The 53,796-nt window shown below is 61.9% G+C and carries 49 protein-coding genes and 1 tRNA gene (1 of these 50 running past the window's edge); 27 read left to right on the forward strand and 23 right to left on the reverse strand.

Annotation, left to right across the window (positions count from 1 at the left end):
* Positions 1–269: the 5' portion of a SixA phosphatase family protein gene (locus AC1RTB_RS24440; protein ID WP_492881766.1), read on the reverse strand. The gene continues 235 nt to the left of window position 1, outside the view; only the first 269 of its 504 coding nucleotides appear in the window; its start codon is at positions 267–269; its stop codon lies off the left edge, out of view.
* Positions 270–514: 245 nt separating this feature from the next.
* On the opposite strand from AC1RTB_RS24440, the gene dksA reads away from it, so the two are divergent.
* Entirely contained in the window at positions 515–931 is a 417-nt protein-coding gene (gene dksA, locus AC1RTB_RS24445; protein WP_476784386.1) for an RNA polymerase-binding protein DksA, read from the forward strand.
* Between the two features lie 70 nt (positions 932–1,001).
* On the opposite strand, the gene AC1RTB_RS24450 is transcribed toward dksA, so the two are convergent.
* Complete coding sequence (locus tag AC1RTB_RS24450) at positions 1,002–1,754, reverse strand: hypothetical protein (protein ID WP_492881767.1); 753 nt, start codon at positions 1,752–1,754, stop codon at positions 1,002–1,004.
* Between the two features lie 210 nt (positions 1,755–1,964).
* Between AC1RTB_RS24450 and cckA the strand changes: the two genes are divergently transcribed.
* The 4 genes from cckA (at position 1,965) to AC1RTB_RS24470 (ending at position 7,469) form a co-directional block, all read left to right on the forward strand.
* A complete protein-coding gene (cckA, locus tag AC1RTB_RS24455; RefSeq protein ID WP_492881768.1) occupies positions 1,965–4,556 on the forward strand; it encodes a cell cycle histidine kinase CckA in 2,592 nt (863 codons plus the stop codon).
* Positions 4,557–4,663: 107 nt separating this feature from the next.
* Positions 4,664–5,416 carry a purine-nucleoside phosphorylase gene (gene deoD / locus AC1RTB_RS24460; RefSeq protein WP_492881769.1) on the forward strand — a complete coding sequence of 251 codons (753 nt, stop codon included), beginning with the start codon at positions 4,664–4,666 and terminating at the stop codon, positions 5,414–5,416.
* Positions 5,417–5,605: 189 nt separating this feature from the next.
* On the forward strand, positions 5,606–5,782 hold the full coding sequence (locus tag AC1RTB_RS24465; RefSeq protein WP_214385806.1) for a hypothetical protein: 177 nt from the start codon (positions 5,606–5,608) through the stop codon (positions 5,780–5,782).
* Positions 5,783–6,113: 331 nt separating this feature from the next.
* Complete coding sequence (locus tag AC1RTB_RS24470) at positions 6,114–7,469, forward strand: DEAD/DEAH box helicase (protein ID WP_492881770.1); 1,356 nt, start codon at positions 6,114–6,116, stop codon at positions 7,467–7,469.
* 160 nt (positions 7,470–7,629) lie between these two features.
* Here AC1RTB_RS24470 and AC1RTB_RS24475 read toward each other — a convergent pair whose 3' ends face one another.
* The gene (locus tag AC1RTB_RS24475; RefSeq protein ID WP_492881771.1) at positions 7,630–8,451 is read right to left on the reverse strand and encodes an SDR family NAD(P)-dependent oxidoreductase; all 822 of its coding nucleotides are present in this window, start codon (positions 8,449–8,451) and stop codon (positions 7,630–7,632) included.
* A gap of 193 nt (positions 8,452–8,644) precedes the next feature.
* On the opposite strand from AC1RTB_RS24475, the gene AC1RTB_RS24480 reads away from it, so the two are divergent.
* From AC1RTB_RS24480 to AC1RTB_RS24505, 6 genes are all read left to right on the forward strand, one after another.
* Positions 8,645–9,676, forward strand: coding sequence for a cysteine synthase A (locus tag AC1RTB_RS24480; RefSeq protein ID WP_492881772.1), 1,032 nt, complete (start codon positions 8,645–8,647; stop codon positions 9,674–9,676).
* A complete protein-coding gene (locus AC1RTB_RS24485; RefSeq protein ID WP_492881773.1) occupies positions 9,676–10,419 on the forward strand; it encodes an alanyl-tRNA editing protein in 744 nt (247 codons plus the stop codon). Before AC1RTB_RS24480 ends, AC1RTB_RS24485 begins: the two co-directional genes overlap by 1 nt.
* Positions 10,420–10,435: 16 nt before the next feature.
* On the forward strand, positions 10,436–11,287 hold the full coding sequence (sseA, locus tag AC1RTB_RS24490) for a 3-mercaptopyruvate sulfurtransferase (protein ID WP_492881774.1): 852 nt from the start codon (positions 10,436–10,438) through the stop codon (positions 11,285–11,287).
* 2 nt (positions 11,288–11,289) lie between these two features.
* Positions 11,290–11,853: a GNAT family N-acetyltransferase gene (locus AC1RTB_RS24495; protein ID WP_492881814.1), complete on the forward strand. Its 564-nt coding sequence runs from the start codon at positions 11,290–11,292 to the stop codon at positions 11,851–11,853.
* A 111-nt stretch (positions 11,854–11,964) separates the two neighbouring features.
* Entirely contained in the window at positions 11,965–12,522 is a 558-nt protein-coding gene (locus tag AC1RTB_RS24500) for an OmpA family protein (RefSeq protein ID WP_492881775.1), read from the forward strand.
* A 153-nt stretch (positions 12,523–12,675) separates the two neighbouring features.
* Positions 12,676–13,149, forward strand: a complete 474-nt coding sequence (locus tag AC1RTB_RS24505; RefSeq protein ID WP_492881776.1) for a DUF1203 domain-containing protein — start codon at positions 12,676–12,678, stop codon at positions 13,147–13,149.
* 54 nt (positions 13,150–13,203) lie between these two features.
* Here AC1RTB_RS24505 and AC1RTB_RS24510 read toward each other — a convergent pair whose 3' ends face one another.
* The 3 genes from AC1RTB_RS24510 to ald form a co-directional block, all read right to left on the reverse strand.
* Complete coding sequence (locus AC1RTB_RS24510; protein ID WP_492881777.1) at positions 13,204–14,157, reverse strand: IS110 family RNA-guided transposase; 954 nt, start codon at positions 14,155–14,157, stop codon at positions 13,204–13,206.
* Between the two features lie 268 nt (positions 14,158–14,425).
* Complete coding sequence (locus AC1RTB_RS24515) at positions 14,426–15,844, reverse strand: outer membrane protein (RefSeq protein WP_492881778.1); 1,419 nt, start codon at positions 15,842–15,844, stop codon at positions 14,426–14,428.
* 103 nt (positions 15,845–15,947) lie between these two features.
* Entirely contained in the window at positions 15,948–17,063 is a 1,116-nt protein-coding gene (gene ald / locus AC1RTB_RS24520; protein WP_492881779.1) for an alanine dehydrogenase, read from the reverse strand.
* Between the two features lie 154 nt (positions 17,064–17,217).
* Between ald and AC1RTB_RS24525 the strand changes: the two genes are divergently transcribed.
* Complete coding sequence (locus AC1RTB_RS24525) at positions 17,218–17,691, forward strand: Lrp/AsnC family transcriptional regulator (RefSeq protein WP_492881780.1); 474 nt, start codon at positions 17,218–17,220, stop codon at positions 17,689–17,691.
* A gap of 18 nt (positions 17,692–17,709) precedes the next feature.
* Here AC1RTB_RS24525 and AC1RTB_RS24530 read toward each other — a convergent pair whose 3' ends face one another.
* Positions 17,710–18,372 carry a 5-formyltetrahydrofolate cyclo-ligase gene (locus AC1RTB_RS24530; protein ID WP_492881781.1) on the reverse strand — a complete coding sequence of 221 codons (663 nt, stop codon included), beginning with the start codon at positions 18,370–18,372 and terminating at the stop codon, positions 17,710–17,712.
* A gap of 239 nt (positions 18,373–18,611) precedes the next feature.
* Between AC1RTB_RS24530 and AC1RTB_RS24535 the strand changes: the two genes are divergently transcribed.
* Positions 18,612–20,588: a bifunctional 2',3'-cyclic-nucleotide 2'-phosphodiesterase/3'-nucleotidase gene (locus AC1RTB_RS24535; RefSeq protein ID WP_492881782.1), complete on the forward strand. Its 1,977-nt coding sequence runs from the start codon at positions 18,612–18,614 to the stop codon at positions 20,586–20,588.
* 60 nt (positions 20,589–20,648) lie between these two features.
* Here AC1RTB_RS24535 and AC1RTB_RS24540 read toward each other — a convergent pair whose 3' ends face one another.
* Together AC1RTB_RS24540 and AC1RTB_RS24545 are read right to left on the reverse strand one after the other, a co-directional pair.
* Positions 20,649–21,629, reverse strand: coding sequence for a glycerophosphodiester phosphodiesterase family protein (locus AC1RTB_RS24540; RefSeq protein WP_492881783.1), 981 nt, complete (start codon positions 21,627–21,629; stop codon positions 20,649–20,651).
* A 138-nt stretch (positions 21,630–21,767) separates the two neighbouring features.
* A complete protein-coding gene (locus AC1RTB_RS24545; RefSeq protein WP_492881784.1) occupies positions 21,768–23,024 on the reverse strand; it encodes a class I SAM-dependent methyltransferase in 1,257 nt (418 codons plus the stop codon).
* A gap of 373 nt (positions 23,025–23,397) precedes the next feature.
* Here AC1RTB_RS24545 and AC1RTB_RS24550 point away from each other — a divergent pair, with 373 nt between their 5' ends.
* Positions 23,398–23,526 carry a hypothetical protein gene (locus AC1RTB_RS24550; protein WP_492943847.1) on the forward strand — a complete coding sequence of 43 codons (129 nt, stop codon included), beginning with the start codon at positions 23,398–23,400 and terminating at the stop codon, positions 23,524–23,526.
* Between the two features lie 101 nt (positions 23,527–23,627).
* Positions 23,628–23,918, forward strand: a complete 291-nt coding sequence (locus tag AC1RTB_RS24555) for a Dabb family protein (RefSeq protein WP_492881785.1) — start codon at positions 23,628–23,630, stop codon at positions 23,916–23,918.
* 48 nt (positions 23,919–23,966) lie between these two features.
* Here AC1RTB_RS24555 and AC1RTB_RS24560 read toward each other — a convergent pair whose 3' ends face one another.
* Both AC1RTB_RS24560 and AC1RTB_RS24565 read right to left on the reverse strand, forming a co-directional pair.
* Positions 23,967–24,428: a Ros/MucR family transcriptional regulator gene (locus AC1RTB_RS24560; protein ID WP_492881786.1), complete on the reverse strand. Its 462-nt coding sequence runs from the start codon at positions 24,426–24,428 to the stop codon at positions 23,967–23,969.
* A 157-nt stretch (positions 24,429–24,585) separates the two neighbouring features.
* Positions 24,586–27,411, reverse strand: a complete 2,826-nt coding sequence (locus tag AC1RTB_RS24565) for an Rne/Rng family ribonuclease (RefSeq protein ID WP_492881787.1) — start codon at positions 27,409–27,411, stop codon at positions 24,586–24,588.
* 652 nt (positions 27,412–28,063) lie between these two features.
* On the opposite strand from AC1RTB_RS24565, the gene AC1RTB_RS24570 reads away from it, so the two are divergent.
* The 7 genes from AC1RTB_RS24570 (at position 28,064) to AC1RTB_RS24600 (ending at position 35,738) form a co-directional block, all read left to right on the forward strand.
* Positions 28,064–29,329, forward strand: a complete 1,266-nt coding sequence (locus AC1RTB_RS24570) for an N-acetylmuramoyl-L-alanine amidase (RefSeq protein ID WP_492881788.1) — start codon at positions 28,064–28,066, stop codon at positions 29,327–29,329.
* A 218-nt stretch (positions 29,330–29,547) separates the two neighbouring features.
* The gene (locus AC1RTB_RS24575) at positions 29,548–31,986 is read left to right on the forward strand and encodes a penicillin-binding protein 1A (protein WP_492881789.1); all 2,439 of its coding nucleotides are present in this window, start codon (positions 29,548–29,550) and stop codon (positions 31,984–31,986) included.
* Positions 31,987–32,245: 259 nt separating this feature from the next.
* Positions 32,246–32,716, forward strand: a complete 471-nt coding sequence (locus AC1RTB_RS24580; protein ID WP_492881790.1) for a VOC family protein — start codon at positions 32,246–32,248, stop codon at positions 32,714–32,716.
* A gap of 145 nt (positions 32,717–32,861) precedes the next feature.
* A protein-coding gene (gene prfB, locus AC1RTB_RS24585; RefSeq protein WP_492881791.1) for a peptide chain release factor 2 occupies positions 32,862–33,993 on the forward strand; the annotation gives its coding sequence in 2 pieces (ribosomal slippage) (positions 32,862–32,927 and positions 32,929–33,993; 1,131 coding nt in all).
* A gap of 196 nt (positions 33,994–34,189) precedes the next feature.
* On the forward strand, positions 34,190–34,474 hold the full coding sequence (locus tag AC1RTB_RS24590) for a hypothetical protein (protein ID WP_492881815.1): 285 nt from the start codon (positions 34,190–34,192) through the stop codon (positions 34,472–34,474).
* Between the two features lie 96 nt (positions 34,475–34,570).
* Positions 34,571–34,939 (forward strand): GFA family protein, encoded by a 369-nt coding sequence (locus tag AC1RTB_RS24595; protein ID WP_492881792.1) that lies wholly within the window; start codon positions 34,571–34,573, stop codon positions 34,937–34,939.
* A 151-nt stretch (positions 34,940–35,090) separates the two neighbouring features.
* Positions 35,091–35,738: a YiaD family glycine zipper/OmpA-like lipoprotein gene (locus AC1RTB_RS24600; RefSeq protein ID WP_492881793.1), complete on the forward strand. Its 648-nt coding sequence runs from the start codon at positions 35,091–35,093 to the stop codon at positions 35,736–35,738.
* A gap of 173 nt (positions 35,739–35,911) precedes the next feature.
* Here AC1RTB_RS24600 and AC1RTB_RS24605 read toward each other — a convergent pair whose 3' ends face one another.
* A complete protein-coding gene (locus AC1RTB_RS24605) occupies positions 35,912–37,456 on the reverse strand; it encodes a DEAD/DEAH box helicase (RefSeq protein ID WP_492881794.1) in 1,545 nt (514 codons plus the stop codon).
* Between the two features lie 167 nt (positions 37,457–37,623).
* Complete coding sequence (locus AC1RTB_RS24610) at positions 37,624–38,397, reverse strand: NAD kinase (protein ID WP_492881795.1); 774 nt, start codon at positions 38,395–38,397, stop codon at positions 37,624–37,626.
* Between the two features lie 269 nt (positions 38,398–38,666).
* On the opposite strand from AC1RTB_RS24610, the gene AC1RTB_RS24615 reads away from it, so the two are divergent.
* Positions 38,667–39,407 carry a GGDEF domain-containing protein gene (locus AC1RTB_RS24615; RefSeq protein ID WP_492881796.1) on the forward strand — a complete coding sequence of 247 codons (741 nt, stop codon included), beginning with the start codon at positions 38,667–38,669 and terminating at the stop codon, positions 39,405–39,407.
* Positions 39,408–39,438: 31 nt separating this feature from the next.
* On the opposite strand, the gene AC1RTB_RS24620 is transcribed toward AC1RTB_RS24615, so the two are convergent.
* A complete protein-coding gene (locus tag AC1RTB_RS24620; RefSeq protein WP_492881797.1) occupies positions 39,439–39,606 on the reverse strand; it encodes a hypothetical protein in 168 nt (55 codons plus the stop codon).
* Between the two features lie 159 nt (positions 39,607–39,765).
* Here AC1RTB_RS24620 and AC1RTB_RS24625 point away from each other — a divergent pair.
* Positions 39,766–39,841: transfer RNA gene (locus AC1RTB_RS24625), tRNA-Thr, on the forward strand.
* 145 nt (positions 39,842–39,986) lie between these two features.
* Here the strand turns inward: AC1RTB_RS24625 and AC1RTB_RS24630 are convergent.
* From AC1RTB_RS24630 to bhcR, 8 genes are all read right to left on the reverse strand, one after another.
* The gene (locus AC1RTB_RS24630) at positions 39,987–40,433 is read right to left on the reverse strand and encodes a CAP domain-containing protein (protein WP_492881798.1); all 447 of its coding nucleotides are present in this window, start codon (positions 40,431–40,433) and stop codon (positions 39,987–39,989) included.
* Positions 40,434–40,827: 394 nt separating this feature from the next.
* Complete coding sequence (locus AC1RTB_RS24635; protein ID WP_492881799.1) at positions 40,828–42,339, reverse strand: tripartite tricarboxylate transporter permease; 1,512 nt, start codon at positions 42,337–42,339, stop codon at positions 40,828–40,830.
* Between the two features lie 10 nt (positions 42,340–42,349).
* Complete coding sequence (locus AC1RTB_RS24640; protein WP_492881800.1) at positions 42,350–42,811, reverse strand: tripartite tricarboxylate transporter TctB family protein; 462 nt, start codon at positions 42,809–42,811, stop codon at positions 42,350–42,352.
* Between the two features lie 241 nt (positions 42,812–43,052).
* Positions 43,053–44,030 carry a tripartite tricarboxylate transporter substrate-binding protein gene (locus AC1RTB_RS24645; protein WP_492881801.1) on the reverse strand — a complete coding sequence of 326 codons (978 nt, stop codon included), beginning with the start codon at positions 44,028–44,030 and terminating at the stop codon, positions 43,053–43,055.
* Positions 44,031–44,245: 215 nt separating this feature from the next.
* Positions 44,246–45,607 (reverse strand): sigma-54-dependent transcriptional regulator, encoded by a 1,362-nt coding sequence (locus AC1RTB_RS24650; RefSeq protein ID WP_492881802.1) that lies wholly within the window; start codon positions 45,605–45,607, stop codon positions 44,246–44,248.
* Positions 45,604–47,448 carry a sensor histidine kinase gene (locus tag AC1RTB_RS24655; RefSeq protein ID WP_492881803.1) on the reverse strand — a complete coding sequence of 615 codons (1,845 nt, stop codon included), beginning with the start codon at positions 47,446–47,448 and terminating at the stop codon, positions 45,604–45,606. Before AC1RTB_RS24655 ends, AC1RTB_RS24650 begins: the two co-directional genes overlap by 4 nt.
* 91 nt (positions 47,449–47,539) lie before the next feature.
* Positions 47,540–48,034 carry a YbaK/EbsC family protein gene (locus AC1RTB_RS24660; protein WP_492881804.1) on the reverse strand — a complete coding sequence of 165 codons (495 nt, stop codon included), beginning with the start codon at positions 48,032–48,034 and terminating at the stop codon, positions 47,540–47,542.
* 68 nt (positions 48,035–48,102) lie between these two features.
* Complete coding sequence (gene bhcR / locus AC1RTB_RS24665) at positions 48,103–48,939, reverse strand: HTH-type transcriptional regulator BhcR (RefSeq protein ID WP_492881805.1); 837 nt, start codon at positions 48,937–48,939, stop codon at positions 48,103–48,105.
* Between the two features lie 195 nt (positions 48,940–49,134).
* Between bhcR and gcl the strand changes: the two genes are divergently transcribed.
* The 3 genes from gcl to AC1RTB_RS24680 are packed head-to-tail and all read left to right on the forward strand — an operon-like array spanning position 49,135 to position 52,681.
* Positions 49,135–50,916, forward strand: a complete 1,782-nt coding sequence (gene gcl, locus AC1RTB_RS24670; RefSeq protein WP_492881806.1) for a glyoxylate carboligase — start codon at positions 49,135–49,137, stop codon at positions 50,914–50,916.
* An 18-nt stretch (positions 50,917–50,934) separates the two neighbouring features.
* On the forward strand, positions 50,935–51,732 hold the full coding sequence (gene otnI, locus AC1RTB_RS24675) for a 2-oxo-tetronate isomerase (RefSeq protein WP_492881807.1): 798 nt from the start codon (positions 50,935–50,937) through the stop codon (positions 51,730–51,732).
* A 31-nt stretch (positions 51,733–51,763) separates the two neighbouring features.
* Positions 51,764–52,681, forward strand: coding sequence for a 2-hydroxy-3-oxopropionate reductase (locus AC1RTB_RS24680; protein WP_492881808.1), 918 nt, complete (start codon positions 51,764–51,766; stop codon positions 52,679–52,681).
* A gap of 116 nt (positions 52,682–52,797) precedes the next feature.
* Here AC1RTB_RS24680 and AC1RTB_RS24685 read toward each other — a convergent pair whose 3' ends face one another.
* On the reverse strand, positions 52,798–53,670 hold the full coding sequence (locus AC1RTB_RS24685; RefSeq protein WP_492881809.1) for a F510_1955 family glycosylhydrolase: 873 nt from the start codon (positions 53,668–53,670) through the stop codon (positions 52,798–52,800).
* Positions 53,671–53,796: the final 126 nt, after the last annotated feature.

A 53,796-nucleotide genomic window follows, 5' to 3' on the forward strand; every position in this document is an offset into this window, starting at 1 on the left:
AGATAGCCGGCGGCATCCGCGCTGTAGAGGTCGTCGGTGAAAACCACCCGTCCGGTATCGGCATGGCCTGCGATACCCGCCAGAGTTTCGCGGGCGCGGCGGGCATTGGAACAGAGCGTCAGTTCGGGAACATAGCCATTGGCGCGCATCGCCGTGCCGGTCGCCTCAGCATCGGCGATGCCGGTGGCGTCGAGCGGTCGGTCGAAATCCCTGACGCCGGGCAGCGCCCAGCCAGCCTTGGCGTGCCTGAGAAGATAGAGCTTGCTCAAATGTCGCTCCCGGGAAGCTCAAGCTCCCGACGAGCCTGTGCCAACAGCCATCTGAGGATGTAGCCAAGCGCCAGGCACCTTGCAACCGGACGATGCCGTTCCTCGTTGCTTGTGCAGGAGAGTTGCGCTCTTGCCACGCCCGAATCACTACACGCAGGCCTGCGACAACTTTTCTAGGAATGCACTTGTGTGAGGGTTGACCCGCGAATATATAGGCGGCGAAACGGGGTTATCGGGTGAGTCGAATGAACGATACCGTTACACTTGGTTATGTGCCCTCTGAGGAGGAGCCGTTCATGAGCGAACGGCAGAAGTCTTACTTCAGAGCTAAGTTGATTGCTTGGAAGAACGACATCTTCCGCGAAGCTCGCGAAACCCTCGAAATACTCCAGCAGGAAAATGCCAACCACCCGGATCTTGCCGACCGTGCATCATCCGAGACGGACCGTGCCATCGAACTTCGAGCGCGCGACCGTCAACGCAAGTTGATCTCCAAGATCGACTCGGCGCTGCAGAGGATTGACGAGGGGACCTACGGCTATTGCGAGGAGACCGGCGAGCCGATCTCGCTGAAGCGACTGGACGCGCGTCCGATCGCCACGCTGTCGATCGAAGCGCAGGAGCGTCACGAGCGCCGCGAGAAAGTCTATCGAGACGACTGATTGCGGTATGAAAGAAATGAAAAGGCGGCTTCGGCCGCCTTTTTCTTTGCGCACGGTTTGCTTTGGCAGCTTATCGCTTTTGGCTCGATAGCTCGCCGAGCAGTTTTGCCATTTCATCGTCGAGTGACGGATCGGCGCTCTTGACCGCCTTGGCCTGGGGTTTGTCGTCGAGCGAAACCTCCAGCTCCTTCATCAGCGTATCGTCAATGGCGTCGCGGGGTGGCGGTGCCGCCGCAGGCACAGGTGCCTGCCGCACTGGTGCGGCATGGTTTGGCTGGACATATGCCTGGGGCGCTGTGTTCGGCGCGAGCTGCGGTGCTGGTGCGACCGGCATCCTGGGCGGAGCGGGGCGCGGTTGCGCTGGGGCAGGGGCGGGCTGCTGCTGCGGCCTGGCTGCTGGTGCTTGTGCCACCGGCTGAGGGACTGCCTGTTGTGGAGATGCCTGTTGTACTGGCGCGGGCTGGCGCGGTCTTGGCGGAGCTTCTTGTCCACCCTCGCTGCCTGTCAGTGCCGGTCGGCGCGGTGAACTCATGCGGATGTCTGTTTCGATCACCACGTCGGTTGGTCCGCCGATCAGCAGCAGATGTTCGATGTCGTCGCGGCGAACCAATACCAGCCGCCTTTGGCTGTCGACGGCGGTTGCGTCCATGACGGCCAGGCGCGTTTTCCTGTTCCTGCCGCCGGCAACGAAAGTGCCAAAGGTCAGGCTGCGGATCAGCTTGACGATGACAAGTACGATGACGAGCAGCACCAGCGCAGCAAAGGTCCACAGCACCGCCGCGGCATATCCGGGTCCCGCTACGTTATCCAGCCATTCGAACATGTGTTACCCCCCGTCGCCGCGCCGGGGCGACACTAACTCTTCGCCGCCGCGCACGGCAAGTTGCCATTCGCGCATTACAGGCAAGATTGAAGCTAAGCGCATGATCTTGCCCCGAGCTTGCACCGCCTTTTTGTGTCTAGGCCTTTTCCCGGTAAGGAGAATGTGATTCAACCGCTTCCTTATGAGGGAGCCGGAGAGACTCGCAGGGGCATGGCCAAAGAAACGCGCAACGACTTTTATCCGGTTCCCATCGTGGATCAGGCAGCGCGCCCCGATGCCATCACCCGGCTGATCATCTTCATCGTCGTCTTGACCGGCGCGGCCATCGTCTTCGGAATCTTCCGCGAGCGCCTTGGTGACCCGTTCCTGATGGGCATGCTTGGCGTTCTCGCCATGATCGGCGTCGGCTACCTTTTCGCCACCGCGATCGGCTTCGTCCAGATTTCCCCGCGCTCGCCTTCCGACGGCCTGTCCAAGGCCTTTGTCGATTCCATGTCGCAAGGCCTTGTCGTGACCGACGCCAAGGGCCGGGTGGTCTACGCCAACCGCGCCTATGCCGACATGACCGGCGCCACGACGGCTTCGGACCTGAAGACGGTCGAAGGGTTGCTCTCGGATGTGACCGAGGCATCGTCGACAATTTCGCAGCTGGCGTCCGGTTTACGTGACGGCCAGGCGGGCGACGGCGAGTTCCGCCTTGCGCAATCCGTCCGGCCAGGCGCAGCGCCCGGCGCGCGCTGGTATCGGGTGCGGGCACGCGCTTTCAACGTACCAGCGCAGCGTCAGCCGCTAAATGCTTGGCAACTTGCCGATATTTCGCCCGAGAGAGCGGAGCAGGAGCGTTTCTTCCTCGACCTCCAGCAGGCCATCGACCATCTCGATCACGCGCCGGCTGGATTCTTCTCGGCCGACCAGGATGGCCGCATCACCTATGTCAACGCGACTCTGGCTGAATGGCTTGGCATCGACCTTGCAAGCTTTACACCTGGCGCCATCAGCCTCGACGAGGTCGTCGCCGGCGATGGCATGGCGCTTGTCCGTTCGGTCAAGGCCGACCCGGGTACGACGCGCAATGCGGTGATCGATCTCGATCTCGCAACGGTGAATGGAGAGGCTTTGCCTGTCCGTTTCATGCACCGTGTCTCGGCCAGCCGCGAAGGCGTCAACGGCCCGACGCGCACCATTGTGCTCAACCGCACCCAGGGCGAGGATTCGTCGGCGCAGCTGCGTGCTTCGGAAGTGCGCTTCACGCGCTTCTTCAACTCGACGCCGATGGCGATTGCCGGTGTCGATCACAACGGCCGCATCCTGCGCACCAACGCGCCGTTCCTGTCGCTGTTCTCGTCGGTCGTCGATCGCGACGCCGTCGATCGCAAGGTGCGCCTCGACACGGTCATCCATGACCGCGATCGTGCGGCCTTTGCCGCTGCACTCGAAAAAGCACACCTGCGCCAGGCCGACATCGCCCCCATCGACACTGTGATGCCCGACAATGAGGAGCGCCACATGCGCTTCTACGTCAATGCGGTGGCCGACGGTTCGGATGCCGAGGGCGCCGAGGAAGCGGCGATCGTCTACGCTGTCGAGACGACCGAGCAGAAGGCGCTCGAAAACCAGATGGCGCAGAGCCAGAAGATGCAGGCGGTGGGTCAGCTTGCAGGTGGCATCGCGCACGACTTCAACAATGTGCTGACCGCCATCATCATGGCATCGGACCTTTTGCTGACCAATCACCGACCGTCGGATCCGTCTTTCCCCGACATTATGAACATCAAGCAGAACGCCAACCGCGCCGCCTCGCTGGTCAGGCAGCTTCTGGCGTTCTCGCGCAAGCAGACGCTGCGCCCGGAGGTGCTCAACCTCACCGATGTTCTCGCCGATCTGCGTACGCTTCTGGCGCGCCTTGTCGGCAACGGCATCAAGCTCAAGGTTGACCATGGCCGCGATCTGTGGCCCGTCCGTGCCGATATCGGCCAGCTTGAACAGGTCGTGGTCAATCTCGCGGTCAATGCGCGCGATGCGATGCCTGCCGGCGGTGACCTGGTGGTGCGCACCAAGAACGTGCCGGTCGAAGAGTGCAAGGCCTATGGTTATCGCGAGCTGGTGGCAGCCGACTATGTGGTGATAGAGGTCGAAGATACAGGCAGCGGCATCGCGCCCGAGGTCTTGAAGAAGATATTCGAACCATTCTTCACCACCAAGGAAGTCGGCAAGGGCACTGGTCTTGGCCTGTCGATGGTCTACGGCATCATCAAGCAGACCGGCGGCTTCATCTATTGCGACTCCGAAGTCGGCAAGGGCACCGTATTCCGCATCTTCCTGCCGCGGCATGTCGTGAAGCCACAGTCGGTGGAAGAAGCCAAAGCTGGCGCCGAGGCAGCAGCGCTGGCCAAATCGGAAGCCGCGCCGAGCAATGTCGCCAAGGATCTTTCCGGTTCGGCGACCGTGCTTTTGGTCGAAGACGAGGATGCTGTACGCATGGGTGGCGTCAGGGCGCTGACCTCGCGCGGCTACACCGTTCACGAGGCATCGTCGGGCGTCGAGGCGCTCGAGATATTCGACGAACTTCAAGGCCAGATCGACATCGTTGTTTCCGACGTGGTGATGCCCGAGATGGATGGGCCGACGCTGCTCGGTGAGCTGCGCAAGCGCCAGCCGGATATCAAGTTCGTCTTCGTTTCCGGATATGCCGAAGATGCCTTTGCCAGGAACCTGCCGGCGGATGCGCAATTCGGCTTCCTGCCCAAGCCGTTCTCGCTCAAGCAGCTGGCAACGGTCGTCAAAGAGGTGCTTGAAAGCTAAAGGCTGCGCGGTTAGGCTTCGCGCAGGTCTGCCCGACCATTTGAACCGCTTTCCCGCAGGCATTTATGATGCCATCATGCCGGCAAGCGCGTCGTCGGGGTGGACATATGCAGACAACGCCGCACAACGAAGCAAAACGAGGCGACTACGCCGAGGCCATTCTTTTGCCCGGCGACCCTCAGCGTGCGGAATGGATTGCCGCCACCTTCCTTGAAGACGCCAGATGCGTGAACCGGCTGCGAGGTGCGCTTGGCTACACCGGCAGATTCCGCGGTGTACCGGTAAGCGTGCAGACGACCGGAATAGGTGCGCCGTCGCTTGCCGTCTATGCGCATGAATTGCTTGAGACGTACGGCGTAAAGACGCTGATCCGTGTCGGCACCTGCGGTGGCCTGGCCGAACACGTCAAGCTGCGCAGCCTGGTCATCTCGCAATCCTCTAGCAGCGACAGTGCCATCAATCGCCAGGTTTTCGGCGTCTATGACTATGCGCCGAGCGCTGATTTCGAGTTGCTGCGGCGCGCGGCGCAGCGCGCCGTCGAACTGGATCTCGATCATCATGTCGGCCAGACAGCTTCCAGCGACGTGTTCTACCATCCTGATGTGCTCGGGCGATTTGCCGGGGTGCGGGCGCATGGCGCGCTGGCGGTCGACATGGAGACTAACGCTCTCTACACGGTCGCCGCCCGCTTTCGTGCAAAGGCACTATCGATCTGTACCGTCGTCGACAGTCTGGTGACTGGCGAGCAGACTGATCCGGCCGAGCGACAGGCGTTGTTTTCCGGCATGGTGCGTCTCGCGCTCGATGTCGTGACCGGCTTGCCTTCGGCGGCGGCCGAGAGGGATGTGACCCGGCGCTAGCGCGGCCCTGCGCTCGTGTTACCATTGCCGCGGCCTTGTGAGTCGGCCGCTTTTCCCGTGTCATCCCGATCAAAGAATGGAATCGCCGGCCGCGCCGGCAAGTTCCGCGCAAGCTGCGATCCATACTTCTGATTGGACGTTCTGGTCTGTGTTCATTGCGTATGGGCAATCGGACGAAGGGACAGCCTGATGGAACAGTTTGTCGAGGAAAGCATGAAGAGGCGTCTGACCGAACCGGTCGACATACTCACCGCAGTCAGCATATTGAAATCGCACGGCTATTGGGGGGACGAGCTGATCATTGCGATCACCAGGATATTCTATGTCGATCTGGACACTTTCAACGAGGTTGTCGGTACCGCCTGACGCAGATCGATACCAGGATGTTCGATTTGCCATGTTGCATTGCAACATGGTGGGCTTGCTATTTGTTGCCAAATCATCCATATGCGGCGGTATAGGCGCTTGAGCCGGGCTTACGGCTTTCTCCTAAGAGAGACTGGTTGCGTCTGTTTTCACCCTTTCCGGCAACGGAAAGCGGCGAAATAGACCCGCGGCATGAGGCCAGCGGGCACGACAGCGCAGCCGAGCGGACGGTCGTCCGCCGCCTTGTCGTTTCACGAGAGATTTAGGCCGGCAGGTTGCGCCCTGCCGCCAATGTTGTTTGTGGCGGAAAGCCACACGAAAGAAGATGATATTGACGAATGAAATCAATGCGGAGCTGACCGGCTTCGCCAAACTCGGCATCACCGGCGCTCTGCTCAAGGCTACCCAGCTTGCGGGCTACACCGAGCCCAAGCCGATCCAGGTCGAATCCATTCCGGCTCAGCTGGCAGGACGCGACATCCTCGGCATCGCCCAGACCGGTTCGGGCAAGACCGCAGCGTTTTCGCTGCCGATCCTGGCCAAGATCGTTGCGCTTGGCACCAAGCGCCGGCCCAAGACGGCGCGTGCGCTGATCCTTGCGCCGACGCGTGAACTCGCGGTGCAGATCGAAGACACCATCAAGATCCTCGCCAAGGGCGCGCATATCTCGACAGCACTTGTGCTTGGCGGCGTGTCGCGCTTTTCGCAGGTCAAGAAGATCGCTCCGGGCGTCGACGTACTGATTGCCACGCCGGGCCGCCTGACCGATCTCGTCCGCGAGGGCGACCTTGTGTTGGCCGACACCCAGTGGCTGGTCCTCGACGAGGCCGACCGCATGCTCGACATGGGCTTCATCAACGACGTCAAGCGCATCGCCAAGGCGACCGCGCGCAACCGTCAGACTGCGCTGTTTTCGGCAACCATGCCCACCGAGATCGCCGAACTGGCGAAAGGCCTGCTCAAGGATCCGATTCGTGTCGAGGTTGCGCCGCAGGGCACGACCGCGGCTGAAATTCGCCAGAGCGTCATTCTTGCCCGCACCAAGCAGAAGCGTCAGATTTTGGCGAAGATGCTGGCCGATGAAGCCATGACCTCGGTGCTGGTCTTTGCCCGCACCAAGCATGGTGCTGACCGTGTCGTGAAGGATCTGGACCGCGACGGCTTTCCCGCCGCCGTCATCCACGGCAACAAGTCGCAGAACGCGCGTCAGGCCGCGCTTAACGGCTTCCGTGCCGGCAAGGTCCGTATCCTCGTTGCCACCGACATCGCAGCGCGCGGTATCGACGTGCCCGGAATCAGCCATGTCGTGAATTTCGACCTGCCTGACGAAGCGGAGAGCTACGTTCACCGCATCGGGCGTACCGGCCGCAACGGCGCTGATGGTATCGCTGTCACGTTGGTCGATCCCTCGGAAAACTCCAAGCTGCGGGCGGTCGAGCGTATCATCCGCATGAAGCTGACGATCGATGCCGACCATCTTGGCGAGCCGGATCCGGCTCGTCCGGCTGGTGAGCGCAACTTTGTGCCGGCCAACGACCGTGGCGACCGCGAAGAACGCCGGCCCAGCGGTCAGCGCCCGCGTGGCAACAATGGCGGCAAGCCCAAGGGCGATCGTCCGAACGGCGCAGCACCCAAGGGCGGCAAGCGCCGCTTTGGCGGCGGCAAGCCGAACACGCGCGCAGCGTAATCTGTGCGGCAGATCGGGCCGGCTCGGTCCATTTGCTGACATGGCATGAACAGGTTAGGGCGGTCGGAGCGATGCTTCGGCCGCCCTTTCATTTTTTGGCACCGATGGCCGGAATGGCGACGCTGGCAATCGCGCCATCAGGGCCAAACTGGCCCGAGGGTCAGTCGAAGCTTGAGCGCCTGAGATAGATCAGGGGTTCGGCCTTCCATCGCGTGGCCAAACGCAATGCTTTTTCGCGCAGCGGGCGCGGCAGCAGGAACAGCAGTTTCATGGCCCAAGTCAGGCGGCGCGGGAAGGTGACCTCAAAACCGCTTTTGCGTATCGCCTTGCAGATGCGTGCCGCCGCGACCTCGACCGGCATCATCGCAGGCATGCAGAACGCGCTTTTCTCGGTCAGCGGCGTGTCGATGAAGCCGGGGTTCATCACCTGGGTGCGGATGTTCATCTTGTCGAAGTCGAACTTCAGCGCTTCGGCCATGATGTTGACCGCTGCCTTGGTGGCGCCATAGGCAGCAGTCGTTGGCCAGCCGAAATAGCTGCTGATCGAGCCCATGAACACGACATGGCCACGGCCGCGATTGCGCATGCGCTCGATGACGGGCACCAGTCCGTTGATGACGCCGAAGACGTTGACTTCAAAGCTCTGGCGGAAGGCGCCGATGCGCAGGTTCTCGCCCGTCACCGGCACGTAGGCACCGGCATTGAAGATGGCGAGCACGATGGGGCCGGCCTGTGCCTCGATGGCAGCGACAGCAGCCGTCATGCCTGCTTCGTCGGTGACATCGGAAGGGAACGACAGTACGCGCCCCTTCAAGTCCTTGGTCTCTTCAATCAGCGAGTCGATCGGATCGTCTGGGCGGACGGTGACGGCGACGGTGTAGCCCTCGCGCGCCAGCATGCGGGCCACGCTGCGGCCGATACCGGTACTGCCGCCTGTAATCCACGCGACCCCATGTTCTGGGTCGGCCCGGTATGTGCTCACGTCAAACCCCTCAGCGGTGCTTTCTCATGTAGCTCTAGCGATGCCCCATTCATATGGAAAGGCTGTTTTAGGAAGAGCCGCGTGGAGGCTTGTGCGCGTTGACGCCCGGATGCGACTGGTCCAGAGAATTTCATCCCTTGAAAGCGCCGCCTCACATTTCTAGGGTTCTCAGGCGAATTAGGAAGGAATCTTCATGCGCTCGGTGATCGATGCCATCGGCAACACGCCTCTCATCCGGCTCAAGCGGGCTTCGGAGGAAACCGGCTGCGAGATACTCGGCAAGGCCGAGTTCATGAACCCCGGCCAGTCGGTCAAGGATCGTGCCGGCCTGTTCATCATCCGCGACGCTGAAAAGCGTGGCCTGCTCCGGCCAGGCGGCGTCATCGTCGAAGGCACGGCCGGCAACACCGGCATCGGCCTGACCGTGGTCGCGAAGGCGCTCGGCTATCGCACGGTGATCGTCATTCCCGACACCCAGAGCCAGGAAAAGAAAGACGCGCTCAGGCTATTAGGCGCCGAACTGATCGAGGTTCCGGCCGTCCCTTACAAGAACCCGAACAATTATGTGAAGGTTTCCGGCCGTCTCGCCGAGCAATTGGCCAAGTCCGAACCGAACGGTGCCATCTGGGCCAACCAGTTCGACAACATCGCCAACCGCGACGGCCACATCCGCACCACGGCTGAAGAGATTTGGCAGCAGACCAGCGGCAAGGTTGACGGTTTCGTGTCGGCGGTCGGTACCGGCGGGACATTGGCCGGCGTGGCGATGGGGCTGAAGGCGAAGAGCGGCGCCGTCAAGATCGCGCTTGCCGATCCCTTGGGTGCTGCACTCTACAGCTACTACACCACAGGCGAGCTCAAAGCCGAGGGCAGCTCGATCACCGAAGGCATCGGCCAGGGCCGCATCACCGCCAATCTGGATGGTTTCACGCCTGACTTTTCCTACCAGATTCCGGACGAGGAGGCGCTGCCGATCGTCTTCGGGCTGATCCAGGAAGAGGGCATCTGCGTCGGCGGCTCGACGGGCATCAACATTGCCGGCGCGATACGGCTCGCGCGCCAGCTTGGCCCCGGCCACACCATCGTGACTGTGCTTGCCGATTTTGGCACGCGCTATCAGTCCAAGCTGTTCAATCCGGAGTTCCTGCGCGGCAAGAGCCTGCCTGTGCCCGATTGGATGGAGCGCGAGCCCAGGATTTCGGTTCCGTTCGAGCAGGTGGCGTGATGGCGTTTTCCACCGAGGCGGTTTTTCGCGATGATTCTTATCTGCGCGAGACGGAGGCCAATGTCGTTGGGGTCAACGAGCGTGGCGGCATCATCCTTGACCGGACGATCTTTTATGCGACGTCGGGCGGACAGCCCGGCGATACCGGCGCCTTGATGCGCGATGATGGCAGCCGCATCGCCGTTGCCGCCACAATCACCGGCGAGAGCAAGGACGAGATCATCCATGTGCCGGCGCTGGATCAGGCAATGCCTGAAATCGGCGAGCGGCTGAAGCTTGCGATCGACTGGCCGCGCCGGCATCTTTTGATGCGCATGCATGCTGCCTGCCATCTGCTGACCGTCGTCTGCCCATACCCGATCACCGGGGCTTCGGTCAGCGAGGACGATTCGCGCGTTGATTTCGATCTGCCTGATGCTGGCTTCACCAAGGAGGATGTGACAGCACAGCTGATGGAACTCGTCCGCGCCAACCATCCGATCTACACGCGCTGGATTTCCGACGACGAGCTCGCCGCAAATCCGACCCTGGTGAAGTCGAAGAACGTGCGTCCGCCTTCAGGCACCGGCAAGATCAGGCTGGTCTGCATCGGTGACAATGGCTCGGTCGACAGCCAGCCCTGCGGCGGAACCCATGTCGCCGGCACGGCCGAAATCGGCGAGATCCATATCGGCAAGATCGAAAAGAAGGGGCGCGAGAACCGCCGCTTCCGCATCCGCTTCGGCGCGATGCCCGCTAATTGAACCCGGAGAAATTGCCATGAGCGAGAAAAGCGCCTTCGTCATCGATGCGGATTGGCTGGAAAAGCGGCTGGGCACGCCCGGGCTGTCGATTGTCGACGCCTCCTGGTACATGCCCGCACTCAAGCGCGACGCACGCGCCGAGTACGATGCTGCCCACATTCCCGGTGCGGTGTTCTTCGACCAGGACCAGGTCGTCGATCCGGATTCGACTTTGCCGCACACCTTGCCGTCACCTTCTTTGTTCGCGCGCTTTGCCGGTTCGATGGGGATTTCGGCCGACGACACCATCGTGATCTATGACGGGCCAGGTTTCTCGTCGGCACCCCGCGTGTGGTGGATGTTCCGCATCATGGGCGTGTTCCAGGTCTACATACTCGATGGCGGCTTCGACCGCTGGAAGGCTGCCGGCCGGCCGGTGACCTCTGAGCCGACCAAGACCGCCGCCAACGTGTTCCATGTCGACTACGATGCCTCGAAGGTCGTTTCGCTCGCCGAGATGCGGAAGGTCGTCGACACCGGTAGCGCGCAGATCGCCGACGCGCGTTCCGCCGGGCGTTTCGAGGGCACCGATCCGGAACCGCGCGCAGGCTTGCGTTCGGGCCACATGCCCGGCGCCCGCAACGTGCCCTCTGGAACGCTGTCTGAGAACGGCGAGCTGTTGCCGCTCGATCGTCTGAAAGCGACGATCGAGGCGGCTGGGATCGACATGTCTAAGCCCGTCGTCACGTCGTGCGGCTCAGGCGTGACCGCCGCCGTCATCGCCCTTGCCTTGCAATCGCTCGGCCATGGCGACGTCAGGCTCTATGACGGCTCGTGGACGGAATGGGGCGGCTTGTCCGACACCCCGGTGGTGACGGGGAAAGCATGAATATGGTCGCGGATCGCAGCAAAGATATCGAGGTTACGGTCACCTTTCTGGAGATGCACGCACCGCCGGCCTACACGCCGCCGCTGCCGGTCAATCGCCAGATAGCGCTGCTCAAGACCCGCGACATTCCGCTGCATTATTATCGCTATCTCGCCGACCGTGTCGGCCGCAAATGGCATTGGGTCAACATCCTCAGGCTCGACGATGAGGAACTCGCCGCTGGCCTGCACCGCGAAGACCGCGACATCAGGGTGCTTTATCTCGATGGGGCGCCGGCCGGGTTCATGGACATCAAGCCGCATCTGCCAGATGAGGTCGAACTCGCCTATTTCGGCATGATGGATCATGCCATGGGGCAGGGGATCGGGCGCTGGTTCCTCGGCGCGGCGATCGCCGCCGCATGGTCCTACCAGCCGCACAAGGTGACGGTGCAGACCTGCACGCTCGACCATCCGGCGGCCTTGCCGCTCTATCAGAAGATGGGCTTCTCGCCTGTGGCGCAGAAGATGGAGACGGTGCGGACGATGACCTTCGCCGAGCGCTCGGCAAGCGTGATGCGACCTTGATCACACACAACCCGAGCTGAACCGCCCGTTCATCGCTTCTTCAGCTTGGGTCTGGCATTTTCCGCTGCATCACGTCCGACCGGAAGGTCGAAATATGCAAGGAGAATGAAGATGTTGAACCGCCGTATGCTTGCCGCCGCGCTGATCGCCGTGCTTGCCGCACCGTCTTACGCAGCAGCGCAAGCGACGACGCCTTCGGCGTCGCAGATCGAGCGCCAGCTCCAGGCCGCGCCGACAACGAGGCTCCAGCCTAACCAGCGCGTCACCGTGCGCGAATTCAAGCGCCGGCCCGACCTGCGCCGCATGGCGCCGTCCATCGACATCCAGTCGATCAACTTCGCCTTCGGCTCGGCCGAGGTGCCTTATTCGCAATATGGCAAGGTGGAAAACATCGCCAACGCGCTGGACCGCATCCTGCGCCGCGATCCCGGCGCGCGGGTGCTGATCGAGGGCCATACCGACGCGGTCGGGTCGTTCTCTGCCAATCAGGCGCTGTCGGAGCGTCGCGCGGCGTCGCTCAAGCAGACGCTGGTGCGCCAGTTCAACATTCCGCGCTATGCGCTGGAGACTGTCGGCTATGGCGAAGAGTTCCTGCTCGTGCCGACCCAGAACGAGAACTGGCGCAATCGCCGCGTGACGCTGCGCCGCTACGACGCCTTCATCCGGTGAGAGTCTAATCGCTTCGATATCTATGCAGCCCGGTTTGCGAGAGCCGGGCTTTTTTCTGCCCGTTCGGCGAGAAATTGCCGATGTTGGAAATCGGGTGGGCGGGCGCGTGTGCTCGCCATAGTTTGCGGCAATCGATCAACCAGGATTGCCGCTATGACCATTCGTTTTCTGGCACTTCCCACCGATACCGTGCGGGCCCTTCAGCGTGGCGCCCCGGACGCCTACGGCATGACACCCGAGCGCAAGATCTCGGACGGCGTTGGCGTGCCGTGCCGCCATTGCCTGACCAATGTCGCAGCAGGCGAGCCTTACCTCGTGCTCGCCTATCGTCCGTTCCCGGAACTCCAGCCTTATGCCGAAACCGGGCCGATCTTCCTGCATGCCGAACAATGTGCGCGCGCTGAGGAGACCGGCGATCTGCCGGAACTCTTCAGCAGGACAAAGGACTATATCCTGCGCGGCTACAGTGCGGACGACCGCATTGTCTACGGCACTGGTGCGGTGACGCTGACGCCGGAGATTGTTGGCTGGGCTGCGATGCTGCTCAAGCGGCCGGATGTGGCCTACGTGCACATGCGTTCGGCAAAGAACAATTGCTACCAGTGCCGGATCGAACGGGACGAGTAACTGGGCGCAAGCCGTTGGGAAACCGGCTGGGATACCAACGAAAAAGCAACGGTGTTAGGCGTCAAGCGCTGTTGCTCTATGATCGCGCATTCTTGCGTTGAGAATGACGATCATCTTGCGCATGACGGCGACGAGGGCGACCTTTCCCGGCTTTCCCTTTGCCTTGAGCCGTTGGAAGAGCGCCTTCATGTCCGGATCGAAGCGGATTGCCGGCAGGGCTGCGATATAGAGGGCGTCTCGCACGGGCTTTCGCCCCCCGGCGATCATCCTCTTGCCGCGCATCAGGCCGCTGTCGCGGTTGAGCGGCGCGACGCCGACCAGCTTGGCGATCTGTCCCTTGTCCATCAGCCCCAGTTCCGGCAGGCCGGCCATCAGGAAACAGGCCGTTTTCATGCCGACGCCCTTGAGGGACATCAGCACCTCGGCCCTGCTGTTGAGGTCTGCATCCGCCTTGAGGCAGGCCGTCATCGCATCGACGACCGACTGGCGCTGCGCCAGCAGGAAATGCAGGCTCTCCTCGATCCATGCCCGCGCCCTGTCATCGGCCTGACGTGTCAACTTCTCACGGCGGTTCTTCTCCTGCACGATCATGTGCGACAGTTGCCTGTAGCGCGACACCAGATCGACCAGCGCCGCCTGTTCTGGCGAAGATGGCGCCAGAACCTTTGTTTGCATGCGCCGGCCGTAGTCGGCCAGCACGAAGGCGTCGATCCTGTCGGTCTTGGAGAGCTGGCCGCAGGCGCGAGCAAACTGCCTGACCTGCTTGGCATTCACCTTGGCGACAGGCAGTTGCGCGGCCAGCAGTGCGTCCACCACGCCGCGCTCATCGCCGCCGGTCGGCTCCAGGACGAGGCGCTCGATCCCTACGAGATCGGCCATGAGAGCAATGAAGTCGGCAATGCCAGCTGCCGTATTGGCAAAGGTCGCCACCTGTCGTTCCGGCAGGATGCAGATGTCAAAAGACGATTTCGATATGTCGATGCCGACAAAACGGCTAGTATAGGTCACGAGGCAAGTCCCCCTTATACGCGAGCGCGAAGCTCTCTCAACGGTTCGACAAAACCTCGAAATGCGCAAAGGGTTCTGCTTTTTTACGAACGAAAGTTCAGGCCCGCGAGGACCAACCGCTTTGCGCAGCGTCAGCAAGGTGTTGCAATCACCCCAATGACAAACGAGGCTGGAGCATCATAACCGATGCTCCAGCCTCGCAATGTATAAGCCCGTCGCATCGCTGCGACGGGCTTTGGCATTTTGCCTGAAACGGTTTTAGTTGAATTTAGTTGAACTTGTACTTCGCGCCTACACGTACAGTATGAAACGCGGGCACAGTCTCCCAGAAACCACCGCTGTCATAGTCCTGGCCCTCATACTGCGAATAGCGGTATTCGAGATTGACTGCCACGTTGTTGGTCACAGCCGTTTCGAGGCCGCCGCCAACCGAGAAGCCGCCAACACTCCAATCCCTGCGGTCGGACATATCGGCAAACGTGATCTCTTCCTCGACATGCTGCCAGCTATAGCCGCCGAGCACATAGGCGAGGGTCGACTCGTTGAGCTTTGCGCCAACACGGGCCAGAACATCGAAGCCGTAGTCGGCCTTGGCTTCGTATCTTGCGCCGCCGAACGCCAGATCGTCGGCCAGTTGGGTCGTCATGCCGGAATAACGGCCGTCGATCTGCAGACCGGCAACCCAGATACCATTGAACTCGTGGTCATAGCCCACGCTCAATTCGCCGAAGGCGCCGTCGCCACCGAAGCCGTCGAGGGTTGCCATTCCGCCACCCAGATTGATTTCGTCGGTGATCGCGCCCGCGCCGAGCGCGCCGCCGACGTAAAAGCCCGTCCAGCTGTAGGCCGGCGCGGCAATCGACGCACCAGTGCCGTTCTGGCCACCGAAGCGGTAATTCGCGCCGACGTGGAACGTATGCGTTGACGGCTCGATGTTGAGGAGAGCCCCTCCAAGGTCGGCTACCGTGTCATTGCCATAGTTGGCGTAACGATACTCGCTCTTGACGGTCCAGTTGCCGCTGACCGCTGTTTCCATGCCCAGGCCAAGCACGTAGCCGCTACGGTCGTCTTCAAACTTGATCGGTGTGCCGACCAATGTTCCGTCGAGCTTGAAATGCTGCCACGTGTAGCCGCCGAGCACGTAGCCCAGCGTATTGGAGGTCAGCAAATAGCCAGCGCGTGCAGCGACATCAAAACCGTAATTGTTGTCGAGCGAGGCGTCCAATGCGCCATCCGACGATTCTAGCGAAAGTCCAATGTTGCCAAAACGACCATCAACCAAGGCGCCCAGCAGGAAGCGTTCCGATACCATGTAGTCGTAGCCGGCCGTCACTTCTCCAAAGAAGCCGCCGCCGCCGAGATCCGGCATGCCGATTCTTTCGGGGCCGTTGGGATTGGCGATCTCAAGGCCGTGCTTGACTGCACCGACGCCACCGCCGAAGCCTACATAGATGCCGCTCCAGTTGAAACCGGAAGCGACCGGCACTTCCGTTGCTACTGCGTCCGCTGCATATGATGCCGAAGAGATCGCAAGCATCGACGCCGCGCCCAGCAAAAGCGCCGCAAAAGTCTTACCAAATTTCATAATTACTGCCCCACTACCAATGCGGCCTGTTTGGCATGTCTGGGTAAACTGCGATGCAGCTAAAATGTCACACTCATGCTGGAACTGATGAGCCGGCTTCACTCAGGGTTCTGTCAACGGGTGCTGGAAATCTGCTGAACTGCCGACGACTTAAGGAGAAGCCCGCCGCATCGCTGAGGCGGGCTCCTTCCTTGATACAGAAAGCTCAAGCCGCCAGCGCGGACTTGGCTTCTGTCATCTCATAACCAAGGGCCTCAGCGACGGCGCGATTGGTGATGCGGCCGCGATGCACGTTGAGCCCGTTGCGCAGATGTGGCTCGTCGGCGAGCGCCTTGAGGCCCCGGTCGGCCAGCGCCAGACCGTAATGCAGCGTGGCGTTGTTGAGCGCATGGGCCGAAGTCACCGGCACGGCACCTGGCATATTGGCGACGCAATAGTGGATGATGCCGTCGACTTCGTAGGTCGGGTCGGCATGGGTCGTCGCATGCGAGGTCTCGAAACAGCCGCCCTGGTCGATGGCGACATCGACAAGCACCGCACCTTTCTTCATGCCCGACAGCATTTCGCGGCTGACCAGCTTGGGTGCGGCCGCACCTGGAATGAGCACGGCACCGATGATGAGGTCGGCTGAGAAGCACTCTTCCTCAAGTGCCTCAACCGTCGAGTAGCGTGTGTGCACGCGTCCGGCGAAAAGGTCGTCGAGCTGGCGCAGGCGCGGGATCGAGCGGTCGATGATGGATACATCGGCGCCGAGGCCGGCTGCCATCCGTGCAGCATGCAGGCCAACGACACCGCCGCCGATGACCGCGACCTTGCCCGGCAGCACGCCCGCCACGCCGCCAAGCAGCACGCCACGGCCGCCATAGGCCTTCTGCAACGCCGTGGCGCCCGCCTGGATTGCCAGCCGGCCGGCCACTTCCGACATCGGAGCCAGCAGAGGCAGGCCACCGCGCTCGTCGGTCACGGTTTCATAAGCGACAGCGGTCACACCCGAGGCAAGCAGCCCCTTGGTCTGCTCCGGATCAGGGGCGAGATGCAGGTAGGTGTAGAGGATCTGGCCTTCGCGCAACTGCGCCCATTCATTGGGCTGCGGCTCCTTGACCTTGACGATCATGTCGGAGCGGGTGAACACCTCTTCGGCGGTCTTGGCGATCTGGGCGCCCGCCGCGCGATAGGCGTTGTCATCGGCACCGATCCCGGCACCGGCACCGGTCTCGACAAGCACGTCATGGCCGTGGGCGACATATTCGCGAACCGAGCCGGGCGTCAGCCCGACGCGGTATTCATGATTCTTGATTTCCTTGGGGCAACCTACACGCATTTTCCTGCTCCTCCGCAGCCATTTCGGCCTTCTTCCCTAATGACGAAGTCAATCACGAATCGTTCCGAATATGTTTGCGAAAAAGGTTGCGCTACCTCAGGTTGATCGATAATTTTTGCGTGCATCCTCTGTATTGTCGAAGGAAATTCGAAGAATGCCGTTGGACAGGATCGATATCGCTATTCTGGACGCGCTTCAGAAGGATGGGCGGATGCCCAACGCGGCGCTGGCCGAAAAGATCGGGCTGTCGCAATCGGCCTGTTCACGTCGCCTCGACAATCTCGAAAAGTCGGGCATCATCAGCGGCTATCACGCCAGGCTTTCGAACGCTGCACTCGGTCACCAGATGACGGTGATCGTGCATATCTCGCTGTCGGGGCAGTTCGAAAAGACGCTTTCGGATTTCGAGGTCGCGGTGAAGCGCTGCCCCAACATCCTGTCTTGCCATCTCATGTCGGGTGAGTACGACTATATCCTGCGCATCGCCGCGCGCGACCTGCCCGACTACGAGCGTATCCACAAGGAATGGCTCTCGGCGATGCCGCACGTCACCAAGATCAACTCCTCATTCGCCCTGCGCGAGATTGTCGATCGCACGGTCATGGGGATACGGCCGGATCTGCTCTGACTGCCCGAAGGCGCGGCTTCAGCGGATGATGCCTGCCTCGGTAACGATTTTGTCCATTGGAATGTCGTGCGGCTGCGGAAAGATCGTCGGAATACGCGCGATCTCGTAGCCTATGCCGATGACCAGGGCCTTTTTCGGCAGCGCGGCAAGGGTTCGGTCGAAGAAACCACCGCCATAGCCGAGCCTGTAGCCGGTAGCGTCGAAGCCAACGAGCGGGGCGATGACGATATCCGGGATCACTTCGGGGCCGGCGACCGGGACTGGTATGTTCCACACGCCTCGTTCGAGCTTGTCGCCTGGTGCGTAGGCGCGGAAGATCAGTGGTCGTCCCAGTTCGATCGCGATAGGCAGCGCCGACTTGCCGTCTCGCGCGTTGACCGATGCCAGCCATGGCCGCACGTCCGGCTCGCCGCGGAACGGCCAGTACAGACTGACCATCTTGCCCGCCACATCGCCGATGGCCTGGTCGAGCCCTTGCGCGATCAGGCCGGCCATGGCGGTGCGTGCGTCGGCGGGGATGGCGAGGCGGGCTTCGATCAGCCTTGCGCGCTCGGCCTTGCGCCAGCGCCTGACTTCCGGCCATTCCGGCGCGGGTGCCGCGCGGAATTCCGGATCAAGCTCATGCATGAAACACGGCGGCGAGGCGTATTGCGCGGGTTCTTCGTCGTCGAGATCGCCCATGTCGCACCTTTTTTGAGGTTTCGAGCACCGTCAAGTCTAGTCCTGCATGCTGGCTGCCTGTGGTCAACGGGCGACATCGCGCTGGCCGAACAGGTCGCAAAGCGCCTGGACCAATTCTTTGCCCACAGGCTGTCGCGCGGCTGTCATGCGAGTCGGCTGGACTCGCGCGGATTTTGGCGCGACATTTGATCTTTGGGACGCCGGCTAAATACTGTCAGTTCATTTCCTGGAGAATGAAAATGTCCAACATGGTTCACCCTATGTCTCGTCGTTCCTTTCTTGCCGGATCGGCCGCGGCGAGTGCGCTTGTGATGCTGCACCCGTTTTCGGCGCGCGCCCAGGCCAATCAGGCCCATCTGCGCATCATGGAAACCACCGACCTGCACGTGCACGTCTTTCCCTATGATTATTACGCCGACAAGCCGAACGACACGATGGGTGTTGCCCGCACAGCCTCGATCATCGACGCCATCCGCACTGAAGCTACCAACTCGATCCTGGTCGACAATGGCGACTTCCTGCAGGGCAACCCGATGGGCGACTACATGGCCTATCAGCGCGGCATGAAGGACGGCGACGTCCACCCGATCATCAAGGCGATGAACACGCTGGGCTATGATTGCTCGACGCTCGGCAACCACGAGTTCAATTACGGGCTCGACTACATGTTCAAGGTGCTCAACGGCGCCAATTTCCCGGTCGTCTGCTCCAATTTGACCAAGGGCGGACTGGCCGCCGACGCGACCAAGGACGAGCTGTTTCTCAAGCCTTACGTGATCCTCGACAGACAAGTGAAGGATGGCTCGGGTGCCGAACATCCGATCCGCATCGGTCTGATCGGTTTCGTGCCGCCGCAGGTGATGACCTGGGATTCCAGGCACCTGCATGGCAAGGCGATGACCCGCGACATCGTCAAGGCAGCTCAAGCCTGGGTGCCGCAGATCAGGGAACAGGGCGCCGATATCGTCATTGCGCTCTCGCATTCCGGCATGGGCACGCCGCAAGCTGCGGAAAACCTTGAAAACGCCTCCATTCTGCTTGCCGGGGTCGATGGCATCGACGCGATCGTCACCGGCCACAGCCATCTCGACTTCCCCGGGCCGAAATTCGACAAGGTCGACGGTGTCGACAACGCGAAGGGCACGATCAACGGCAAGCCGGGCGTGATGGGAGGCTTCTGGGGCTCGCATCTCGGCCTGATCGACCTGCTGCTCGAGCGCGACGGCAATGCCTGGAAGGTCATCAGCTCGACCAGCGAGGCGCGTCCGATCTCCAAGCGCGTCGACAAGAAGGTGGTGCCGACTGTCGAGAGCAAGCCCGAGGTCGAGGCGGCCGCCAAGGAGGAGCACGAGGCGACGCTCGCTTATGTCCGCACTCCGGTCGGCAAGACCTCGGCGCCGCTCTACTCCTATTTCGCGCTCGTTGCCGACGATCCGTCGGTGCAGATCGTGAGCCAGGCGCAGATCTGGTACATCAAGGACATGCTCAAGGACACGGAGTACAAGGATCTGCCTGTGCTTTCGGCTGCGGCTCCCTTCAAGTCGGGTGGGCGCGGCGGTCCGGATTACTACACCGACGTTCCGGCGGGTGCCGTGGCGATCAAGAACGTCGCCGATCTTTATCTCTACCCCAATACGGTGCAGGCGGTGGCGATCACTGGCGCGCAGGTCAAGGAATGGCTGGAGATGTCGGCCGGCATCTTCAACAAGGTCGAGCCCGGCAAGGCCGACCAGGCGCTGATCAATCTCGATTTCCCGTCCTACAATTTCGACGTCATCGACGGGGTGACCTACAAGATCGATCTGGCGCAACCGCCGAAATACGACCCCAAGGGCGCCGTGCTGAACGCGAGCTCGAACCGCATCGTCGACCTGATGTTCGAGGGCAAGCCAATCGATCCGGCGGCGAAGTTCGTCGTTGCAACGAACAATTACCGGGCTGGTGGCGGTGGCAACTTCCCCGAGATCAACGCCTCCAAGCTGGTGTTCGAAGCACCCGATACAAACCGCGACGTGATCGTGCGCTACATTGTCGATCAGGGCACGATCAACCCGACCGCCGATGCCAACTGGTCGTTTGCCCCGGTTGAGGGCGCATCGGTGATCTTCGAGACCGGTCCAAAGGCCAAGGATCACATAGCAGAGGTCAAGGCGGTCAAGATCGAGCCGGCGGGCGATGGCGCCGAGGGTTTTGCGAAATACCGCATCACACTTTGAGCTTTCAACGAGGCACGAGGGCGGCTGGAGCGATCCTGCCGCCCTTTCTTTTGGCTCAAGTCAGTGGAGGCGACGCTCAATCGCCGGCGCAACCAGATCGAGCGCGTCGGTGGATATGCCGCCGGAATAGCCTGCAGGCAGCGCATCGATGACCGCAGGATCGTCGATGCCATCGGAAAAGCCGCCGCCATTGTAGGGTCCGAGGAGAAAGACATTGGTTCCCACGGCATCCATCCGGTCGAGGAAGCGGTTCGGCCAGCCCCAAAGCCAGGGTGCGATGTTGAGCGGGACAAACAACGTGGTGCCGCGACAGTCTTCGGGCACATAGCCGCTCCAGCCCAATCCTTCATATCGCAGCAGGCAGCGCATCAACGATTGCTTGGACTGCGTTCGCATCGCGGGCAGGGCCTTGTTGACCGCTTGCACCGGCTTGTCGCCGCCAACGACAGTGAGGGCTGACAGGCGCTCTGCCGGCAAGGCCGACAGAAAGGCTGCCAGCGATTCGCCTTCCTTGGTGTCGTTGCTCTTGACGTTGATATGGAAGCTTTTGTCGGGAAAGCGTGTCAGAACCTCGTCGAGCGTCGGCATCAGCCCGACGCCCTTGCCGCGGAACGGAAATGTCTTTCCGCCATCGGCGGTATAGCCGTGGCCGACGTCAAGATTCTTGAGCTCCGTCATCGTATGGTCGCGCGTCTCGCCGCTGCCTTCGGTGCGGCAATCCACTGTCCAGTCGTGGAAGACGGCGAACTTGCCGTCGGTGGTGGGGTGCACGTCGAGCTCAAGCACGTCTGCACCCATGACAAAGGCTGCTTCCATGGAGCGGACGGTGTTTTCCAGATAGTCGTGCCTAGGTGGCAGCATCCGCTCGGCTGTACATGTGTCGCCGGTCAGTCCGTTCCGGTCATACTCCTGTGCAAGCCCGCGGTGCGCGCGCAGTACCGGCTCGCCGGCAGGCCGGTTGGAAAGCAGCGACGTGTTGTTGAGATAGATCGCTCCGGCGGCCGCCAGAGTAGAGAGGAGGAAAATGCTGCGCTTGCGCATGTCTTGATCGCTCCGAGGCCTCACCCACGAAGTTATACTGAAGACAGATCGGGCGTTTTCACGACCGAAATACGTCGCCAAATTGTCTTGCGAATGAAACCGCAAGAAAACGTGCTCACTGAAGCAGGCGGATGAAGTTCAGGCCTTGTAGACCACCTGGCGCACGTCGATATATTCGGCGCGGAACCCAGCTTCGCAATAATGGAGGTAAAACTCCCAGAGTTTCTTGAAGCGCTCGTCGAAGCCGAGCGGCACGATGCGTTCCCATGACGACCAGAAACGGCCGCGCCATTCGGCGAGTGTACGGGCATAATCCTGCGGGAAGACACGCTCGCGCAGATAGTCGAGGCCGTGCTCGGCGCCCAGCGACTTGAGCAGTGTCGGCGTCGGCAACATGCCGCCGGGAAAGACGTAGCGCTGGATGAAGTCGGGGCGCTTGCGGTAGAGCGGATAGGCCGCCTCGTTGATGGTGATGATCTGCAGGCCCGCCGTGCCGCCCGAAGGCAGGCACTGTTTCATCTTGGCAAAAAAGGCCGGCCAGTATCGTTCACCCACCGCCTCGAACATCTCGATCGAGGCGATGCGGTCATAGCTGCCGGTCTCGTCGCGATAATCCTGCAGCTTGAATTCGACCTTGTCGGAAAGCCCTGCATTGTAGATGCGCTTTTGGGCGAAATCGAACTGCTCGCGGCTGATTGTCAGCCCCGTCACCTTGCAGCCGATCTCGCGTGCCGCAAACTCGGCGAAACCGCCCCAGCCGCAGCCAATTTCGAGCACATGGTCGTTGGGGCCGATGCCGGTGTCACGCGCCAACGCCCGGTACTTCTCCGTCTGGGCGCCCGCCAGGTCGTTGGCACCCGTTGCGTAGAGCCCCGACGAATAAGTCATGCTCGGGTCGAGCCATTGGCTGTAGAAGGCATTGCCGAGGTCGTAATGGGCGGAAATGTTGCGCTGAGATCCGGTGCGGGTGTTCTCGTTGAGCCAGTGGCGAATGCGCTGGATGGTGGTGAGCAGCCAGTTGGTGCCGCCGGCAACACCTTCCCCCGCCTCGGTGTTGATCACGAACAGTTCGAGGAAGCTGGTGACGTCGGGGCTTTCCCAATCACCGTCGATGTAGGATTCAGCAACCCCGATGGTGCCGCCGCTGAAGGCGCGCGAGGGCAGCTTCCAATTGTGCAGCACGATCTCCGCATCCGGTCCCGGCGCCTTGCCACCGACAAGAATGCTGCGTCCGTCGGGCATCTTCACCTTGAGCGAACCGCGCGGCAGATGAAGTGCTGCCGACAGCGCCATGCGCACGCGCGCCGGCAAGCCCCTGGCAAATTCCGCGACGTTGCCCTCGTGAAGCCTCGTCACGCCATGATTCGTAGAACCGTCCAAATTCCGCTGGGCCATGTCGACGTCCCAAGTTCTTGCCCGGTACGGCGTGTCGGGCCCGTTGCTCCTAGCTTTTGCACCGCTGCCGCGCCTGGCTGAAGATGCGCCGCCGCTGCATCTCCGGTCAGTTTGCGAAGGACTTGGCCTGGGGCTGCCAAGACTTCCGCGTGCTGCGGTGAATTCCAATTGTGATCTTCACCGCCAAAATCACTAACTTCAAGTGACATCTGTCAAACGCTGATATGCCAGACGAAACTTCCAGCCGGGGCGAGATGCGCTGCGAAAGCGAAATGCGAGATTGTTAAATATTGCGGGATACTAATTTACGTCAGCAAGACTGAGGCGAGCCGCGGAGTTTCAGGCTTCCGCAGCCAGTTGGGGAGGGCAGGCGTTGCGCTATGTGGTCGTGATAATGTGCGGAACCTTGTTCCTCATCTGGGACGTTCTCTACAACCATGGCAACGCCATCGGCACGACGGTCCGGGAAACGCACCGCATCGTGCGGATGATTACCGGCTGAAAGTGCTGATGCGCGAATCGCGCCGCTGCTTTTTGGCAGATTGACGCGGATCAAAAGCCGACCCAAAAGGCGCCAGCGAAAGCAGCAAAAGGAGTCGCGGCTTGATCCGGCACATCGTGTTCTTCAGTGCGCGCCAGAAACAGGACGTCGAGATGATTCGTGAGGAATTGTCGGCGCTTGGCGGCATTCCGCATTCCACGGTCTTCGAAGTGACAGTCAATACGAAGGTCGATCCGTATTCGGACGAGATCGACATCGTCGTCTACGCCGAGTTTACCGACCAGGCAGCGCTGGCCGCCTACAAGGCCCATCCGCTCTATGACCGGACGACCCAGCGCGTACGCCCCATGCGTGAAATGCGCTATTCGGCGGATGTCGTCGCCGCACAATAAAAAACGCGCTCCGGGATGTCCCGAAGCGCGTTGTTGAAATTCCAGAAATCAGGCCTTCTTGGCGCGGCCGCGTGCCTTGGCGGGCGCAGTGGCTGCCTTGGTAGAGGTAGTGCCTGCCTTGCGGCCGAGGCCAAGCGACTTGGCCAGTTCCGAACGAGCGGCGGCATAATTCGGCGCAACCATCGGGTAATCGGCCGGCAAGCCCCACTTGGTGCGGTATTCCTCGGGCGTCAGTCCGAAGTGGACCGAGAGATGGCGCTTCAGCGACTTGAACTTCTTCCCATCCTCCAGGCAGATGATGTAGTCGGGAAGAACCGAGCGCTTCGGGTTCACGGCAGGCAGCTGGGCTTCGGCCGGCGCTTCGGTGGGTTGGTCAAGCGACAGGATCGACGCGTTGATGCTGGCAATCAACTCCGGCAGGCCGGTGGCAGGAACCTTGTTGTTTTCAACATAGGCGCTGACGATATGGGCAGTCAGTCCTAGGATGTCGATCTTGCTGTCATTCGTCATCGACCGTCTCTCCGCGCAGTATTAAAGCAAAGTATGAATCTATGCATTCGCTGCGCCGTATATCGGTGCAAATGGTGTCGGACAGCAAGCAAAATAATCTCAAAAAACAGTGACCCCGACCAGCAAGTCGCTGGGCGGGGCCATTTATATTAGCTTATCAAAAGAAACCCTTGCGCTGCCACCAGCCGCCTTTTTTCGGCTTGGTCTCGGTCGAGACTGCCGCCTCGGCTTCGACCACGGATGTGACGACGGGGGTGGCGGGCGCTACAGGCGCTGCCGGCTCTTCGGAGACGACGTCGTCCTCGGCCGGAGCAGCAGCAGCCTTGCGGCGCGGCGCGCGCGGCTTGGCAGCCTTTTTCTCAGGCTTGGCTTCGGCCTCGGGCGCCACAGCTTCTGCAACGATCTCGGCGGCGGGAGCTTCGACCGTTTCGGCCTCAGCTTCAGCCTTCTTGGCCTTGGCCGAACGGCGCGGAGCCTTTTTCGGCTTGGCTTCGACGACAGCCTCAGGCTCTGCGGTGGAGGCTTCAACCGCCACCACTTCGCTTACGCTGGTTTCGGCGACAGTCGCGTCGTCGGATGCGACCTGTTCGTCGCCCTCGGTCGACTGCTCTTCGTCGTCCTTGCGGCTGCGCTTGCCGCCGCGCTTGCCGCGCCGGCGTTTCTTGGCGGCAGCATCGTCGGCTGCGTCCAGGGCCACGGCTTCACCGGCGTCCTCGGAAACAGCTGCGTCGACGGCGATGTCGGCCTCGCCATCCTCGGACTCGCTGGCCACGCCAGCAACGGCCTCACCATCCTGTGGCGCCGCATGCTCGCGATCGCGGCCGCCCCGACGACGCCGGCGCTTGCGGCGCTTGCGGTCGTGCTGCTCGCCTTCGGCCGCAGCAGGCTGCGGCGCTTGGGCTGGCCGTGCCTCGGCAACGACGATCTCTTCTTCTTCCTCTTCGACGATCTCGTCTTCGATGTCGTCGGGCTCTTCATAAGCCGGTGTCTGCACGGGCAGGGCGAAGTTCGCCGGCTTCTCGGCAATGGCGCCGCGGAAGATGGCATGGTTCTGCGAACCGACGCTGTCGTCTGCCTCAAGTGTGATCGTCACACCGAAGCGGGCCTCGAGATCGACCAGCGTCGAGCGCTTGTGGTTGAGCACGTAGAGCGCGGTCACCATCGGCGTCTTGACCGTGATGTGGCTGCGCGAGTCCTTGAGCAGGAACTCTTCGATGGCGCGAACGACCTGCAGCCCAACCGAGGAGTCCGAACGCACATGGCCGGTGCCGCCGCAATGCGGGCAGGGCTTCATCGTCGATTCGAGCACGCTGGCGCGAATGCGCTGGCGCGACATCTCCATCAGGCCGAAATGCGAGATCCGGCCGACCTGGATGCGGGCGCGATCGTTTTTCAGGCAATCCTTGAGCTTCTTTTCGACCGCGCGGTTGTTGCGGTTCTCCTCCATGTCGATGAAGTCGATGACGATCAGGCCGGCGAGATCGCGTAGCCTGAGCTGGCGCGCAACTTCTTCGGCTGCTTCAAGGTTGGTGTGAAGGGCTGTCTCCTCGATCGAGTGCTCCTTGGTGGAGCGCCCGGAGTTGACGTCGATGGCAACCAGCGCTTCGGTCTGGTTGATGATGATGTAGCCACCTGACTTCAGCGTCACCTGCGGCTGGACCATCCGCTCGAGCTGCGATTCGATGCCGCTGCGCACGAAGATCGGGGTGATGTCGCGATACGGCTGGACGACCTTGGCATGGCTGGGCATCAGCATGCGCATGAAGTCCTTGGCCTCGCGGTAGCCGTCTTCGCCGGCAACGAGAACCTCGTCGATGTCCTTGTTGTAGAGGTCGCGCACCGATCGCTTGATCAGGCTGCCTTCCTCATAGACCAGCGCGGGTGCCGTCGACTGCAGCGTCAGGCTGCGGACGTTCTCCCACAGGCGCATCAGATATTCGTAGTCGCGCTTGATCTCTGCCTTGGTGCGGCTTTCACCTGCCGTGCGCAGGATGACGCCCATGCCCTTCGGCACTTCGAGATCGGCAACGACTTCCTTCAGGCGCTTGCGGTCCTGGGCGTTGGTGATCTTGCGCGAAATGCCACCGCCACGTGCTGTGTTGGGCATCAGCACGGAATAGCGGCCGGCGAGCGACAGATAGGTCGTCAGTGCAGCGCCCTTGTTGCCGCGCTCTTCCTTGACCACCTGGACCAGAAGGATCTGGCGGCGCTTGATGACTTCCTGGATCTTGTAGTGGCGGCGAACCGGCTTGCGGCGGTTGCGCACTTCTTCAAGCGCATCTTCAGCGCCGACCGACTCGATCTCGTGATCGTCGTTATGGGCTGAATGCACTTCTTCGATCACGCCGCCGTTTTCATTCTCGGTGACGGTCGGCTCGGGCGCCTTTTCGGATACGACATCGGCATCGACGGATGCGGCGATCGAGGTCTGCTCGCGCTCATCCGATGCGGCATCACGGTTTTCATCGGCAGCTTCAGCCGTCGAGTCGCCAGCGTTTGTATCAGCGCCGTTGCTGGCCGCGACCGATTCGCCTTCGTCATCCGACGATGCGTCACCGTCGTCTTCGGAAGAGCCTTCGGGCTTGTTTTCGTCGCGGCCGCGATTCTTGCCGCCGCGGCGCCTGCGGCGTCCACGGTTGCGATCCTGGCTCTTGCTATCGTCGCCTTCGTTTTCTTCGTCTTCTTCGTCCTCGGCTTCTTCCGCCTCGGCGCGCAGCAGCGCCTGCCGATCGGCAACCGGGATCTGGTAGTAGTCGGGATGGATTTCGCTGAATGCGAGGAAACCGTGACGGTTCCCGCCATACTCGACAAAGGCGGCCTGAAGGGACGGCTCAACCCGCGTTACGCGGGCGAGGTAGATGTTTCCTTTGAGCTGCTTTTTGTCCTGTGATTCGAAATCAAATTCTTCAATACGGTTACCGCGAACTACGACAACCCGTGTTTCCTCCGGGTGGGAGGCGTCTATCAGCATCTTGTTGGGCATTGTTTGTCCTCCCGGCAGCCGTCAGCCGCGGCTTGCGGGAACTCGTCCGCCGCCGTGAGTTTGCTGATGAAGGGGTGCCGGATGATTTTGCGCCCGCCGGTCGCAGCCAAAACGCCATGACGGAGCCGCCCGCTGCCGTGATGGCGCGGTTACCTGCGGACCTGTCCATGATTGCGTCAGTGGCCAATGCGTGACCTTGCGGAACCTTGTTTCAAATCTAAGCCCGGGAATCCGGACCAGCTACTTTGCTCTTACAGAGCCGGCGCGGAATGAGTGTCCGGCCGTTTTTCTCACGCAGTCGCTACCCCGCCACGGGCCGCGCCTGCGAATCTCGTCGCGATCACTGAAATCTCATCTCTTTTGCGAGTCGGGCCATCGCTCGTCGCGTGGTTCCCTAGCGGAAGGCGCTGAGGGCGCGGGCCCTGGATTACAGTGATCCAATGTCGCTTTTATGATTTGGCGAGGTCGAGCGCAACCCCGATTTCCGATGCCGGCAAAGCCTGATGCTCGACGTGGAGGGAAGCATTCCGACAAAGACTCGGTTAACCTTCTCTGGTTACCACTCGTTAATCGAAGGAGCCGCGTATTCGGCCCGCGAACGACAACGGTACGCAGCGACTGCGCACCTGCCTTTTGGAGCGGCAATAAAGAGATGGGGTTCGTGGCATTGACTGGCAAGAGCTTCCCGTTTGTGGGCGTTCAGCCCCAGGGCGCATTGTGCCGCGTGATGTTGGCGTTGATCGCATTCCTCGTCGTGTTTGCCGGCATCAATTGCCAGCCGGTTTGCGCCGCCGAAGCGATCAAGACGCTCGACTACAAGATGGCAGGCGACGCGACCCACATGCGCATCGTCATGAATTTCGACCGTGAGCCAGAACCAAAGTGGATGCTGTTGCGCAATCCGCATCGCCTGGTGATCGATCTGCCTGATGCCACGCTTGCGCTCGATGCCAAGGATCTCAAGCCGCGTGGGTTGATCAAGAGTGTGCGTTATGGTGCCTCGGGCGAGGGCGCCTCGCGGCTGATCGTGACCTCGAAAGGGCCTTTCAACGTCGAGAAAGTCGACGTTCTCAAGAACGAGGATGGTTCGGGTTACCGCCTGGTCGCCGACATCGCTGCGGCCTCGGAGCGCGAGTTCGATGCCGCACTTGCCATCCAGGCGGAGACCACCGGCTCGACGACGGCTAAGACCGACAGGCTCGGCAAGATGGCCAATCGCGGCGACCGGCCGTTCACGATTGTGCTTGATCCCGGCCATGGCGGCATCGACGGTGGAGCTGAAGGGCTGAACGGTACGGTTGAGAAAACCGTCACGCTCGCCTTTGCCAAGGAATTGAAGGACAAGCTGGCGGCCAACAGCGCCTACAAGGTCGTTCTGACGCGCGAGGGCGACGAGTTCCTGCGCCTCGACGACCGGGTTCGCATCGCGCGCCAGCAGGAGGCCGACCTTTTCATCTCGATCCATGCCGACACGATCCGGCTCAAGGGGATTCGCGGCGCCACCGTCTATACGGTGTCGGACAAGGCGTCCGACGCCGACGCGCAGGCGCTGGCCGATCGCGAAAACCTCTCCGATCAGCTTGCCGGCGTCGATGTTGCCGAAGAAAACCACGAAGTCTCCGACATTCTGGTCGATCTGATCCGGCGTGAGACGCATGGGTTTTCGGCACGCTTTGCCCGCTCTCTGGTTGGCGAACTGACGCCGACTGTTGGCATGATCAACAACCCGCATCGCTCCGCCGGCTTCAAGGTGCTCAAGGCACCTGATGTGCCGTCGGTGCTGGTCGAACTCGGCTATCTCTCCAATCCACAGGACGAAGAGCAGCTTCGCAGCGCCGATTGGCGCGAAAAGGCCGCAACGAGCATTTCGAAGGCTGTCGCTGCCTTCGTCGCCGAGCGAGGTGGCACAGGCGGCTGACGATGATCGCGGGGACCTCATGTCGGCGTTGCCGAGAGGTCACGGAGCGAGCATTTTGTTGTTGTTGTGGCCAGAATCTTCGGCGCTTGTCGGCCATTGCCGTATTTTGTCCACAACCGCACGACATGGGTGGCCGATTGCGGATCGGGACAGTACCTGCGGCTTGCGGTGATGGCGGGTTGGTTTAGGGAATCTCCGAACCTTATACTGGAGCGGGCATGATTCGTCTTATCGGCTATTTCTTCGGCATCGGCACGACGCTTGCGCTCGTCGTTGCGGCGGGCGTGGCGCTCTATCTCGGCCAGCTCACCAAGGAACTTCCCGACTACGAGGTGCTGGCCAAGTACGAGCCGCCGGTGACGACGCGCATCCATGCCTCCGATGGCGCGCTCATGGGCGAGTTCGCGCGCGAGCGCCGGCTCTATCTGCCGATCCAGGCTGTGCCAGATCGCGTCAAGGCGGCGTTCCTGTCGGCTGAAGACAAGAATTTCTACTCGCACCCCGGCATCGACATCATGGGCTTTTCGCGCGCCGCGCTCGCCTATGTCACCGGTGGTCCGACGCAAGGCGGCTCGACCATCACGCAGCAGGTCGCCAAGAACTTCCTGCTCTCCAACGAACAGACGATGGACCGCAAGGCCAAGGAAGCCATCCTGTCGTTCCGTATCGAGCAGGCCTACTCCAAGGACCGCATCCTCGAACTTTACCTCAACGAGATATTCTTCGGCCTCGGCGCCTATGGTATCGCCGGCGCGGCGCTGACCTATTTCGACAAGTCGGTGAACGAGCTGACGGTGGCCGAGGCCGCCTATCTCGCGGCACTGCCGAAAGGTCCGTCCAACTATCATCCGTTCAAATACGCCGCGCGCGCCGTCGAGCGGCGCAACTGGGTAATCCAGCAGATGGTCGTCAACGGCTACATTTCGAGCGAGGAGGGCGACAAGGCCAAGGCTGAGCCGCTCGGCGTGACGCCGCGCCGTACTGGCACCTATGTCTTCGCCGGCGAATATTTCACCGAGGAAGTGCGCCGCGAACTGATCTCACGCTACGGCCAGGATGCGCTCTACGAAGGTGGTCTGTCGGTACGCACCACGCTTGACCCAAAGCTGCAGGTCATGGCCCGCAAGGCCATGCAGTCGGGCTTCGAGAAATATGACCGCCTGCGCGGCTATCGCGGCCCGGTCAAGAATATCGACATCTCGGGCGACTGGGGCACGGCACTTGGGGCGGTCAAGGGCCTGGGCGACGTTCCCGAATGGCGCCTGGCAGTCGTTCTCGACAGCTCGAAGACAGGGCTCGATATCGGGTTGCAGCCCAAGCGCGAAATATCCGGTGCGCTGTCCAAGGATCGCGAGCAGGGTTCCGTGTCGAAAGACGACATGAGCTTTGCCATGCGATATGTCTCCGCCGGCAAGCGTCTCAAGGCCAATTCGCCCGCCGAAGTGCTCAAGCCCGGCGACGTGATCTACGTCCAGAAGAACGACGGCGCCGGTTATGCGCTGCGCCAGGTGCCGGAAGTGTCGGGTGGCCTCGTTGCCATGGATCCGCACACCGGCCGTGTGCTCGCCATGGTCGGTGGCTTCTCTTTCGCCCAGTCCGAGTTCAACCGCGCCACCCAGGCGATGCGTCAGCCGGGTTCGGCGTTCAAGCCGTTTGTCTATGCGGCGGCACTCGACAATGGCTACACGCCGGCCTCCGTCATCATGGACGGGCCGATCACCATCCAGTCCGGCAACACGAGCTGGTCGCCCAAGAATTACGACGGCAAGGCCGCCGGCCCCTCGACGTTGCGCACCGGCATTGAGCGCTCGCGCAACCTGATGACTGTTCGCCTGGCCAACGACATGGGCATGAAGACGGTCGCCGAATATGCCGAACGTTTCGGCGTCTACGACAAGATGGCGCCCTATCTGCCAATGGCGCTTGGTGCGGGCGAGACCACCGTCATGCGCATGGTTTCGGCCTATGCCGTGATGGCCAATGGCGGCCGCCAGATCAAGCCGTCGCTGATCGACCGCATCCAGGACCGTTACGGCAAGACCGTGTTCAAGCACGACGAGCGCGGCTGCGAAGGCTGCGTCGCTACCGAATGGGCCAACCAGCCCGAGCCGGAGCTGGTCGACAATTCCGAGCAGGTGCTCGACCCGATGACCGCCTACCAGATCACCTCGATGCTGGAAGGCGTTGTCCAGCGCGGCACCGCAACGACGCTGCTGTCGCTCAATCGCCCGATCGCGGGCAAGACCGGCACCACCAACGACGAAAAGGATGCCTGGTTCGTCGGCTACACCCCGAACCTGGTCGTCGGCCTGTATTTCGGCTTCGACAAGCCGCAGACGCTGGGCAAGGGCACTACCGGCGGCGGTCTTGCAGCACCGGTGTTCAAGGACTTCATGACTGTTGCGCTCGAAGGCACGCCCAAGGTCGACTTCGTCTTGCCAGACGGCATGAAGGTGATTTCGATCGACCGCAAGACCGGCATGCAGGCGGCGGAGGGCGCTCCTGGCACGATCATGGAAGCCTTCAAGCCCGGCACCGGACCTGCCGACAGCTACTGGGTCATCGGCATGGGCGAGGACGGCGCCAATGGCTATGGCGGCGCGCTTTCGCCCCAGGCCAGCAAAGCCATCAGCGAAGGCGGCGGCGGCCTTTACTAGGCTGGCGCTTCGGCCCGGCTGAGGCCGGCCTCATTGACGGAACTAAAAAAGCGCGCGGCCTGGCCGCGCGCTTTTTTGTTTGTGTGATTGCAGCCAACTCCGCTCTTGCAAATATCCAATCAGTTATATAGCCTATTGGTTATTAAGCGGGCATGGCGAAGTTCGAAGACATGTCGGAACTCGCGCAGCCCAGCCGTCCTTGAAGCAGCAGCCGCCAAGACGCGGGGACGCAGTCCGATTTCAAAGCAGGGAGAAGACGATGCAGAAGATCAGCCCGTTCCTATGGTTCGACAACCAGGCCGAAGAGGCCGCCAAATTCTACACATCGGTGTTCAAGAACGCCAAGATCGGCAAGATGACCAGATATGGCGAGGCGGGTCCCGGTCCGGCCGGCAGTGTCATGGTGGCCGAGTTCGAGCTCGAGGGCATGGGTTTCACCGCCCTGAACGGTGGTCCGCACTTCAAGTTCACCGAAGCGATCTCGATGTCCATCGACTGTAAGGATCAGGCCGAGGTCGATTATTTCTGGACCAAATTGTCGGAAGGTGGTCAGCCCGGCCAGTGCGGCTGGCTGAAGGACAAGTTCGGCCTTTCCTGGCAGGTCGTTCCGCAGGCATTGCCGCGGCTGCTCGGCGATGCCGATGCCGCCAAGGCCAGCCGGGTGATGCAGGCGATGTTGCAGATGACCAAGATCGACGTCGCCAAACTCGAGGCGGCTTACGCCGGTTAGGCAACGCAGGGCACGGCAAAGCCGATGGGCGGGAGCACATGGCTCCCGCCCATTTTGCTTTACACAGGGCGGCCTCATCCCTATGTTCCGCGCGGATTCAACAAGCCGCCTTCGGGCGCGAAACAAGCAAAAAGAAGCAATCTCCATGCGCGCGGAAACGCAGAACATTGTCGACGAAATCAGGCAGGCCATAAGCCTGCTGAGGAGGCATCTTTGACTGGGATCAGGCGGTAAAACGGCTTGATTACCTGAACATGCGGGCAGAGGACGGCAATCTCTGGAACGACCCGCAGGAAGCGCAGAAGCTGATGCGCGAGCGCCAGTCGCTCGACGACAGCATCCGCTCCATCCAGGGCCTCAGCCAGGCACTGGACGACAATATCGGCCTGATCGAGATGGGCGAGGAAGAGGGCGACGGCGACATCATCAGCGAAGCTGAAACCGCCATCCGTTCGCTGGCCGGCGAGATCCGGGCGCGCCAGATCGAGTCGCTGCTATCAGGTGAAGCCGACAAGAACGACACCTATCTCGAAGTCCACGCAGGCGCTGGCGGCACCGAAAGCCAGGATTGGGCGAACATGCTGCTGCGCATGTACACGCGCTGGGCCGAACGCCGCCGCTTCAAGGTCGAGATTCTCGAAGTCCATGACGGCGAAGAAGCCGGCATCAAGTCGGCAACGCTTCTGATCAAGGGCCACAATGCCTATGGCTGGCTGAAGACGGAATCGGGCGTCCATCGCCTGGTCCGCATCTCGCCCTATGACAGCAATGCGCGGCGCCACACGTCGTTTTCGAGCATCTGGGTCTATCCGGTCGTCGACGACGCGATCGAAATCGACGTCTCGGAGTCGGATGTCCGCATCGATACCTATCGTTCGTCCGGTTCGGGCGGCCAGCACGTCAACACCACCGACTCGGCTGTGCGCATCACGCATCTTGCCACCGGCATCGCGGTCGCCTGCCAGGCAGAGCGGTCGCAGCACAAGAACAAGGCCAAGGCCTGGGAAATGCTGCGCTCGCGCCTTTACGAAGAAGAGCTGAAGAAGCGTGAAGCAGTGGCCAATGCCACCGAGTCGTCCAAGAGCGACATCGGTTGGGGCCACCAGATCCGTTCCTACGTTCTCCAGCCCTATCAGCTGGTGAAGGACCTGCGCACCGGCGTCGAAAGCACGAGCCCGTCAGATGTGCTCGACGGCGATCTCGACGACTTCATGGAAGCGTCGCTGTCGCAGCGAATCGAAGGTGGGGCAGGGCAGGCCGTCGCCGATCTCGACTAGCGGCTTGCGCCCTGGCGCATTTTGAACCCGGCCATAGCTTTACCGCAATGGCCGGGTCAGCACTGCGGAACATTCTCGGTAGGTTTTCGTTAAGCATGCGGGCGTGGGATTCGCTTGGGGCGGGACCTCAGGGGGACACGCAATGCTGCGCCCAGGAAAACGCCCACAGCAGAGAATTTTTGCTGTTTCCGCCCTTATGCTGATTGCTCTCAACCTCCCACCAGCTGCCTTTTCGCACGACGCCCCAAAGGGCTGGGCCTACCCCTTTGCCTGCTGTTCTGGCTATGACTGCCGCGAAGTGCCGAAAAAGGCGATCAGCGAGCGCCCGCAAGGCTACGTCATCGAAGGCACGGGGGAGGTCATCACCTATCAGGACGCGCGCGTCAAAACCTCGCCCGATGGCGAGTACCACTGGTGTTCAGTCAGAGGTGCCGACAATACCCGAACCATCTGCCTGTTTGTGCCATCGAAATCGTATTGATGCTGGTGACGATTGTCTCGACTGCTCCTTGTCAGGAGCAGCCCATTATTGTGTGCTGTTGCTTGAGAGGTGGAGTGGCAACATGAGGAGACGGCCATGGTCATCAAGGGAAGCTGCCATTGCAAGGCGACAACGTTTGAAGTGACGGAGGCGCCGGAAACGGTGACGTCCTGCACCTGTTCGTTCTGTTCCAAGCGCGGCTCGTTGTGGGCCTATTACACGCCTGCCCAGTTCAAGCTCACCAGTCCGCCGGAAAATGTCTCGGTCTATGAGTGGGGATCGAAAACCGTGAAGCATGGCTTCTGCGCCATCTGCGGCTGCGGCACCTTCACCGAGACGCCCGACTGGTCGACGGGCGAACCGGATTTCGGCAACCCCAAGATCAGCGTCAATTCGCGCCTGTTGGACGACTTCGATCTCGACAAGGTCGAGGTGGTGGTGATCGACGGAAAGAACCTTTGGTAACAGGCAAAATTTCTCATGCAGGCGAGCTCGACTTTGCTCGCTTGTTACTGATGCCGTTCCGTTTTTCGCCGTATTTCATGCTACAAGGCCGAGGAAGGGCTTTGCGCGATGCGCCGTTGCGTTTCGCGGGTACTGAGAGGGACATCCTTATATGAAGAAGACAGTGATTTTCGCGCTGGCTGGCAGCATGTTTGTCGGCGCCTGCACGACCGACCCCTATACGGGTCAGCAGAAGGTTTCGAACGCAGCAGCAGGTGCTGGCATCGGCGCGCTGGCGGGTGCAGGCCTTGGCCTGCTCGCCGGTGGCAACGACCGCCGCAACGCGCTGATTGGCGCGGGCGTCGGCGCGTTGGCCGGTGGCCTTGCCGGCGGCTACATGGACAGGCAGGAATCCGAACTGCGCGCCCAGCTCCAGGGCAGCGGCGTCAGCGTCACCCGCGCCGGCGACCAGATCATCTTGAACATGCCGTCCAACATCACTTTCGCCACCGATCAGGACGCGGTGAAATCGGGCTTCTACAACACCCTCAATTCGGTGGCGCTGGTGCTGAAGAAGTTCAACCAGACCACGGTCGACGTGTTCGGCCACACCGATTCGACCGGTGGCGACCAGCACAATTTCGACCTGTCGCAGCGCCGTGCGTTGTCGGTGGCCAATTACCTCGGTTCCCAGGGTGTTGATTCGCGTCGCTTTGCCGTCACCGGCTTTGGTGCGACCCGGCCGATCGCATCCAACGCAACCGCCGATGGCCGCGCGCAAAACCGCCGCGTCGAGATCCAGCTGTCGCCGCTCACCTGAGCTGAGCTTTCGAACAGCCAAACGAGAACGGCCCCGCGAGGGGCCGTTTTTCGTTTGAGCCTCCGAAGCCTGATTGATGCGCAAAAGGCGCTGCAGCTCTCCAACTTGCTCTGGGCACAAAAGAAAACGGCCCCGCGCGGGGGGCCGTTTTTTAACAATGAGGCGCTTGGCTCTCAGATATTTGTCGTGATCAGCATGAAGGCCGGCAGGTCGTCGCCGAAACCAACCGTGCGGTCGTCGTCTTCCTCGCGGTCGCGATTGTTACGGCGGTGGCCGCGATTATCGTCGCGACGTGGCTTGTCTTCATGCTCGCGCGGCCTGCGATCGGCGTTGCCGTTCTTGATCGCTTCCTTGCGCTCGCGGCGCTCGTCGATGTCGGAAACGACGTTGCCGACGACAGGAGCTTCGGTTGCTGCAACTGCAGCCTGGACGACAGGCGCTTCTTCACGCGGCTTGCGGTCGCGTTCGCGGCCATGCTTTTCCTTGCCGGCGCGGCGTGGTGCGCCACGGCCACGGCGCGGAGCCTCGTCGTCGCCTTCGCTGGCAACAACCGTCGACAGGTCGCCATCGTGCCATTCTACAGGCAGGCCGGTCAGCCGCTCAATGGCGTCGACATATTTGGTGTCGGACTTGGTGACGATGGTGAAGGCTTTGCCGAGGCGTCCGGCACGACCGGTGCGGCCGATACGGTGGACATAGTCTTCCGCGTGAATCGGCACGTCGTAGTTGAAGACGTGGCTGACTTCGGGAATGTCGAGGCCGCGCGCGGCGACGTCGGAGGCGACGAGCAGCTTCAGCTTGCCGTCGCGGAAGCCGGCGAGCATCGCCATGCGCGCACGCTGGTCCATGTCGCCATGAAGCGCACCGGCGTCGAAGTCGTGCTTGACCAGCGAACGGAACAGCTCCGACACGTCGACCTTGCGGTTGCAGAAGATGATGGCGTTCTTGATCTCGTCGCCTTCGGCATTGATCAGCTTGCGCAGCGTTTCGCGCTTGTCCCACGGCTTGGGGCCGGACTTGACGAGACGTTGGGTGATGTTGGTGCTGGTCGATGCTGCCTTGGAGACCTCGACGCGGATAGGTGCGTGCAGGAACTGCTCGGTCAGCTTGGTGATTTCAGGCGGCATGGTCGCCGAGAAGAACAGCGTCTGCCTGGTGAAGGGGATCAGCTTGCAGATGCGCTCGATGTCGGGAATGAAGCCCATGTCGAGCATGCGGTCGGCTTCGTCGATGACCAGGATCTCGACGCCGGTGAGCAAAAGCTTGCCGCGCTCGAAATGGTCGAGCATGCGGCCGGGCGTGGCGATCAGAACGTCGGCGCCACGCTCAAGCTTCTTTTCCTGCTCGTCGAACGACACGCCGCCGATCAAAAGCGCGATGTTGAGCCGGTGGTTCTTGCCGTATTTGACGAAATTCTCTTCCACCTGGGCGGCGAGTTCGCGCGTCGGCTCGAGGATCAGCGTGCGTGGCATGCGTGCCCGGGCGCGGCCTTTTTCAAGGCGCGTCAGCATGGGCAGCACGAAGGACGCCGTCTTGCCGGTACCCGTCTGGGCGATGCCGAGCACGTCCTTTCCCTGCAGCGCGTGCGGGATCGCACCTGCCTGGATCGGCGTAGGCTGGGTGTAGCCGGCGTCGGTGACTGCGGAAAGGACCTTCGGCGAAAGGCCGAGGTCTGCGAAGGTCAACGCTTCTGAAGCGGTCTGAGTGTCTTCGGACAAGTTTGTTGGCTGTCTTTGCTCGTTCAAGGGCGCGGCGATCTGGCCACGACAGGCGCAACTCGCCTGCAATATGCCGCAACGCGATAGGCGTAAGTGCACGATTTGTCAACTCAAACTGGCACCAACACGGCGATTGCAGCTGTTTACTTCAAGCTTTGGCCCAATGCTCAGTATCTGAACTGCTCGGCCAGGATGCGCTCACTCCAGGAATGACCGGCATCGAACAGCAAGGTGGCGGTATGGTTCGCCGATTCCTTGACCTCGACCGAGACCACCGACTTGACTTCCGTGTGGTCGGCAACGGCGTTCACCGGACGCTTTTGTTCTTCCAGGATGTCGAAGCGAACCACCGCCGTCTTGGGCAGCAGAGCGCCGCGCCAGCGTCGTGGCCTAAACGGGCTGACCGGCGTCAGCGCCAGAAGCGGCGCGTCGAGCGGCAGGATGGGGCCGTGGGCCGATAGATTGTAGGCTGTGGACCCAGCCGGCGTTGCCACCATCACGCCGTCGCAGATCAGTTCCTCGAGCCGGACCTTGCCGTCGACCGAGATACGCAAGCGCGCCGCCTGGTAGGATTGGCGCAACAGCGAGACCTCGTTGATGGCAAGCGCGTCCCTGGTCACGCCGGCATCGTCGACCGTCACCATTTCCAGTGGCCGGATGGTTTCGGCAACCGCTGCGGCAAGGCGCTCGGGCAGGGCGCTCTCGTTGTATTCGTTCATCAGGAAGCCGACAGTGCCACGGTTCATGCCGTAGACGCGTTTGCCGGTGCTCATCGTTTCGCGCAGCGTCTGCAAAAGGAAACCGTCGCCGCCCAGGGCGACAACGATGTCGGCCTGATCGTAAGGCGTCTGGCCATAGCGCTTGGAAAGGCGCTCGGCCGCGGCGTCCGCCTCCGGTGTGCCGGAGGATGCGAACGAGAATGTCAGCGACTTGGCGTCCATGTGCTCCCTAGAGGCGGTCCGAACGCCGATGTCGTCCGCCGGCAACCGGGGTAGCATGCTGATTTGTCGAAGCAAAGGGAGCGAGATAGGCGCTGTGTGTCGCCGGGCCAGTCGGCCAAAGCCCATCCGGCCGCGGCCCTGACGATCTCGCATATGCCGCTGCGCACCGGGCGGGGCCAGGCCTGTACATCGGTGCCAGGATGGCAAAGCATTAAGCTTAGGCCGCTATCGACCTTGGCGACAGGGATTGGAATTGCAGGGGCAGCGCTGTGTGGAAAATCGCGTTCAAGGCCAGCTTGATCACCATTGCCGTCATCTTCGTCAGCCAGATCGTCTCGTTTTCGATCCGCTATTCGGCCGGCCAGCCCTTCACGGCGTTTGTTTTCGCGATGAACTCGATCCTGCCGGTGCTGACGGCGTTTCCGGCCGGCTTCATGATTGTCTGGCAAAACGAGAAGCTGAAGCGGGCATTTGCGGAGCTGAGTGAGGCTCACGCCCAGCTCAAGGCAAAGGCGACGCATGACCAGATGACCGGGCTGTTGAACCGCGAGGCCTTTTTCGAGAAGTCGAAACAAGCGCGGCGCAAATGCGATCACGGCGCGCTTTTGTTGATCGACGCCGACAATTTCAAGAGCATCAATGACAGCTTTGGCCATCTCGTCGGCGACGAGGCGCTGAAGCTGATTTCAAGCGCGTTGCGGGTGTCGATCCGCGAGCATGATCTTGTCGGGCGCGTCGGCGGCGAGGAATTTTGCGTTTTCTTGCCTGCGACAAATCGCAACGACGCGGCAGCTGTCGCCGAACGTATTCGCATGGAGGTCGAGCAACTGGTCTTTCATCCGGTCGATGGATACCTGCATCGGTTGACCGTCAGTATCGGGGCGGTCGTGTCGGACGGGCAGCAGCCGACATCGCAACTGATGCGCCTGGCCGACCGCTGCCTCTACGAGGCCAAGGAGCAAGGGCGCAATCGTGTGGTGTTTGCAAAGTCGATGACGTCGGTCACCTAGCAAATCGAACGGCAGCCTGCCGCCGAAGAGGTCAGCCCAGGCCGGTGACGTGGCGCAGGTAGAAGGCGAGCGCGATGAAGCCAATGATCGCAGCGATGCCGGTCCAATCGACCCGCGCTTGCTTGATCTGGCGAAACAGCTTGAGCAACAGCAGCCAGGCGACAATCACCACCACGGCAATGATCACGAACCTGAGCATTCATCACCTCCCAAGCAGGGGCCGATCGACCCGCGCCAAATATGTAGTGAGTACCTGCACGCAGTTTTAGGTCTCTCACACCGCACTGCCTGGGGATGCTGCGCCACTCTTTCGAAATTGTCTTTACTGGACCGCAAAATATGCTAACGGGAGCAAATTGCCCTTGTAGCTCAGATGGTAGAGCAGCGGTTTTGTAAACCGAAGGTCGCGGGTTCGATTCCTGCCGGGGGCACCATTTCACAAGCCGCTGCTAATTTTGGTGCCAAGTCCGTCTCGGCTCTGGCGAGAGAGTTGCTCGAACAATAATTCGTTCGTGCTTTGCGAGGTATTTCCTCTCCCCACCTGGCCTCGAATAGCATCGCTGAAAACGGGAGACGGCCCTATCGGCAAGCGAAGAAAGTCGAATATGGGCCAACTACCGAAACACCCGCGTAGCGCAGATTGGGCCGAAGCAAGTTCGTCCTATGGAGGGCGGAGTTCTTCCATCCCGCAAAAAGTTGCTGTGCGTTTTGATAGTTGTAGCCAACGTTCTCCGCACATACCACACTGAGCCCGGCGGCCTTCGCCTGGGCTGATCGCTGGCGAAAGCCATCATGGCCGAGGCTGTTTCTAGCCGCCTGGTACCGGCTATGCTGCCGCGCCAAAGCCTGCAGCGTACGATTGGAGGTTAGGGGCGCAAGGCCGCGGCTCACCCTGTAGGCATTGATCAGGGCAAGTGTCTCGGGGCCAAAATCGGCGGCTGCGGCGATGGCCTGTGTCATACCTAAGCAACCGGAGACGAGGACCGCAATTGCGACCGTTCTCGATGTGTTTGATATCGAACCCATAGTGTTTGCACCAGTGTTCGTGTGTTTGCGCAGCCCGGTCTTTTGCTTGACTGCCGCTCTCACCACCCGCCTGATCTTGCAGCAGAATTGCAGGACAAAGGGTGATCTCGCAAGATGTCCAAGTTTGGGCTTGTGTTGAAGTTTGGAGGATTTCCATCTCGCGGTCCAACTCCCGCAGTTCCAGGAGTTCGCGCGTTGCGCGACCGCGTAAAGCGCCAGCTTGCAACGCGACCGAATTTCGCGCGTGCATTCAAAGTGTAATTTTCGCGCTGGCAAGGCGCATGGTCAAATCACCATGCGCGTTTTTGCACCGGATATACCCATTTTCGTGGGGGCAAGGCTATGCGGCCACTGCGCGCCGAGCAAAGCTTGGTCGGCGCGCAGTCGCATGGCATCAGGCTTCTTCTTCGACAAAGACCTCGTCGCGCTTCTTGCGCACTGCCGGCAGCAAGACGACGATCAGCACGCAGGCGGCCAATGCCAGCAACCCGGCGCTGATCGGACGGGTGACAAAGGTGGTCGGGTCGCCGCGCGACAGGATCATGGCCCGGCGCAGGTTTTCTTCGAGCAGCGGCCCCAGCACGAAGCCGAGGAGCAAAGGTGCCGGCTCGCAACGCAGCTTGACCAGCGCGTAGCCGATGAGGCCGAAGAAGGCGACGGCGTAGAGGTCGAAGACGTTGGAGTTGACGCTGTAAACACCGATGGCGCAGAACGCCATGATGATCGGAAACAGCACGTAATAGGGCACCGTCAAAAGCTTCACCCACAGCCCGATCAGCGGCAGGTTGAGGATGATCAGCATCAGGTTGCCAATCCACATCGAGGCGATGATGCCCCAGAACAAGGCCGGCTGCTCGGTGGCGACATTGGGGCCAGGCACGATGCCCTGGATGATCATCGCGCCGATCATCAGCGCCATGACCGGGTTGGCCGGGATGCCGAGCGTCAACATCGGGATGAACGAGGTCTGCGCACCCGCATTGTTGGCCGATTCGGGACCTGCGACGCCTGCCACGGCACCCTTGCCGAACTCTTCAGGGTGCTTGGATACGCGCTTTTCGACTGTGTAGGAGGCGAAGGCCGCAAGGATCGCGCCGCCGCCGGGCAGGATGCCGAGGGCCGAGCCGATCGCGGTGCCGCGCAGGATGGGCGCTGCCATCTCGCGGAAATCCTGGCGCGTCGGCATCAGGCCCGAAACCTTGGCCATCAGCACTTCGCGGGTCTTTTCGCTTTCGAGGTTGCGCAGGATTTCGGCGACGCCGAACACGCCGACCGCGACCGCAACGAAGTTGAGCCCGTCGGCATATTCGCGGATGCCAAGGGTGAAGCGCGGCGTGCCGGTGTAGATGTCGGTGCCGACGAGGCCGAGCAGCAAGCCAAGGACGACCATCGCCAGCGCCTTGATGATCGAGCCATGCGCAAGCGCGATAGACGAGACCAGGCCTACGACCATTAGCGAGAAATATTCGGCAGCACCGAACTGTAGCGCTATGGCCGTCAGCGGCGGGGCGAAGATGGCGACCAGGAACGTCGACACTGTGCCCGCAAAGAACGAGCCGATGGCGGCGATGGCGAGTGCTGCGCCGGCGCGGCCCTTGCGCGCCATCTGGTAGCCGTCGATTGCGGTGACGGCGGATGAGGATTCGCCGGGCATGTTGATCAGGATGGCGGTGGTCGAGCCGCCATACTGCGCGCCGTAATAGATGCCGGCGAGCATGATCAGCGAGGAGACCGGATCGCCGATCTGGAAGGTAATCGGCAACAGCATGGCGATGGTGGCGGTGGCGCCGATGCCGGGCAACACGCCGATGAGCGTGCCGAGCAAAACGCCGATCAGGCAGAAGCCGAGATTGGCGAGCGTTGTGGCGGTTGAAAAGCCGAGCGCGAGATTGTCGAAGAGTTCCATCACATCCTCCTCAGAACGGCAGCCAGGGGCCGAAACGCTGGAACGGCAGGCCGAGCGCGTAGCTGAACACGGCGACCGAAAACAGCGTGACCCCGGCGGCGAGGATGACAGCGGCGAGCGGCTTCATCCGTGACGAGGCGAAGGCCGCGATCAGGCAGGTCAAAAAGATCGACGGAACGAAACCGAGCCCGCGCACTGTGAGGCCAAAGAAGATGGGCGCCGGCAAGATGAAGGCCATGCCGCGCCAGGCGACGGGGCCAATCGGCTCGCCTTCGATCCGTGTGGCCTGGACGATGACGACGAGGCCAAGCAGGATCAGCACCGAGGCCAGGACCAGCGGAAAGTAACCCGGTCCCATGCGGAAGGTGGTGCCGAGCTCAAGACCCAGCGACTGGATGGCGAAAAACGCGCCGGTGGCGACGAAGATCGCTCCGCAGGCGGCGTTGGTGGGATCTATGGCGAGGTTTTTCATGGGAAGGCCCTCCGCTGGCGCCTGATGTCGATGTTGCGCTGCCCCTCATCCGCCTGCCGGCACCTTTTCCCCGTAGAGTGACGGGGAGAAGGGAACTGGCATCAAACGCCGCTCTGCGACGTCGGCGATGAGCAAGAGGCTGCGGCAGTCTGCCTTCTCCCCGTTCACGGGGAGAAGGTGCCGGCAGGCGGATGGGGGGCGGCGCCTGGCGCTGCCGGTTTCCGCTGCAGGCGAGACGGCTTTAGTCGGCGAACTGGCCGGCGCTCTCGATGATCGGCTTCCAGCGGGCGATTTCGCCTTCAAGCTTGGCCTTGAGGGCGGCCGGCGTGGCGTCGGCGTCCGACGACGGCACGGTGCCGAGTTCGGCGAAGCGGGCAACGACATTGGGGTCCTTGAGAGCGACTTGCAGCGACTTGGACAGACGCTCGGTCACCTCAGTCGGGGTGCCCTTGGGCGCATAGAGGCCGTGCCAGATGCCGACTTCCATGCCGTCGAGGCCACCTTCCCCAGTGGTCGGAACGTCGGCAAGCACGTCGAGGCGCTTGGGCGAGGTGACGGCATAAGCCTTGATGGTGCCGCCCTGGATCTGCTTGGTGGTGTTGGTGGTCTGGTCGCACATGATGTCGACCTGGCCGCCGAGCAGGTCGGTCATGGCAGGGCCGGTGCCCTTGTAGGGAACGGTTACCAGCGGCGTGCCGATGGCGCTCATGAACAACATGCCGCACAGATGCGAGGCCGCACCGATGCCGGCATTGGCGACGGTGACGGTGTCCTTGTTGGCCTTGGCGTATTCGACCAGGCCCTTGAGGTCGGTTGGCGCAAGGTCCTTCTTGGCAACGATCGTCATCGGCACTTCGGTGACCAGGCCGACATATTCGAAGGCATTCAGCGTGTCATAGGCGAGCTTGCGGTAGAGCGTGGCGCTGGTGGCCATGCCGATGTGGTGCAGCAGAAGCGTGTAGCCATCCGGATCAGCGGCGGCGACGCGGCCGGCTCCGAGCGTTCCGCCGGCACCGCCAACGTTTTCGACGATGACCTGCTGGCCGAGGTCCTTGGACATCGATTCGGCGACGAGGCGCGTGACCGTGTCGGTCGGGCCACCGGCGGAGAACGGCACGACAACGGTGATGGTGCGCTCAGGATAGGCCTGCGCGTTGGCGGCGAGCGGGAATGCGGCAAGCGTTGCGGCGGCCGTCAGCGAGGCGAGCAGTCTCTTCATGAAATCCTCCCGGGATCTGTATCTGTGCTTCCACCCGCGCCTGGTCCCTCCCTGCGCCGGCGGTGGATGGGTAACTAGGAGCGACTGGATGCGCGCACCGCAAGGCATGCGCACGCATCCGGGCGGCTAAAAACGTTCGAGATCAGCACCGGTGGGTGGAAAAGGTGACGTTGCCCTCTTGCCGTGTGTGGATTTCCACACACGGGCGCAGCCGGTCAGGCCTCCGGGCCGTCGCTGCCACCGAGGCGGTTCTTGTCGAGGCCGTAGCGCTGCATCTTTTCGTAGAGCGTTTTGCGGGAGATTCCGAGCTGCTCATAGACCGGCTTGAGGCTGCCGCCATGGGCAAGCAGGGCCGCCGAGATCGCATTTTTCTCAAAGTCTGCGACGCGGTCGGCAAGGCGGTCGCCACTGCCGTTCGCCGCAGTTGGGCTTTCGGGCAATTGCAGGCCAAGGCCGAGCACGAAGCGGTCGGCGGCGTTGCGCAGCTCACGCACATTGCCCGGCCAGTCGCGGCGGGCGACTTCGGCGATGGCCTGGGGCGGCACTTCGACATCGTCGCGCCGGTAACGTGCTGCTGCTTCACGCGCCAGCTGGAGGAACAGCAAGGGCACGTCCTCGCGCCGTGCCGAAAGGGAAGGCATGCGCAACGTCACGACATTGAGCCGGTAGAGCAGGTCAGCGCGGAAACGGCCGGCGGCGACCTCGGCGTCGAGATCGACCTTGCTTGTGGCGACGAAGCGAACGTCGAGCGCGATCGGCTCGTTGGAGCCCAGGCGGGTAATCACGCGCTCCTGGATGACACGCAGGAGCTTGACCTGCAGGTCCGCCGGCATCGAGCCGATCTCGTCCAGCAGCACCGTGCCGCCGCGCGCGTGCTCGAATTTTCCGTAGCGTGACCTGAGCGCGCCGGGAAAAGCGCCGGCCTCGTGGCCGAACAGCTCACTTTCGATCAGGGTTTCGGGCAGGGCGGCACAGTTGATGGCAACGAAGGGCTTTGTCGCGCGGCCGCTGATGTCGTGCAGCGCGCGTGCCGTGACCTCCTTGCCGGTGCCGGTGTCGCCGATGATCAGAACGTCGGCGTCGGTGGCAGCGACCGCGCGCAGCTTGTAGCGCAGGTCGACCATCGTCTGGCTGCGGCCGGGCAGGCGCGCTTCGATGTCGTCGCGCTTGCCGGCGACTGCGCGCAGCTCGCGATTTTCCAGCACCAGGCTGCGCCGGTCGATGGCACGCGCCGCCATCTCGGTGAGATGTTGGGTGACGAATGGCTTTTCGACAAAATCATAAGCGCCTTCGCGCATGGCGCGGACCGCGAGCTGAACATCGCCGTGGCCGGTGACAAGGATCACAGGAATGTCGGCGTCGACCTCGCGGATACGGCTCATCAGCGTCATGCCGTCCATGCCGGGCATGCGCACATCGGTGATGACGACGCCGTTGAAGCCTTGGGTGATGAAGTCGAGCGCGCGTTCGGCCGACGAAAAATCCTCGACGATGAAGCCGGCAAGGTCGAGCGACTGCGCAGTTGAACGCCTGAGTTCGTCCTCGTCGTCAACCAGAAGAACGATGGGTGGTTTCATTCCGCGGCCTCGCGGACGGCTGCTCGTGCCGCGTCGAGCTCGATGGTGAACAAGGCGCCGCCCTCTGGATGGTTCAAGATGCCAAGACTCCCACCGAAGTCCTTGACGATATTATACGAAATGGAAAGACCAAGGCCTAGCCCTTTGCCGACGCCCTTGGTTGAGAAGAACGGATCGAAGATGCGCTCGGCAATGGCTGCCGACACGCCGGGGCCATGGTCACGGATCGAGATGGTGACCTTGGCGCCCTTGCGTCGTGCGGTAAGCTCAATGTTCCGGTCCGCCAACCCTTCGACCGCATCGGCCGCGTTGGTGACGATGTTGACCAGCACTTGCTGCAGGCGCACCGAGCCGGCCTTGACGGCGAGCGGCGTCGAGCCGAGATCGACGATCAGCTTGGCGTCGGCTGCCTTGAGGCGCCAGGCGACGATTTCCTGCGTATCGCGCACAACCTCTTCAAGTGCTACCGGCCCGAGCTTCTGGTTCGGCTTGCGGGCGAAGTTCCTCAGGTGCCGGCTGATCGACGCCATCCGGTCGGCGAGCTTGGAAATGCGCGAGACATTGTCGCGGGCTTCTTCGATTCGGGAACGGTCGAGCAGCGTTGCGGCGTTGTCGGCATAGGTCTTCACTGCCGCCAGTGGCTGGTTGAACTCATGCGAAAGGGCAGCCGACATCTGGCCAAGGGCGGCGAGCTTGCCGGCCTGGATCAGGTCCGCCTGGGTTCGGCGCAGCTGCTGCTCGGTGGCGCGGCGTTCGCCAACTTCGGTCTCAAGCCGGCTGTTGACCTGCGCCAGATCGGCGGTGCGCTCCTCGACCCGCCGTTCGAGCTCGACCTGCGCGCTTTGCTGCATCTGCATGCGCTCGGTGAGGCGGGCGCGGCGCTGCAGGATGATCGCGCCGCCGAGACCGGCAAGGGCAAGTGCCAGAAGGGCGGAGATAACGGCTGCCAGAGCCTGCGTATGCGCCGAAGCCGTATCGGCGAGCACATGAACCGTCCAGCGCGCCTGTGGCATCTGCTCGGCGAGTTCGAGGAACTCGCGCGACTTGCCGCCTTCGGTGATGCGGAGCAGCAGATTGCCGTCGTCGGTGGTGCTTCGCGTGACCGGCAGCTCGCGCAGCATGGCGTCGGCATAACGGCGCGAGGCTTCGGTGCGGGCGAGACGTTCGTCGGTCAGCGGGCGGAGGCTGGCATAAAGCCAGCTTGGCTGGCCGCTCATGAAGATGATGCCTTCGGGGTCGGTGACGATGATCTCTTGATCGCCACCTTTCCACGACGCTTCGATGGCGTCGACGTCGACCTTGAAGACAACGACGCCGCGAATTTCCATGCCGATGCGGATCGGAGAGGAGAAATAATACCCGCGCTTGAGCGAGGTGGTGCCGAGCGCGAAGAAGCGCCCTTGGTTGCCGCGGATGGCATCCTGGTAATAAGGCCGGTAGGAGAAATTCTCGCCAACAAAGCTGATCGGCAGGTCGTGGTTGGAAGCCGAGATCGTCTCTCCGCCGGGGAGTAGGACGTAGATGTCAGAGGATTTCAGCAGCGCATTGATTTCCTTGAGGTAATCGTTGGCGCGTGCGCGCAGTGCCGGATTGTCCGGGTCGCTGACCAGTTCCTTGATATCGTCATGGTCGGCGATCAGTTCGGGCAAGGGCTCGAAGCGGTTCATCTGGCCCGAGAGTGCAGCGACCGCGAGGCGCAGCGTGGTCTGGCCGCGCGATGCTGCTTCGTCGAGATAGATCCGGTTGGCGAAGGCGCCGCCGAAAAACACGATGGCCACTGCCAGGGTCGCCACGGCGAGACCCGACCACAGCCAACGGCGTCCTCCTGGAAATTGCGGCATCGATGCGCCCGAACCTGATTGATACTACCGAGTATAGCGGGCGGCTGTGCCCAAACAACCAAGGCGCAGTTTTCCGTCGGATGCGAGGAAACTATTCCGCAGCTTCCGCGTCTGCCTTGCCGACGGCATCCTGGCAGATGTCGCACCAATCGGCATTGACCAGCGTTGCCATGCGCTCGACGCCGATCCTGACCGCCGCATTGGTGGCACCGGCAGCCGGCACTACCTCGTCATAAGCGCGCAGCGATACGTCGCAATAGATCGGCAGCGGTGTCGCCAGGCCGAAGGGACAGACACCGCCCACCGGATGGCCGGTGATCTCGGCAACCTGCTCGACATCAAGCATGCGTGGCTTGCCGCCGAACGCATCGCGGGACTTTCTGTTGTCGATGCGGGCGTCACCACGGGCAACGACCAGCAGGACGCGGTCGCCGACGCGCAGGCAGATAGTCTTGGCGATCTGGGCCGGCTCGACACCGTGAGCTTCAGCCGCAAGGCTAACCGTGGCCGAGCTTGTCGGCGTCTCGATGACTTCGATGTCGGGGGCGTGTTCGGCGAAGAAGGCTTTGACCGACTGCAGGCTCATGTTCGTTTCCAGCACTTGTCATTGCAAATTCGGCCCTGACTTCAGCCGTTGTGGTTGTGCTGTCAAGGTCAGATGCTTGGCAAGGCGCCGTCCGGCGAACCGCCGATCATCCTGGTCAGCTCGGCGGCGGCGGCGCGAACGATTGGCCCGATTTCGGCGAGACGTTCGGGCGTCACGCGTACAGTAGGCCCGGAAACCGAAACGCCGCCAATGGGTTCGCCGAATTCGTTGAACACCGCTGCTGCCACGCAGCGCATGCCGGGATAGCGTTCTTCGTCGTCCACTGACCAGCCGCGCGCGCGGATCTGGTCGAGGTCGCGGGCAAGGGCTGCCGGTTCCGACAGCGTTCGTTCGGTATAGGCATCGAGCCCTGCCTTTCGGACGATCGCGTTGACGCGGTCGCGGTCGAGATGGGCAAGGACTGCCTTGCCGATGCCTGAGGCATGGAACGGGCTGCGCGTGCCCGGCCGGAAAAAGGCGCGGATTGCCTGATGCGTCTCGACCTGGCTGACGAAGACCACGCAATCGTCTTCGGCGACGCCGAGATTGGCGGTCTCGCCGGTCTTTTCCATCAGTTCCTGCATGACGGTACGGGCACGGTCGACAAGCTTGCGCCGACGCAGGAAGGCGGCACCCATGCGATAGGTCTCGACCCCGATCGACCAGAGCTGGCCGTCGCTGTCGAACTCGACCATGCCATGGTTCTGCAAGGTGGTCAGCATGCGGTAGGCGGTTGCCGCGGCAAGGTCCGATGCGGCTGAAATCTCGCTCAGCGAAAGCCCGTCGCTATGTGCGACGATGGCAAGGATGCGCAGTGCGCGATCAAGCGATTGCACCGATCCGGCCTCTGGTGCGGGCTGGAAGGCACGGGGTCGTCCGCGCTGCCGCTTTTCGGTCGTTGCCATGCCAGTGCTCCAGATTGCGTCTAAAAAACTTTTTCACTGAAATTGATGTGCTGCGCAACGAAAAATGAAAACATACGCAAAATCAATGGGAAGTGTGCTGATTTAAATAATGAAAAAATATTTTGAAAAAATTGCAAAAACCAGATCGCAGTGACACGATCAGCCAACATTCGGTTTCCAGTTGGAGGTAAGACCATGGCAAGGATGCGTGCTGTCGATGCAGCGGTCCTCGTTCTCGAAAAGGAAGGTATCTCCTGTGCCTTCGGCGTGCCGGGCGCGGCCATCAACCCGTTCTATTCGGCGTTGAAGGCGCGTGGTTCGATCCGCCACATCCTGGCGCGCCACGTCGAGGCGGCATCGCATATGGCCGAGGGCTATACCCGCACCACAGCCGGCAATATCGGCCTGTGCATCGGCACCTCAGGTCCGGCCGGAACCGACATGATCACCGGGCTCTATTCGGCCTCGGCCGACTCGATCCCGATCCTGTGCATTACCGGTCAGGCGCCGCGCGCACGCCTCAACAAGGAAGACTTTCAGGCCGTCGATATCGCGGCGATCGCCGCACCCGTCACCAAATGGGCCGTCACTGTCATGGAGCCGTATCTGGTGCCGATGGCGTTGCAGAAGGCTTTCCACCTGATGCGCACGGGCAGGCCGGGGCCGGTGTTGATCGACCTGCCGGTCGACGTCCAGCTCGCCGAGATCGAATTCGACATCGACACCTACGAGCCGATGGTTGTCCAGAAGCCGGCGATGACGCGTGCCCAGGCCGAAAAGGCGCTGTCGATGCTCAACGACGCCGAGCGGCCGCTGATCGTCGCCGGCGGCGGCATCATCAATGCCGACGCGTCCGATCTGCTCATCGAATTCGCCGAGATATCGGGCATCCCCGTTGTTCCGACCCTGATGGGCTGGGGCTCGATCCCCGACGATCACCGCCTGATGGCCGGCATGTGCGGCCTGCAGACCTCGCATCGCTACGGTAACGCCACGATGCTCGCCTCCGACTTCGTGCTGGGCATCGGCAACCGCTGGGCGAACCGCCACACCGGTTCTGTCGAAAAATACACTGCCGGCCGCAAGTTCATCCATATCGATATCGAGCCGACCCAGATCGGCCGCGTCTTCGCGCCCGATCTCGGCGTGACCTCCGACGCCGGCGCGGCGTTGAAGATGCTACTCGACGTCGCCACCGAGTGGAAGACGGCTGGTAAGCTGCGCGACTGGTCCGGCTGGGCCAAGGAGTGCCAGGCGCGCAAGAAGACCATGAAGCGCAAGACCCATTTCGAACAGGTGCCGCTCAAGCCGCAGCGCGTCTATGAGGAGATGAACAAGGCGTTCGGCCGCGACACCACCTACGTCACCACCATCGGCCTGTCGCAGATCGCCGGCGCACAGTTCCTGCATGTCTACAAGCCGCGCAACTGGATCAATTGCGGTCAGGCCGGCCCGCTCGGCTGGACACTGCCGGCAGCGCTAGGCGTTCGTGCCGCCGATCCGAACCGCGACATCGTTGCTTTGTCTGGCGACTACGACTTCCAGTTCATGATTGAGGAGCTGGCCGTCGGCGCGCAGCACAAGCTGCCCTACATCCATGTTGTCGTGAACAACGCCTATCTCGGCCTCATCCGCCAGGCGCAGCGTGGTTTTGCGATGGATTTCGAGGTCAGCCTGTCGTTTGAAAACATCAACCGCTCAGGCGACCCCGAGGCAGGATACGGCGTCGATCACGTCGCTGTCGCCGAGGCCATGGGCTGCAAGGCGGTTCGGGTGCGCAAGCCGGAGGAATTCGCCGCGGCCTTCAAGCAGGCCAAGCAGCTCATGAAGGAGCATCAGGTGCCCGTCGTCCTTGAGTTCATCCTCGAACGGGTCACCAACATCTCCATGGGCGTCGAGATCGACAATGTCGTCGAGTTCGAGGAGCTTGCCGAAAGCAACGAAGACGCACCGACCGCAATCATGCTGCTCGATTGATTTTCCGAGGAAGAGCCTATGCCCAAGTTTTCAGCCAATCTTTCGATGCTCTTTGGTGAGCATGACTTTCTCGACCGCTTCGATGCCGCCGCCCGCGCCGGTTTCAAGGGCGTTGAATACATCGCGCCCTACGACCACGCCCCCGATGTGGTGGCTGCGCGCCTGAAGAAGAACGGCCTCACCCAGGCGCTGTTCAACCTGCCGCCCGGCGATTGGGCGGCAGGCGAACGCGGCATCGCCGTGCTGCCGGATCGCATCCACGAGTTCCGCCAGGGTGTCGACAAGGCCATCGCCTATGCGCATGCGCTCGGCTGCGAGCAGGTCAACTGCCTTGCCGGCATTGCGCCAGCCGGAAATGCGCGTGACGTGCTGGAAAACGTGTTCGTCGAAAATCTCGCTTTTGCCGCTGACAAGCTGAAGGCGGCGGGCATTCGCCTGTTGATCGAGCCGATCAACACCAGGGACATTCCGGGCTTCTTCCTGACCAACACCAGGCAGGCGCTTGGCATCATGGACCGGGTCGGCTCGGACAACCTCTATTTGCAATACGACATCTATCACATGCAGATCATGGAGGGCGATCTCGCCCGCACCATCGAGGCCAATCTCGGCCGCATCGCGCATGTGCAGTTGGCGGACAATCCCGGTCGTCACGAGCCGGGAACGGGCGAGATCAACTACCCGTTCCTCTACGATCACCTCGACAGCATCGGCTACACCGGCTGGGTCGGCGCCGAATACAAGCCAAAGGCAGGGACGGTCGAGGGACTGGGATGGTTCGCGGACTTTGCCAGCAAGGACAGTGCTGCGGCTTGAGCCCCGAACGACGTTTTGAAGGAATATGAAAATGGAAAAAATTGGCTTCATCGGGCTCGGCATCATGGGTGCGCCGATGGCGGGGCATCTGCTGGACGCGGGTTATGAGGTTACGGCGAGCGACCATCGCGGGGCGCTGCCGCAGGCGCTGGTCGCCAAGGGCCTGAAGAAAGTGACCGGTCATCAGGCGCTGGCCAAGGCTTGTGACATCATCATCCTGATGGTGCCGGATACGCCGCAGGTCGCCGATGTCCTGTTTGGTGAAAACAGCGTTGCATCAGGTCTTTCCAAGGGAAAGCTCGTCATCGACATGAGCTCGATCTCACCGATCGAGACCAAGGAATTCGCCAGAAAGATCAACGAGCTAGGCTGCGATTATCTCGACGCCCCAGTCTCCGGCGGTGAGGTCGGTGCCAAGGCGGCATCGCTGACCATCATGGTTGGCGGCGAGGAAAAGCCGTTCGAGCGTGCCCGTCCCGCGTTCGAAAAGATGGGCAAGAACATCACCTTGGTCGGCCCCAACGGCGTCGGCCAGACGACAAAGGTCGCCAACCAGATCGTGGTCGCGCTCACCATCGAAGCTGTGGCCGAGGCACTGGTGTTCGCGTCGAAGGCTGGAGCCGATCCGGCAAAGGTGAGGCAGGCGCTGATGGGCGGTCTCGCAGCTTCACGCATCCTCGAAGTGCATGGCGAGCGTATGGTCAAGCGCACCTTCGCGCCTGGCTTCCGCATCGAACTGCACCAGAAGGATCTCAACCTTGCTCTGCAAGGCGCCAAGGCGCTCGGCGTGTCGCTGCCCAACACCTCGATGACGCAGGAGTTGTTCAACTCCTGCATCGCCAATGGCGGGGCCAAGCAGGATCACTCGGCCCTGGTGCGCGCGCTCGAAAGGATGGCCAATTTCGAGGTCGGTTCTGAGGCAGGTGGGGTCAAGAACGAAGCAGCATAGGCAGGAGAGGGCGTGGCGTAACGTTCCCAAGTTGCGCCTTTTCCAAGCCGTCGAAGAGCGGGTTCCGGCATGATCGCCGGAGCCCGTTCCGCGTTTCGTTCCGGGGCCGCTGCGTCTTAGTTCGCGCCAAGCTTGCTCCAGGTCGCGCCCGCATCGCCGCTGACCACGATCGCCAGCTCGCCGGTGACGGCGACCATACGCTCAGGCGACTTGGCATCGGCTGCAAGATGCAGGATGTAGCCCGCGCTGTCGGGTCCTTGCCCAATGGTCTCGAATTTCGGCGCGGCTTCTGTAGCCCTGAGCAGGCCGCGGCCGGGCACGAAGGCGTAGATCGTGCCCTCGGCGGTCAGTTCGACTGTCGTGACCGGCACATCGGCGATCAGCGTCTGCCAATTCTTGGCACCGTCGCGGCTGATCAGCAGCCCGGTTTGCGTCGCGGCGTAAACGACCGCTGGATCGGTCGGCGATACGGCCAGATCGATCAGCTTGGGCGGGGCTTCACCTGCGATCGTCCACGTTGCGCCGGCATCGCTGCTGGTCTGGATGCTGCCATATGAACCATAAAAGACGTCGGGGTTCGACGGGCTGACCGCCAGCTGGTGGAAATCGACCGGCCCGTTGGCACCAGGCGAAACCTGCGTCCAGCTTTTTCCCGCGTCGGTCGATTTGATGAAGCCGAGATTGCCGCCGCCCTTTGGATGGCCGCTTGCAAATAGAATCGCGGCATCGGTCGGGTGCGGGCTGAAGCCCATGAAATCGTCGCGGCTGTCCGAAATTTCGCTCACGCTGCCGTCGGCTGCCGCCCGCATCAGGCCATGATGCGTGGCGATCAGGATCTTGCTGGGCTCGGCACGATCGAAGGCGAGCCCATGGATATGCGTGTTCCCCGCAAGATCGGCGACGGTCTTGGTCTGGGCGAGAGCAGGGGCTGCAATACCAAGCGCCAAGGCGAGCGAGAGCAAAGGGATGAGTTTGGGGCGGTGTGCCAATGACGTATCTCCGTTCGCCGTCAGGCTACGGCTTCCGCCAGGTGGAAGGTCAAGGGCTGTTCGCGATGAAACCAAGATCCGGGGTGGGGGGGGGGGGGGGGGGGGGGGGGGGGGGGGGGGGGGGAA

This window comes from Aminobacter sp. GW821-FHT11F06 (assembly GCF_058808215.1).

Excerpts from the sequence above, each read along its gene's own strand:
- dksA (WP_476784386.1), top strand. The coding sequence starts at position 515 with ATGAACGATACCGTTACACTTGGTTATGTGCCCTCTGAGGAGGAGCCG.
- AC1RTB_RS24450 (WP_492881767.1), bottom strand. The coding sequence starts at position 1,754 with ATGTTCGAATGGCTGGATAACGTAGCGGGACCCGGATATGCCGCGGCG.
- cckA (WP_492881768.1), top strand. The coding sequence starts at position 1,965 with ATGGCCAAAGAAACGCGCAACGACTTTTATCCGGTTCCCATCGTGGAT.
- deoD (WP_492881769.1), top strand. The coding sequence starts at position 4,664 with ATGCAGACAACGCCGCACAACGAAGCAAAACGAGGCGACTACGCCGAG.
- AC1RTB_RS24465 (WP_214385806.1), top strand. The coding sequence starts at position 5,606 with ATGGAACAGTTTGTCGAGGAAAGCATGAAGAGGCGTCTGACCGAACCG.
- AC1RTB_RS24480 (WP_492881772.1), top strand. The coding sequence starts at position 8,645 with ATGCGCTCGGTGATCGATGCCATCGGCAACACGCCTCTCATCCGGCTC.
- AC1RTB_RS24485 (WP_492881773.1), top strand. The coding sequence starts at position 9,676 with ATGGCGTTTTCCACCGAGGCGGTTTTTCGCGATGATTCTTATCTGCGC.
- sseA (WP_492881774.1), top strand. The coding sequence starts at position 10,436 with ATGAGCGAGAAAAGCGCCTTCGTCATCGATGCGGATTGGCTGGAAAAG.
- AC1RTB_RS24495 (WP_492881814.1), top strand. The coding sequence starts at position 11,290 with ATGGTCGCGGATCGCAGCAAAGATATCGAGGTTACGGTCACCTTTCTG.
- AC1RTB_RS24500 (WP_492881775.1), top strand. The coding sequence starts at position 11,965 with ATGTTGAACCGCCGTATGCTTGCCGCCGCGCTGATCGCCGTGCTTGCC.
- AC1RTB_RS24505 (WP_492881776.1), top strand. The coding sequence starts at position 12,676 with ATGACCATTCGTTTTCTGGCACTTCCCACCGATACCGTGCGGGCCCTT.
- ald (WP_492881779.1), bottom strand. The coding sequence starts at position 17,063 with ATGCGTGTAGGTTGCCCCAAGGAAATCAAGAATCATGAATACCGCGTC.
- AC1RTB_RS24525 (WP_492881780.1), top strand. The coding sequence starts at position 17,218 with ATGCCGTTGGACAGGATCGATATCGCTATTCTGGACGCGCTTCAGAAG.
- AC1RTB_RS24530 (WP_492881781.1), bottom strand. The coding sequence starts at position 18,372 with ATGGGCGATCTCGACGACGAAGAACCCGCGCAATACGCCTCGCCGCCG.
- AC1RTB_RS24535 (WP_492881782.1), top strand. The coding sequence starts at position 18,612 with ATGTCCAACATGGTTCACCCTATGTCTCGTCGTTCCTTTCTTGCCGGA.
- AC1RTB_RS24540 (WP_492881783.1), bottom strand. The coding sequence starts at position 21,629 with ATGCGCAAGCGCAGCATTTTCCTCCTCTCTACTCTGGCGGCCGCCGGA.
- AC1RTB_RS24545 (WP_492881784.1), bottom strand. The coding sequence starts at position 23,024 with ATGGCCCAGCGGAATTTGGACGGTTCTACGAATCATGGCGTGACGAGG.
- AC1RTB_RS24560 (WP_492881786.1), bottom strand. The coding sequence starts at position 24,428 with ATGACGAATGACAGCAAGATCGACATCCTAGGACTGACTGCCCATATC.
- AC1RTB_RS24565 (WP_492881787.1), bottom strand. The coding sequence starts at position 27,411 with ATGCCCAACAAGATGCTGATAGACGCCTCCCACCCGGAGGAAACACGG.
- AC1RTB_RS24570 (WP_492881788.1), top strand. The coding sequence starts at position 28,064 with ATGGGGTTCGTGGCATTGACTGGCAAGAGCTTCCCGTTTGTGGGCGTT.
- AC1RTB_RS24575 (WP_492881789.1), top strand. The coding sequence starts at position 29,548 with ATGATTCGTCTTATCGGCTATTTCTTCGGCATCGGCACGACGCTTGCG.
- AC1RTB_RS24580 (WP_492881790.1), top strand. The coding sequence starts at position 32,246 with ATGCAGAAGATCAGCCCGTTCCTATGGTTCGACAACCAGGCCGAAGAG.
- AC1RTB_RS24590 (WP_492881815.1), top strand. The coding sequence starts at position 34,190 with ATGCTGATTGCTCTCAACCTCCCACCAGCTGCCTTTTCGCACGACGCC.
- AC1RTB_RS24595 (WP_492881792.1), top strand. The coding sequence starts at position 34,571 with ATGGTCATCAAGGGAAGCTGCCATTGCAAGGCGACAACGTTTGAAGTG.
- AC1RTB_RS24600 (WP_492881793.1), top strand. The coding sequence starts at position 35,091 with ATGAAGAAGACAGTGATTTTCGCGCTGGCTGGCAGCATGTTTGTCGGC.
- AC1RTB_RS24610 (WP_492881795.1), bottom strand. The coding sequence starts at position 38,397 with ATGGACGCCAAGTCGCTGACATTCTCGTTCGCATCCTCCGGCACACCG.
- AC1RTB_RS24620 (WP_492881797.1), bottom strand. The coding sequence starts at position 39,606 with ATGCTCAGGTTCGTGATCATTGCCGTGGTGGTGATTGTCGCCTGGCTG.
- AC1RTB_RS24630 (WP_492881798.1), bottom strand. The coding sequence starts at position 40,433 with ATGGGTTCGATATCAAACACATCGAGAACGGTCGCAATTGCGGTCCTC.
- AC1RTB_RS24635 (WP_492881799.1), bottom strand. The coding sequence starts at position 42,339 with ATGGAACTCTTCGACAATCTCGCGCTCGGCTTTTCAACCGCCACAACG.
- AC1RTB_RS24640 (WP_492881800.1), bottom strand. The coding sequence starts at position 42,811 with ATGAAAAACCTCGCCATAGATCCCACCAACGCCGCCTGCGGAGCGATC.
- AC1RTB_RS24645 (WP_492881801.1), bottom strand. The coding sequence starts at position 44,030 with ATGAAGAGACTGCTCGCCTCGCTGACGGCCGCCGCAACGCTTGCCGCA.
- AC1RTB_RS24650 (WP_492881802.1), bottom strand. The coding sequence starts at position 45,607 with ATGAAACCACCCATCGTTCTTCTGGTTGACGACGAGGACGAACTCAGG.
- AC1RTB_RS24655 (WP_492881803.1), bottom strand. The coding sequence starts at position 47,448 with ATGCCGCAATTTCCAGGAGGACGCCGTTGGCTGTGGTCGGGTCTCGCC.
- AC1RTB_RS24660 (WP_492881804.1), bottom strand. The coding sequence starts at position 48,034 with ATGAGCCTGCAGTCGGTCAAAGCCTTCTTCGCCGAACACGCCCCCGAC.
- bhcR (WP_492881805.1), bottom strand. The coding sequence starts at position 48,939 with ATGGCAACGACCGAAAAGCGGCAGCGCGGACGACCCCGTGCCTTCCAG.
- gcl (WP_492881806.1), top strand. The coding sequence starts at position 49,135 with ATGGCAAGGATGCGTGCTGTCGATGCAGCGGTCCTCGTTCTCGAAAAG.
- otnI (WP_492881807.1), top strand. The coding sequence starts at position 50,935 with ATGCCCAAGTTTTCAGCCAATCTTTCGATGCTCTTTGGTGAGCATGAC.
- AC1RTB_RS24680 (WP_492881808.1), top strand. The coding sequence starts at position 51,764 with ATGGAAAAAATTGGCTTCATCGGGCTCGGCATCATGGGTGCGCCGATG.